Origin of the sequence: Leptothoe spongobia TAU-MAC 1115, from assembly GCF_018739885.1 — a bacterium.
GTDB lineage: Bacteria > Cyanobacteriota > Cyanobacteriia > Phormidesmidales > Phormidesmidaceae > Leptothoe > Leptothoe spongobia.
In genome coordinates, this window is sequence record NZ_JADOES010000022.1 from 1 (window position 1) to 57,419 (window position 57,419).

Annotated in this window: 56 protein-coding genes and 1 tRNA gene (1 of these 57 running past the window's edge); 30 read left to right on the forward strand and 27 right to left on the reverse strand. The window is 46.6% G+C overall.

Annotated features, from left to right (window positions below; genetic code table 11):
• Positions 1-19: 19 nt before the first annotated feature.
• The 5 genes from IXB50_RS12210 to IXB50_RS12230 form a co-directional block, all read right to left on the reverse strand.
• Positions 20-442 carry a hypothetical protein gene (locus IXB50_RS12210; RefSeq protein ID WP_326520787.1) on the reverse strand — a complete coding sequence of 141 codons (423 nt, stop codon included), beginning with the start codon at positions 440-442 and terminating at the stop codon, positions 20-22.
• The gene (locus IXB50_RS12215) at positions 402-593 is read right to left on the reverse strand and encodes a DUF6886 family protein (RefSeq protein WP_215609251.1); all 192 of its coding nucleotides are present in this window, start codon (positions 591-593) and stop codon (positions 402-404) included. The genes IXB50_RS12210 and IXB50_RS12215 overlap by 41 nt, the downstream gene beginning before the upstream one ends.
• 55 nt (positions 594-648) lie before the next feature.
• Complete coding sequence (locus IXB50_RS12220; RefSeq protein ID WP_215609252.1) at positions 649-2,112, reverse strand: IS66 family transposase; 1,464 nt, start codon at positions 2,110-2,112, stop codon at positions 649-651.
• Between the two features lie 89 nt (positions 2,113-2,201).
• Positions 2,202-2,570: a DUF6886 family protein gene (locus tag IXB50_RS12225; protein ID WP_215609253.1), complete on the reverse strand. Its 369-nt coding sequence runs from the start codon at positions 2,568-2,570 to the stop codon at positions 2,202-2,204.
• 2 nt (positions 2,571-2,572) lie between these two features.
• Positions 2,573-3,040 carry a phosphotransferase gene (locus IXB50_RS12230; protein ID WP_215609315.1) on the reverse strand — a complete coding sequence of 156 codons (468 nt, stop codon included), beginning with the start codon at positions 3,038-3,040 and terminating at the stop codon, positions 2,573-2,575.
• 105 nt (positions 3,041-3,145) lie between these two features.
• Between IXB50_RS12230 and IXB50_RS12235 the strand changes: the two genes are divergently transcribed.
• A complete protein-coding gene (locus IXB50_RS12235; protein WP_326520788.1) occupies positions 3,146-4,288 on the forward strand; it encodes a transposase in 1,143 nt (380 codons plus the stop codon).
• Here IXB50_RS12235 and IXB50_RS12240 read toward each other — a convergent pair.
• Positions 4,277-4,684, reverse strand: a complete 408-nt coding sequence (locus IXB50_RS12240) for a protein kinase family protein (RefSeq protein ID WP_215609254.1) — start codon at positions 4,682-4,684, stop codon at positions 4,277-4,279. The genes IXB50_RS12235 and IXB50_RS12240 overlap by 12 nt on opposite strands.
• Positions 4,685-4,761: 77 nt before the next feature.
• On the opposite strand from IXB50_RS12240, the gene IXB50_RS12245 reads away from it, so the two are divergent.
• The gene (locus tag IXB50_RS12245) at positions 4,762-5,139 is read left to right on the forward strand and encodes a VOC family protein (protein ID WP_215609255.1); all 378 of its coding nucleotides are present in this window, start codon (positions 4,762-4,764) and stop codon (positions 5,137-5,139) included.
• Entirely contained in the window at positions 5,114-5,608 is a 495-nt protein-coding gene (locus tag IXB50_RS12250; RefSeq protein ID WP_215609256.1) for a GNAT family N-acetyltransferase, read from the forward strand. Before IXB50_RS12245 ends, IXB50_RS12250 begins: the two co-directional genes overlap by 26 nt.
• Positions 5,609-5,856: 248 nt before the next feature.
• Here the strand turns inward: IXB50_RS12250 and IXB50_RS12255 are convergent, their stop codons facing one another.
• The gene (locus IXB50_RS12255) at positions 5,857-8,850 is read right to left on the reverse strand and encodes a TIR domain-containing protein (protein ID WP_215609257.1); all 2,994 of its coding nucleotides are present in this window, start codon (positions 8,848-8,850) and stop codon (positions 5,857-5,859) included.
• A gap of 198 nt (positions 8,851-9,048) precedes the next feature.
• A complete protein-coding gene (aac(6'), locus tag IXB50_RS12260; protein ID WP_215609258.1) occupies positions 9,049-9,525 on the reverse strand; it encodes an aminoglycoside 6'-N-acetyltransferase in 477 nt (158 codons plus the stop codon).
• Positions 9,526-9,677: 152 nt separating this feature from the next.
• On the opposite strand from aac(6'), the gene IXB50_RS12265 reads away from it, so the two are divergent.
• From IXB50_RS12265 to IXB50_RS12305, 9 genes are all read left to right on the forward strand, one after another.
• Positions 9,678-10,208, forward strand: coding sequence for a GNAT family N-acetyltransferase (locus IXB50_RS12265; RefSeq protein ID WP_215609259.1), 531 nt, complete (start codon positions 9,678-9,680; stop codon positions 10,206-10,208).
• A 30-nt stretch (positions 10,209-10,238) separates the two neighbouring features.
• Positions 10,239-11,615, forward strand: a complete 1,377-nt coding sequence (gene cysS / locus IXB50_RS12270) for a cysteine--tRNA ligase (RefSeq protein WP_215609260.1) — start codon at positions 10,239-10,241, stop codon at positions 11,613-11,615.
• Positions 11,616-11,644: 29 nt separating this feature from the next.
• On the forward strand, positions 11,645-12,229 hold the full coding sequence (locus IXB50_RS12275; RefSeq protein WP_215609261.1) for a tetratricopeptide repeat protein: 585 nt from the start codon (positions 11,645-11,647) through the stop codon (positions 12,227-12,229).
• A 64-nt stretch (positions 12,230-12,293) separates the two neighbouring features.
• Entirely contained in the window at positions 12,294-12,863 is a 570-nt protein-coding gene (locus IXB50_RS12280) for a GNAT family N-acetyltransferase (RefSeq protein WP_215609262.1), read from the forward strand.
• Positions 12,860-13,825 carry an aminoglycoside phosphotransferase family protein gene (locus IXB50_RS12285; protein WP_215609263.1) on the forward strand — a complete coding sequence of 322 codons (966 nt, stop codon included), beginning with the start codon at positions 12,860-12,862 and terminating at the stop codon, positions 13,823-13,825. The genes IXB50_RS12280 and IXB50_RS12285 overlap by 4 nt, the downstream gene beginning before the upstream one ends.
• Entirely contained in the window at positions 13,795-14,301 is a 507-nt protein-coding gene (locus IXB50_RS12290; protein WP_215609264.1) for a GNAT family N-acetyltransferase, read from the forward strand. The genes IXB50_RS12285 and IXB50_RS12290 overlap by 31 nt, the downstream gene beginning before the upstream one ends.
• A gap of 29 nt (positions 14,302-14,330) precedes the next feature.
• Positions 14,331-14,831 (forward strand): GNAT family N-acetyltransferase, encoded by a 501-nt coding sequence (locus IXB50_RS12295; protein WP_215609265.1) that lies wholly within the window; start codon positions 14,331-14,333, stop codon positions 14,829-14,831.
• A gap of 22 nt (positions 14,832-14,853) precedes the next feature.
• A complete protein-coding gene (locus IXB50_RS12300) occupies positions 14,854-15,954 on the forward strand; it encodes a GNAT family N-acetyltransferase (protein WP_215609266.1) in 1,101 nt (366 codons plus the stop codon).
• A gap of 87 nt (positions 15,955-16,041) precedes the next feature.
• Entirely contained in the window at positions 16,042-16,725 is a 684-nt protein-coding gene (locus tag IXB50_RS12305) for a class I SAM-dependent methyltransferase (RefSeq protein WP_215609267.1), read from the forward strand.
• Between the two features lie 171 nt (positions 16,726-16,896).
• On the opposite strand, the gene IXB50_RS12310 is transcribed toward IXB50_RS12305, so the two are convergent.
• Positions 16,897-17,808 (reverse strand): transposase family protein, encoded by a 912-nt coding sequence (locus IXB50_RS12310; protein WP_215609268.1) that lies wholly within the window; start codon positions 17,806-17,808, stop codon positions 16,897-16,899.
• Between the two features lie 72 nt (positions 17,809-17,880).
• On the opposite strand from IXB50_RS12310, the gene IXB50_RS12315 reads away from it, so the two are divergent.
• Positions 17,881-18,450 carry a GrpB family protein gene (locus tag IXB50_RS12315; RefSeq protein WP_215609269.1) on the forward strand — a complete coding sequence of 190 codons (570 nt, stop codon included), beginning with the start codon at positions 17,881-17,883 and terminating at the stop codon, positions 18,448-18,450.
• Between the two features lie 46 nt (positions 18,451-18,496).
• Positions 18,497-18,985, forward strand: coding sequence for a GNAT family N-acetyltransferase (locus tag IXB50_RS12320; protein ID WP_215609270.1), 489 nt, complete (start codon positions 18,497-18,499; stop codon positions 18,983-18,985).
• A gap of 10 nt (positions 18,986-18,995) precedes the next feature.
• Here IXB50_RS12320 and IXB50_RS12325 read toward each other — a convergent pair whose 3' ends face one another.
• Entirely contained in the window at positions 18,996-19,772 is a 777-nt protein-coding gene (locus IXB50_RS12325) for a 2-phosphosulfolactate phosphatase (protein ID WP_215609271.1), read from the reverse strand.
• 51 nt (positions 19,773-19,823) lie between these two features.
• On the opposite strand from IXB50_RS12325, the gene IXB50_RS12330 reads away from it, so the two are divergent.
• The 5 genes from IXB50_RS12330 to IXB50_RS12350 all read left to right on the forward strand — a co-directional run bounded on the left by IXB50_RS12330 (position 19,824) and on the right by IXB50_RS12350 (position 22,779).
• On the forward strand, positions 19,824-20,546 hold the full coding sequence (locus IXB50_RS12330) for a class I SAM-dependent methyltransferase (protein ID WP_215609272.1): 723 nt from the start codon (positions 19,824-19,826) through the stop codon (positions 20,544-20,546).
• Positions 20,547-20,559: 13 nt separating this feature from the next.
• The gene (locus IXB50_RS12335) at positions 20,560-21,072 is read left to right on the forward strand and encodes a GNAT family N-acetyltransferase (RefSeq protein ID WP_215609273.1); all 513 of its coding nucleotides are present in this window, start codon (positions 20,560-20,562) and stop codon (positions 21,070-21,072) included.
• Positions 21,073-21,110: 38 nt separating this feature from the next.
• The gene (locus IXB50_RS12340; RefSeq protein ID WP_215609274.1) at positions 21,111-21,674 is read left to right on the forward strand and encodes a GNAT family N-acetyltransferase; all 564 of its coding nucleotides are present in this window, start codon (positions 21,111-21,113) and stop codon (positions 21,672-21,674) included.
• A 68-nt stretch (positions 21,675-21,742) separates the two neighbouring features.
• Entirely contained in the window at positions 21,743-22,315 is a 573-nt protein-coding gene (locus tag IXB50_RS12345) for a GNAT family N-acetyltransferase (RefSeq protein WP_215609275.1), read from the forward strand.
• Positions 22,312-22,779, forward strand: coding sequence for an NUDIX domain-containing protein (locus tag IXB50_RS12350; RefSeq protein WP_215609276.1), 468 nt, complete (start codon positions 22,312-22,314; stop codon positions 22,777-22,779). Before IXB50_RS12345 ends, IXB50_RS12350 begins: the two co-directional genes overlap by 4 nt.
• A gap of 50 nt (positions 22,780-22,829) precedes the next feature.
• On the opposite strand, the gene IXB50_RS12355 is transcribed toward IXB50_RS12350, so the two are convergent.
• The 3 genes from IXB50_RS12355 to IXB50_RS12365 form a co-directional block, all read right to left on the reverse strand.
• Entirely contained in the window at positions 22,830-23,273 is a 444-nt protein-coding gene (locus tag IXB50_RS12355) for an NUDIX hydrolase (protein WP_215609277.1), read from the reverse strand.
• Positions 23,274-23,336: 63 nt separating this feature from the next.
• Positions 23,337-24,305 (reverse strand): GNAT family N-acetyltransferase, encoded by a 969-nt coding sequence (locus IXB50_RS12360; RefSeq protein WP_215609278.1) that lies wholly within the window; start codon positions 24,303-24,305, stop codon positions 23,337-23,339.
• Positions 24,306-24,708: 403 nt separating this feature from the next.
• Positions 24,709-24,954 carry a hypothetical protein gene (locus IXB50_RS12365; RefSeq protein ID WP_215609279.1) on the reverse strand — a complete coding sequence of 82 codons (246 nt, stop codon included), beginning with the start codon at positions 24,952-24,954 and terminating at the stop codon, positions 24,709-24,711.
• Positions 24,955-25,609: 655 nt separating this feature from the next.
• Here IXB50_RS12365 and IXB50_RS12370 point away from each other — a divergent pair.
• Positions 25,610-25,945 (forward strand): hypothetical protein, encoded by a 336-nt coding sequence (locus tag IXB50_RS12370; protein WP_215609280.1) that lies wholly within the window; start codon positions 25,610-25,612, stop codon positions 25,943-25,945.
• Here the strand turns inward: IXB50_RS12370 and IXB50_RS12375 are convergent.
• Both IXB50_RS12375 and IXB50_RS12380 read right to left on the reverse strand, forming a co-directional pair.
• Positions 25,914-27,035: a site-specific integrase gene (locus IXB50_RS12375; protein WP_215609281.1), complete on the reverse strand. Its 1,122-nt coding sequence runs from the start codon at positions 27,033-27,035 to the stop codon at positions 25,914-25,916. The genes IXB50_RS12370 and IXB50_RS12375 overlap by 32 nt on opposite strands.
• Before the next feature lie 483 nt (positions 27,036-27,518).
• Positions 27,519-27,944, reverse strand: coding sequence for a hypothetical protein (locus IXB50_RS12380; protein ID WP_215609282.1), 426 nt, complete (start codon positions 27,942-27,944; stop codon positions 27,519-27,521).
• Positions 27,945-28,263: 319 nt separating this feature from the next.
• Here IXB50_RS12380 and IXB50_RS12385 point away from each other — a divergent pair, with 319 nt between their 5' ends.
• Positions 28,264-28,602, forward strand: a complete 339-nt coding sequence (locus IXB50_RS12385) for a hypothetical protein (RefSeq protein ID WP_215609283.1) — start codon at positions 28,264-28,266, stop codon at positions 28,600-28,602.
• A gap of 65 nt (positions 28,603-28,667) precedes the next feature.
• Here IXB50_RS12385 and IXB50_RS12390 read toward each other — a convergent pair whose 3' ends face one another.
• From IXB50_RS12390 to IXB50_RS12405, 4 genes are all read right to left on the reverse strand, one after another.
• Positions 28,668-29,138, reverse strand: coding sequence for a hypothetical protein (locus tag IXB50_RS12390; RefSeq protein WP_215609284.1), 471 nt, complete (start codon positions 29,136-29,138; stop codon positions 28,668-28,670).
• Between the two features lie 2 nt (positions 29,139-29,140).
• Positions 29,141-29,557: a hypothetical protein gene (locus IXB50_RS12395; RefSeq protein WP_215609285.1), complete on the reverse strand. Its 417-nt coding sequence runs from the start codon at positions 29,555-29,557 to the stop codon at positions 29,141-29,143.
• A gap of 43 nt (positions 29,558-29,600) precedes the next feature.
• The gene (locus IXB50_RS12400; protein WP_215609286.1) at positions 29,601-30,728 is read right to left on the reverse strand and encodes a site-specific integrase; all 1,128 of its coding nucleotides are present in this window, start codon (positions 30,726-30,728) and stop codon (positions 29,601-29,603) included.
• A gap of 131 nt (positions 30,729-30,859) precedes the next feature.
• Positions 30,860-30,932: transfer RNA gene (locus tag IXB50_RS12405), tRNA-Val, on the reverse strand.
• Positions 30,933-31,141: 209 nt separating this feature from the next.
• On the opposite strand from IXB50_RS12405, the gene mazG reads away from it, so the two are divergent.
• The 7 genes from mazG (at position 31,142) to IXB50_RS12440 (ending at position 40,644) form a co-directional block, all read left to right on the forward strand.
• The gene (mazG, locus tag IXB50_RS12410; RefSeq protein ID WP_215609287.1) at positions 31,142-31,966 is read left to right on the forward strand and encodes a nucleoside triphosphate pyrophosphohydrolase; all 825 of its coding nucleotides are present in this window, start codon (positions 31,142-31,144) and stop codon (positions 31,964-31,966) included.
• 158 nt (positions 31,967-32,124) lie between these two features.
• The gene (locus tag IXB50_RS12415; RefSeq protein WP_215609288.1) at positions 32,125-33,441 is read left to right on the forward strand and encodes a glutamate-5-semialdehyde dehydrogenase; all 1,317 of its coding nucleotides are present in this window, start codon (positions 32,125-32,127) and stop codon (positions 33,439-33,441) included.
• A 341-nt stretch (positions 33,442-33,782) separates the two neighbouring features.
• Positions 33,783-34,148 (forward strand): dihydroneopterin aldolase, encoded by a 366-nt coding sequence (folB, locus tag IXB50_RS12420; protein WP_215609289.1) that lies wholly within the window; start codon positions 33,783-33,785, stop codon positions 34,146-34,148.
• A 167-nt stretch (positions 34,149-34,315) separates the two neighbouring features.
• A complete protein-coding gene (locus tag IXB50_RS12425) occupies positions 34,316-35,860 on the forward strand; it encodes a glycosyltransferase family 39 protein (RefSeq protein WP_246564456.1) in 1,545 nt (514 codons plus the stop codon).
• Between the two features lie 123 nt (positions 35,861-35,983).
• Positions 35,984-36,994 (forward strand): Sll0314/Alr1548 family TPR repeat-containing protein, encoded by a 1,011-nt coding sequence (locus IXB50_RS12430; protein ID WP_215609291.1) that lies wholly within the window; start codon positions 35,984-35,986, stop codon positions 36,992-36,994.
• A gap of 550 nt (positions 36,995-37,544) precedes the next feature.
• Positions 37,545-38,924 carry an NAD-dependent succinate-semialdehyde dehydrogenase gene (locus IXB50_RS12435; protein ID WP_215609292.1) on the forward strand — a complete coding sequence of 460 codons (1,380 nt, stop codon included), beginning with the start codon at positions 37,545-37,547 and terminating at the stop codon, positions 38,922-38,924.
• Positions 38,925-39,006: 82 nt separating this feature from the next.
• Entirely contained in the window at positions 39,007-40,644 is a 1,638-nt protein-coding gene (locus IXB50_RS12440) for an acetolactate synthase large subunit (RefSeq protein ID WP_215609293.1), read from the forward strand.
• 5 nt (positions 40,645-40,649) lie between these two features.
• On the opposite strand, the gene IXB50_RS12445 is transcribed toward IXB50_RS12440, so the two are convergent.
• The 3 genes from IXB50_RS12445 to IXB50_RS12455 all read right to left on the reverse strand — a co-directional run bounded on the left by IXB50_RS12445 (position 40,650) and on the right by IXB50_RS12455 (position 43,195).
• Positions 40,650-41,387 (reverse strand): DNA-binding response regulator, encoded by a 738-nt coding sequence (locus IXB50_RS12445; RefSeq protein WP_215609294.1) that lies wholly within the window; start codon positions 41,385-41,387, stop codon positions 40,650-40,652.
• Positions 41,388-41,483: 96 nt separating this feature from the next.
• Positions 41,484-42,068: a hypothetical protein gene (locus IXB50_RS12450; RefSeq protein WP_215609295.1), complete on the reverse strand. Its 585-nt coding sequence runs from the start codon at positions 42,066-42,068 to the stop codon at positions 41,484-41,486.
• Positions 42,069-42,343: 275 nt separating this feature from the next.
• The gene (locus IXB50_RS12455; RefSeq protein WP_215609296.1) at positions 42,344-43,195 is read right to left on the reverse strand and encodes an aldose epimerase family protein; all 852 of its coding nucleotides are present in this window, start codon (positions 43,193-43,195) and stop codon (positions 42,344-42,346) included.
• A gap of 168 nt (positions 43,196-43,363) precedes the next feature.
• Here IXB50_RS12455 and puuE point away from each other — a divergent pair, with 168 nt between their 5' ends.
• Both puuE and IXB50_RS12465 read left to right on the forward strand, forming a co-directional pair.
• A complete protein-coding gene (gene puuE, locus IXB50_RS12460; protein ID WP_215609297.1) occupies positions 43,364-44,269 on the forward strand; it encodes an allantoinase PuuE in 906 nt (301 codons plus the stop codon).
• A 128-nt stretch (positions 44,270-44,397) separates the two neighbouring features.
• Positions 44,398-45,174 carry a VOC family protein gene (locus IXB50_RS12465; protein ID WP_215609298.1) on the forward strand — a complete coding sequence of 259 codons (777 nt, stop codon included), beginning with the start codon at positions 44,398-44,400 and terminating at the stop codon, positions 45,172-45,174.
• A gap of 45 nt (positions 45,175-45,219) precedes the next feature.
• Here the strand turns inward: IXB50_RS12465 and IXB50_RS12470 are convergent, their stop codons facing one another.
• From IXB50_RS12470 to IXB50_RS12490, 5 genes are all read right to left on the reverse strand, one after another.
• Positions 45,220-47,745: a CHAT domain-containing protein gene (locus tag IXB50_RS12470; protein WP_246564457.1), complete on the reverse strand. Its 2,526-nt coding sequence runs from the start codon at positions 47,743-47,745 to the stop codon at positions 45,220-45,222.
• Positions 47,746-47,916: 171 nt separating this feature from the next.
• Entirely contained in the window at positions 47,917-53,013 is a 5,097-nt protein-coding gene (locus tag IXB50_RS12475) for a two-partner secretion domain-containing protein (RefSeq protein WP_215609300.1), read from the reverse strand.
• A 299-nt stretch (positions 53,014-53,312) separates the two neighbouring features.
• Positions 53,313-54,521, reverse strand: coding sequence for a calcium-binding protein (locus IXB50_RS12480; protein ID WP_215609301.1), 1,209 nt, complete (start codon positions 54,519-54,521; stop codon positions 53,313-53,315).
• Between the two features lie 253 nt (positions 54,522-54,774).
• Positions 54,775-56,871, reverse strand: a complete 2,097-nt coding sequence (locus tag IXB50_RS12485; protein WP_215609302.1) for a M10 family metallopeptidase C-terminal domain-containing protein — start codon at positions 56,869-56,871, stop codon at positions 54,775-54,777.
• Positions 56,872-57,120: 249 nt separating this feature from the next.
• Positions 57,121-57,419: the final stretch of a calcium-binding protein gene (locus IXB50_RS12490; RefSeq protein ID WP_215609303.1), read on the reverse strand. The gene runs 973 nt beyond the window's last position; only the last 299 of its 1,272 coding nucleotides appear in the window; its start codon lies beyond the right edge, outside the window; its stop codon occupies positions 57,121-57,123.

Consider the following 57,419-nt stretch of genomic DNA (forward strand, 5'->3'; position numbering starts at 1 on the left):
TTTGGTTGGGACGGGACTATTATCCCATCCCTTTTTTCTTATTTACAAAGGGTCCCACAACACCTGCGTACGCCCCGTGCTGGCATGTTGGTGCTAGTTGCTTCAGTCCTTTGAGCATGGTGAAATCGATTTCCCAGGTAGCTTCATTCCACGCTTTAATAAGCATGTCCGCGACATGATCATTATGTATTTGGACAAGCTTAGACCTGACTCGCTCATGCCATTGTTCATGAGTGACTTTTCCTGTAATTGCAGGCAACAGTAACTCGTGGGAAAAGGCACATGAAAACAAAGTGCCTCTGGTTAACCCTAAGGTAGGTTCAGCATTACTGATTTCTGAACCTACCCAGTGGCGGAGAACTCCATCGAAATCAATTAAAATCGTATCTTTCAATTGTCGCCTACCATTTTTGAGCATTGCGTAGCCTGATACCGCTGGCATGGAGTGATGTTTGCCAAACACTTTTCAAAGGCAATAAATTATCAAGTGCCCGTACCTCTATATGGCGTTTTTGATGCTCTTTTGGCAGTTGAGTGAGTGTGTCTAAACCAATGGGCATGACTTCAGTTTTAGCGTTGGTGTCTATTTCCATACAAAACAGTGCTCTCTCTTGAGAAGCTAGGGGCGTTATGGGCTGTCTTGAGAGCTTAAGCCATCGGTGGGGCGTTAGCCTGTTTGATTTCAGCCAATTCAGCCTGAAACAGGGATATTCCAGCATCGACCCATCGGTCGATTTCTGCTAACAAGGTTTTTAATGTGAATCTCTCGAATCGAGTGTTGAGCGTTGCCAATACGGTCATGATGATACCCCGGCGTTCAGCACCGTGGTCCGTTTTACTGGTGCGTCCCCCTTTTCTGACTTCAGCTTCGCGACGCACATTGCGTTCACTGCGATTGTTGGTGGGTTCCACGTGAGGATGAACGACAAAGACAAATAAGGCCTCTATGCCATTGACTAACTCATTTTGCAACCGAATGAAAGTCTGCTGATGAGTCGGCATCGTGTCCTTATCGATGGGTGTACCCGCATCACGACATACTTTGCGAATGCGGGTTTTGAGGCTATTGACTTTGTCAGTCCGACCCACACTCAGGCGTTGGTCTTTTTGCCAGCGCACCGCCTGCTGATAGATTCGGTAAAGGTCATCGAGAAAGGCTTTATATTCCGTTTGCTCTGGATGCTGAAGCATCAACTTGATGGCTTTCCGCAATAGATGTGCCCAACACAGTTGATGTTCAGTAAACAACGATTGGTAGGCCCCGTAATCATCTGTGACCCCAATGCCCTCAAACTGCTCTCCTACAATGGCCTGGGCTTCTGCTTTCCCGCGTCCCACACCACAGCGAAACAAGACGTGCATCGCCGTGGAAAACGCCCAGGTATAACAACTATCATTGCCGACCTTCCAGCCCGTTTCATCGATGTATATCACCAATTGTCGTGACAGCAACTCGGCTATCGTATCGTATTGATCCTGCCAATCTCGGCTCAGCTGTTCCAACAACGCATTGGCTTGCGATTTTGACAGCCCTAATCCGGTGAAAAATTTCACCACTCCACAGGTATTGTCGAGCGAGATGCCTACCCAATAGTGTAAAAACGCGACGATTAAGATAATCTCGATACCATACTCACTCAGACTACTACGAACGCCAGCAATAGTGGGTAATTGCTGACTCTCGGGTCTGGCAAACAAACGGTAACAGATATACGTCGCTTTCCCATCGATAATTCGCCAGACATACTGTTGACGACGTTCTATACATCCGGACTTGGCCACCCCTGGTTCATACACATCCACGTAATCATCGATCAACGATACCTTACTGTGTTGAGGACGACGTCCCGTTGATTGACGACCTCGTTTACTTTTCCGCGAGCCTTTATGCTTATCAACACTATAGTTTTCTGTGAATTTCGGAGACTTCGACCCTTTTGAAGCTCCCTTATCCTTCAAGAGCGTCTTCAACCGTTCATTCTCTGCGACGAGGTCCTGAATTTGCTGGTCTTGTTCCTGAATTCGCTGCTCCTGCTCCTGGATCCGCTGCTCCTGCTGGTCGAGGCGCATCCCAACTTGAGTTAAGAGCAGTGTGATGTCATCGGAACCCATCGAATCGAACCTGAATGTCTATCGCGATTGATTGATTGGAAATGTATCACAGATCCTCACACTATTTTCTCTCCTGAGAAAATAGACAACTACGTTTTAGCGACCCACATACCTGCATCTTCAAGACTTACAAACGCTTCTGTGGGAAGATTATAACGATAAAGAGTAGCTGTGTTTACTTGGTTCAGCCATGCCTTTTCAATATAGACAAGAAATTTGGCTGTACTCCCTTTCCACCATAACTGGTAATCCTCTTCGGTCGTTTTAGGGGTACGCCATAGCAAAATTCTTGGACATTCTCTAGGAAAGAGATACATCGCTTCATAGGAATCTTGAATGGCCCATACCAGCGGCCCATTAAGCCATTCAAGCCCTATGGGTCTTTTAGCCGCAATACGGACTGGTCGAGGCACAAACACATCGATATTTGGATTATCGCTGAAGTGGAATAGTTGCATGGCTAAAACAGTTCATCTAGTAATAGGTGATACTTAATTTTCTGCTCATTCTCATCGATTTTCAGGTTCTCGAAAAACCTCTGCATCAATGTTTTTTCTTTTGTTTCTTCCCAAATGTTTCGAGCAGCATGGGCAATATCACACCATATATCTGCACAACCTCCTCTGCCCCAATCAATCAAGCCAATACCACCCTGGGAATCGACGATAATATTCGCATCGTTCATATCGCCATGGGAAAATACTGGAGATTCTGGAAATTGGGTTGCCAGAAGATTCTGATATAGGTCTTTTGGAGAGCTGAATGGAAGCGTGCTATCCACGAAATCATCGTATGCAATTAAGGTATTGTCGATAAAGTAGTTAAGCTCTGCTAGTCGCGTGTCTAAGCTGCTATCAAATGGACAATTATTTATCTCAATAGTCCGGACAGAAAAGCGAGAAAAATAGACAGAAAAGCTATCCAGGATCTAAGGTTTTGTTAACGAACAACCTCTCTGAATAGCTATGGCATCCATCATACCGGGTCTACTGCGTAAAGTAGGCCATTTAGCAAACCCCGTCGTCAGTTTCTAGTGACCTTATTTGCGACCATCTATGTGGTGTGTGGCAAGGTGAACTTCACGAATTTGAGTCGTTATAGTGATCTTTCGGACCGTACCTATCGGCGACACTTTGAGCGCCCCTATGAGTTTATTGGCTTCAATCGATGTTTGATTGAGGAGGTGATCGTGCCCACCCATTTCCAGGTCGGTGTGGTGGATGCCTCGTTTGTGCCGAAAAGTGGAAAAGCCACCTATGGGATAGACCGGTTCTACAACGGCAAAGCCAGTCGCCCGGAACGGGGTCTGGAGCTCTCGATGATAGCGGTGGTGGATGTGGACCAGGCTATCGGCTACACGCTATCGGTGCAGCAAACCCCACCCATTGAAGCAGAGGCAGAGGTGAGCCCGAACTGGACTCGAGTCGATGACTACCTCGAACACCTGCGAACCACTCGTTCTGACTTGCCTGGGACAGTTCGATACTTAGTAGGGGATGGATTCTACAGCAAACTGAAATGGGTGAATGGGGTCGTTGAGTTGGAGTTAGAGGTGATTGGTAAACTGCGGTGTGATGCCAACTTAAAGTATCTCTATGACGGTCCACAAAAGTCTCGTGGGGCACGTCGTAAGTATGACGGAAAGGTTGACTTAAGCGACCTCAGGCGCTGGGAGGCACTGGGTGAAGTCGAAGACGATACCGAGCTGTATACGGCCATTGTCTGGTCCGTGAGTCTTAAACGTAAGATTCGAGTGGTGTATTTGCTCAATCGGAAGCATCCAGAGCAACTTTGCTATGCCTTGCTGTTCTCTACCGATCTCGACCTCGACCCGATTCAACTCTACGAGGCATACCGGGCGAGGTTCCAAATTGAATTTATTTTTAGAGACGCAAAGCAATTTACTGGGCTGACCGACTGCCAAGCCAGGGATGAACAGAAACTCGATTTTCATTTTAATGCTGCCCTCACCGCATTGAATATTGCCAAAGCCGAACAGTATCTGCAGCGCAACCCCTGGGAACCGTTTGTATTTTCTATGGCCTCCTACAAACGGCGCAAACTCAATCAGCACCTACTGGAGGCATTTATTCACAACTTAGATTTAGACGAGACTTTGATTAAATCACATCCCAACTATTCGAGCCTTTGTGAATACGGGGTTTTAGTCTCCTAATTCTGTCCGGAGTATTGTTATCTCAATAGCCTGTAGTTGGTTGATAGCTTCAGCAAACGTATCCACAAATTCATGGGGGTTAGTTTCTTGTTTCTCATATAGCGCCTCGCCCTCTAGCTGCTTCATAAGCAGGAATTGATGCTTATCATTCTCTAAATAATCCAGTATTTCTGGCACCTTTATCTGCTGGTTCAACCAGAGTATTACGTCTTTTTCCCTGGCTATACTGTATGTAGTATTAGAAAATTTCTGATGTCCAATTTTCAAATATAACGTCTCAGAGTTACTTGTCAGTTTGAAGACGTCTGCTGGTGATTCGCCTTCGCGATCTTCTTCTACTTGGTAGGTATTGCACAGTGCCCTTAGCGATTTTGGAAGTTCAATATTGCCTATCATTGTGCTGGTACAGCGACTTTAGTTACATCCCTTAAAGAGCAGTGCTCTACACTAAACATTATTGAGCAAATCAGCTGATGTCTGTAAAGCCCGTAGCGGTCTTAATTCATGTTCACTCTCTGGCAGAGGCGAGGGAATGGTACAAAAAGGCTTTTCCAATGGCAACGGAAATTCACCTTGAGAAACAGGACTTTGTCTCGCTTGATATTGATGGTTTCACCATCGAGTTGGTACATGCTGACCAGAAAGTTTCCAGTGGAAAGGCTGGTTCTGTTTTGTATTGGGCGGTTGCCCATCTCGACAAGGCGATCTCACATTTCGTCGCATTAGGCTCAACTGTTTATCGGGGTCCGATGGCCATTGAAAACGGTTTAGGCATGTGTCAAGTCACCGACCCTTTTGGAAATTTAATTGGCTTGCGAGGACCTTATGAAAATGGAGATTCAGCGCCTTAGCTTAGACGAATGCGCTCGCCTGCGATCTATTCGGCTAACAGCTTTACAGGACGCACCGCAGGCCTTTGAAACCACTTTTCAGACAGCGGTGGCATTCCCACCCGAAAGCTGGCAGCGACAGCTGCAAAATTTGCCCACGTTTATTGCCGTTGTCGATGGTGTAGATAGCGGTATGGTGCGTGGAGCGAGCAATCCAGACGATCCTAGCTTGGCTTATCTAATTTCGCTATGGGTGGCTCCCAAAGCGAGAGGGTTGGGCATTGGTCAAGCACTTATTGAGGCTGTGATTGCCTGGGCCGGTTCGGAAAAGTATGCCCGATTAGTGTTGGACGTGGCAGAAGAAAATGAACCTGCGATCGCACTTTATACCCGTAAAGGGTTCAAACCTACCGGACAGACAAGGACCTTACCACCGCCGAAAGACCATATTAAAGAACACGAGATGGTGCTTGAACTATCAGTGGGCTGAAGGAAGCATCTGGCCTCTAGTCTACATTGTCCATCAGCTCAGCAATCACAAACTTACTATCCCACAGTAACAGCTTCTCAGGATGCGCCTTATGTTGCCATTTCTGCCTGATGAACTATCGGCTACAATTGGGCGAATGGTCAGGGGCAGTACGTTGACATGGCTAAAGTAGGTAGGAAATTGGTTGGCTTAAATCAATTTTTACCATCAGCGTTGTGACGGATATTTCTTTTTGCCCCTTCAACCCTTTAATCTTCAAAACCATGGCAGATGGTTTGCTGCTGATCAGGTGGGTTGTCCTGATACTCGGTGAACTCGCGCCACCATTCACAGCCTCGCTGCATCAGGGCATCAAACTTCAGCGCTTCTAAATCCCACAAAATGGCCGTCTCATCGGCACTGCTGGAGACCAGGTTTTTGCTGTCAGGACTGAAGGCCAAGTCCAAAATCCAATCCCGATGACCCACAAAAGTTTGTAGTAGCTCCCCTTCAATTGACCAAAGCTTGACGGTATGATCTTCGACGTTTTCACTTGCCGTGGCGATGAACTGACCATTAGGACTAAACACAAATTTTCCTAGCCTATCGTCTTCATTGCCAATCGTCCGCAGGAGCTTACCATCCAGATTCCATAGCCTGATCGTGCCATCTAAGCCAGCTGTTCCAATAATTTGTCCATTAGGGGTGAATTGGACCCACACCACTGGATCAGTGTGGCCTTCTAGGTCGCGAATCAGTTCACCCTCGGTGTTCCATAGTTGCAAAGTATTATCACCAGCCGCCGCCAAATATTTCCCATCCGGGCTGAAAGCGATATAAGTGTATTCGTCTCGGTTGCCTAACGTGTGTCGTAATTCACCTTCGGTGCTCCAAAGTTTGACGGTGCCATCAGTACCGTTGGCTGAAGCCAGGGTTTTGCCGTCGGGGCTGAAAGCAATGCCGCCGATATAGTCGGCGTTGTTGGTCAGCGTGTGTAATAGTTCTCCATCCAGATTCCAGAGGCGGACAGTATCATTCCGGGTGGTGGCGAGGATGTTTCCATCCGGACTGAACGCGACAAATGATGTGCTTTCTCCCTCGTGACCCTCTAGAACGTTTAACCGCTCGCCTTCAGCACTCCAGAGGTGAGCGACAGGCCCACTACGACTAATTGACGCAATGACTTGACCATCTGGGCTAAAGGTAAAGTCACTGAGACGATGCACGATGTCGTAAGCCTCAACCGTGCGAATGAGTTCGCCATTGGCAGTCCAAAATTTGAGCTGGCCGTAGTCTTCTCCCGTCACGATGGTTTGGCCATCAGGACTGTATTGAGGGTCCCATACCCAAGATTTGTGGCCTTTGAGCGTCGTTGAAGTGTTTTCTTCAAAGTTCCAAAGCTTAACTGTTTTGTCGCCGCTGGCTGATAGTAACGTTTGGCCGTCTGGACTCAGCGTGAGATCCACGACCCAACCCTGATGCCCTGTAAACGTTTGCAGTAGGGTGCCCTCTAAATCCCATTGTTTGATGCTGCCGTCGTTACTTGAAGAGAACAGGGTTTGCCCATCCTGACTAAACATGACCCAATTGATGCCGGATGTATGGCCAATGAGTGTTTTGAGCAGCTGTCCTTCTCGGGTCCAGAGTTTGATGGTGTAATCGTGACTGGCTGAGGCAAGCAACTGCCCATCGGGGCTAAACGTTACCCGGTTCACAGTATCCTCATGGCCTGTTAGGGTGCTTAGCAGTTCGCCATTGCGACTCCAGAGTCTAATGGTTTTATCCGCTCCACTGGACGCGATGAGTTCTCCGTCAGGACTGAAGGCTTTGCTGCGAGGGGCAACCGTATGTCCAGAAAGGGTTTGGAGGAGTTCACCTTGCCAGTTCCAGAGCTTTATGGTCTTGTCATCGCTATGAGAGGAAATGATTTGGCCATCAGGACTGAGGACAAGCCCCCAAACCCGACCTTCATGACCGTTCAAGGTCTTCAGCAGCTCGCCGTTTCGGTTCCAAAGCTTGAGCGTGGCATCGTGGCTAGAGGTCACTAAGGTTTGACCATCGGGACTGAAGGCAATATCCCACACCTTGTCGCCATGGTCTGCCAGGGTATGCAGCAGCTCACCTTCGAGGTTCCAGAGCTTGGCGGTTTTATCTGCACTCGCGGAGGCTAAGACGTCTCCATCCGGGCTAAAGGTCAACCGACGAATGCTGTAACCAGCCTCATGGGCTGAAATGGTGCGGAGCAGCTTGCCGTCCTGATTCCAGAATTTGATTTCTCCGCGAGAGGTACCAGACGCAATCAGGGTGCCATCGGGGCTAATCGCAATTTCCCGAACAGCACCATCGTGATTGTCTAGGGTTTTGATTTCTCGAATACCTCCGACAGTTTGTGACAAGACTTGGCGGACGAGGTTGTGATCTCCCTCTGTATGTTGCTGTAACTTTTGCCCTGCTTCTAGGGCTGTAATTAACGCTGCAGGTTTTTTATCTGTGAAAAATAGGAGATTTGACTTTTCTGCAAGAGTAGTAATTTGGGCAATCTCCGATGTTTTCCACAGCCGATAGGCATATGCTCCAGCTCCTGCCGCGCCAACAAACGCCAAACTCATCACTGCTAGCAGCGACCTGAGAATCAAAATCCGTCGTTTCTCTTGCTTAACCTCGCGTTCCTGAGCTTCTCGTCCCGCATGGATATACTCTTTATGGAGTGTGGCTGGCAGCGGTTCCTTTTGTTGTTCCAGGGCTTCCACTAGCCAGTTTTCAGAAATAACAAACTCATCCCCCCGCAGCAACAGGTCATCCCGACGGTATTTTTTATCCCACTCCTGTGCTTTGACCAGTAGCCGGGTGTGTGTTTTCACATGGGATAGGTCTGTATTAAGGGCCTCCACTAAGGCCGTAAACGCCTGGTCGAAGTCATTGTCCTCTTTGAAAAATAGCCAGTTATGTCTGCCTAATGCTGGACGCACCAGAGACATATCAAACCCCTCTCGGTACACAATCGGCAACAACCGCTTATTATTTTCCACCGCATGGTCAATCTCCTGACCACACACCTTTGAAGCAATTGAATCAGGGCTAATCACAAAGATAAACGTATCCGCCCCTTCAATTCCGGCTTTAATTTCCTCCCACCAGTCTGCCGTCAGGGGAATGTTCTCCCAATCCACCCAGGCATCGTATTTACTATCCGCCAGAGCCTGATTCAGCACCTGTACAAAAGCTTTGTCCTTGCGAGAGTAAGAGATAAAGACATCCGTCATAGTAGATAAAGGAGTATGAAGTTTGAATTGATGATTTAGTAGAATTGCGATCGCACTTTACACCCGTAAAGGATTCAAACCCACAGGCCAGAAAAAGACTTTACCACCACCGAGAGACCATATTAAAGAACAAGAGATGGTGCTTGTCCTCTAGCAATCCGTTTCAGACTAGAGTGAACATAGGAGGCACCACTGTGCTCATTCTAGAGATTTGATAAAACACACCACCCGTTCAACTTCTTCAAACCCTATTTTTGTATGGAATTGATAGCTGTCCTGGTTTTCAATCAACGCATCAGATGCCAGTTCGACACAGCCTTGCTGTTGTGCCCATTGTTCAGCCCATTGGATGAGGGCTGTTCCAACTCTCTGATGGCGATACGGGGCGCGGACGTAAATTCCTTCTACGAAAGCGACGGGACTTTGGGTTGCCTCTGGTACGTAGTCTCGCCGTAGGGATAGGTTCATAAATGAGATCGCATCTCCAGCCGTATTACGCACTAACCACCCCGTCTGGTTTTCAGCATTGAGGATCTTCGTCATAGTCTTACGCATGTCTTCGCGATCTGAGTCATCCTCTGGAGGCCATAGCTCTAGCGCTAGCTCAACCCAATTTTCAAAGTCTGCGGGACCGACTGCACTAATGGTGAAATCGGCTGGTAGATTTTTGTTCATACGCTGCATCGCCTAGACTCTAATCAACGCCATGATAAATACGGTTTGGGATTGGTACAGTACCCTGATGGGGACCTCTGAAAGAAATGATATCCGTTACACTGAACTATCTATAGTTTCAACGGTTATTCAAGGAAAGGCAATATACTACCGTGCTACAAGCGCCTGATAGTTTCACTACACAAAGGCTAATTTTACGTCGTCCGCGCGTATCGGATGCAGCGGCGATCTTTGACTATGCTAGCGATCTCCAGGTGGTTTACTACATGGACTATGCGGTGCGTCAAAGCGTGAGCGAGCTAGAAGGCTATCTCAAAAGTAAGGCTGATCAGTGGGATGCTGGCACGTTCTCCTGGGTACTGACTGTTAAGCCTGATGATCGCCCCATTGGCACCGTTGGATGTTCCTTAGAGGGGCATGCGGCAGACTTTGGCTATTTACTGAATCGAAAGCACTGGGGGCAAGGATACGCTACAGAAGCCGCTAAGGAAATTGTAGAATGGGCCATCAACTCACCCGACATTTATCGAGTTTGGGCCACCTGCGATACGGAAAACCTAGCTTCTGCAAAGGTTCTAGAAAAGTGCGGTTTAGTCCGTGAGGGCACATTGCGATGTTACTGCATACGCCCAAATATTTCGCCTCAGCCCAGGGATGCCTTTATGTATGCCAGGGTTCGATAACTCCTCTAGTTCCCTATCCGCAAGTTTCTTATGGGTCTCCAACTATACGATACCTACTCCCGTCAGCTGCGGGAATTCCAGCCGCTAAATCCTCCCACTGTTGGTCTGTATACCTGTGGACCAACAGTGTATGACTATGCCCACATTGGCAACTTACGCACCTACATTTTTGAAGACATCCTACGTCGAGTGCTGGAGTTTAACGGTTACAACGTGCTACACGTCACCAACATTACCGACGTTGGCCATTTAACTTCCGATGCCGATGAGGGGGAGGACAAAATGGAGAAGGGCTCTAAACGCACGGGCAAAACCGCCTGGGAGATCGCTGAACTCTATACCCAGGCATTTAAAGCTGATTTGGAACGATTGAATGTTCTAGAACCAAAAGTCTGGTGTCGGGCAACGGATCATATTCAAGAACAGATTGAGTTTATCCAGGGAATTGAGGCCCAGGGGTTTACCTATCGCACCGCCGATGGCATCTACTTTGATACCTCCCGCCTATCAGACTATGGCTTTCTGGCTCGGCTTGATATTGAAGGATTACAGGCCGGTGCACGGGTAGCCATGGCAGAGAAACGAAACCTGACTGACTTTGCCCTATGGAAGTTTAGCCCTACCGATCAAACCCGACAAATGGAATGGGATAGCCTCTGGGGACGAGGATTTCCTGGCTGGCATATCGAGTGTTCAGCGATGTCGGCCAAATATCTGGGCACATTTTTTGACATCCACTGCGGTGGAGAAGACCATATTCCAGTCCATCATACCAATGAGATTGCCCAGACCCAGGCATGCCATGGCACCCACCTGGCAAACTTCTGGATGCATGGCTATTTTCTGCAGTTAGATGATGCCAAAATGGCTAAATCCAGCGGTGAGTTTTTGACGATACAGCGGTTGGTTGACCGGGGCTATGACCCACTGGCCTATCGTTATTTTTGTCTTAATGCCAGCTATCGGGCCAAGCTTAATTTTACCTGGCAGAGTTTAGATGGAGCTGGCACTGCTCTAAACCGACTGCGCACAATTAGCCATGGCTGGGGTGAGGCAGGTATCCCTGACGACAGCTATATCCAACGGTTTACCAGCCATGTTAATAACGATTTAAATATGCCCCAGACCTTAGCGCTGACCTGGGAGATGGTCAAAGGTGATTTACCCGATGACACCAAAAAGGCAACACTGACTGAATTTGACAAGGTATTGGGACTGCAATTGGCAGACTGGTCACCCATAACAGATACGATCCCAGAGGAGATTATGGCCCTTGCCCAACAGCGGCATCAGGCCAGACTTGAAAAACGTTGGCAAGACGCCGATCAGCTCAGGGATCAACTTATGGCGGCTGGGTACAGCGTAAAAGATACTCCAGAAGGCCCCCAGGTTAACTCTAATGAATAACGATAAAACCAGAGTGAGTCAAATAATTCATGATTGAAACACCGTTTGATCTCTCATATCACTATGACGATAACTTACAGGATGTACCGAATAATTCGGGCGAAATGCAACAGGCCATAGATTTTTGGCAAGCTCAACTTGATCAGCCTGGGTTAGAGATTTTCCAGAGAATTAAACTACTTGGCAGAATTGGTGGTTATGCTCGTACATTGAGAAATTTAGACCGTGCAGAACAGGCACTGAGCACGGCCCTCACACTCTCCAAGGCTATTGAAAATCGACGATTTGAAGCCGCCAATTCAATTAAGCTGGCCCATGTATATCAGTGGCAGCAGCGATATGTAGAAAGTGAGACTATGTTTGAAGCCGTCATTACTCTCTGCCAGAACGATCCAGAAGCAGCTCCCTATTTGGACTTTGCCTATCAGCACTTTGGTAAGTGCAAGTTTGATCAACAAAAGTATGCAGAGGCCCTGCAGTGTTTTGAACAGGCGCTAAACATACGGATGGAAAAAGGTGATTCAGAGTTGATTGCGTCTACAGAGCTTGCGATCGCAACTACCCACTCTCGCCAAAAATGTCACGACTCTGGTGCCAGCGCCACATATCACTAAGATACGTGGCGCGGACCAACGTATCCAAATGACCTTCAATCATACTGATCTTGAGAAGGGAAACATGTCGCTCCCAACCTTAAAAACTCAACGTCTCGTTCTGCGACCGTTTACCCTCGCAGATGCACCCACGGTACAAAAACTATGCAGTGCCTATGAGGTCGCTGCTAAAACGCTCAGCATGCCGCATCCCTATCCAGACGGTGCGGCAAAAGCCTGGATCGCCACCCACGAACCTGACTGGGATAACAAAACCTGGATCACTCTGGCCCTGACTCTAAAAGAAGACGAAACTGAACCCCAAGACATCATGGGTGCGGTTAGCCTCAAGCTATGCTTAATTCACCAACGGGCAGGATTGGCTTACTGGCTAGGGATGCCCTACTGGAATAATGGGTACATGACCGAAGCCGCCCATGCTCTGGTGAAATACGGCTTTGAAGAATTGCAGCTCAACCGAATCGAAGCCGGACACCATCGCAGTAACCCGGCTTCCGGGCGAGTAATGCAAAAAATCGGTATGCAGCATGAGGGGATCAATCGACAGTACATCCTGAGATTTGGCCAATTTGAAGATCGTGTCATGTATGGTTTACTCGCAGCTGATTGGAAGGAAGAAGAGAACCAAGCATGAGTGTTATTTCCCATAATTCAGCTGTTCCTATAGATTGGATTACTAACGCTCTACCATCAAAACTAGGAACCATTCAACAGGTTGAAACTGTTAAGCAGCGTCCCTGGTCTCAGGTCTATCAAATCAAGACAGAATACGGGATAGCTTATTTCAAAATCTGTGGCCTAGACCATTGGCAAGAGGTCTCGCTACTGAGGTGGTTAATGCCTCAGGCAATCATGCCAGATGTTTTTGCCCTGGACATTGAACAAGGCTGGATACTGATAGCAGATGGGGGCATTCTCTTACGCGAGTTGCCCAACCTCAAAGCTCAGGATTCTAACTTAGCCACCCTGTTGTCTAACTATGCCAGGTTACAGCAACGGTCTTTGGAGCATATTGGTGAGTTGTTGGCGATGCCACTCCCCAATCGTCGTCTCGGCCAGATTCCCTATTTAGTCCAGCAATTGCTCAATACTGGCACTCGTCAGGGCTGGTTAGATAAGGAGTTGTCCAAACAAGTGCTGGATACCCTACCTACCCTAGAGCAGCTTGGCAGTAAACTCTCTGGAACTCCCTATGCTACGGCACTAGACCATGGTGACCTACACACGGGCAATATCCTATTCAAGCAGAATCAACTGCATATCTGTGACTGGGGTGATGCCTGTATTACCCATCCATTTTGTTCTCTGTTGCCGCTAGTAGAAACGGTGATGGGCAGTCAATATTCCACACTTGCTTTTTCAAAGATTGTGAATACAGATTGGGTTAATGCCTACTTACAGGCTTGGAATACCTTTGCACCGATGGAGACCCTACAAATGGAGTCTCAACAAGCTCTTTGCATTGCCCTACTATTGAGAGCCCTGAATATTGCCTACGCCATCCAGCATGCGGATGTGGCTACTCTGACACGCTGGTCGCATTCCGTTACTAATTACCTGTCACAATGGGTGCAGGTGGAACCGCTGGTAAGTTAAGGATGGATTTAGGGTCGATGGAAGTTCAAATTGTTCCGGTTGCATTTGAGGATAAAACCGAACTGCTTGACCTGATGACGCGTGTTATTTGTACCAGCGTTACCCAAGAGATAGACTTGCAGAGCAGCTACATTGAGAACATCACTAAAAATCTGGAATGGTGGGCTGCCAATCCTGAGCTGGGCTGTCATCTTAAGGCAGTTAATAATGAAACGATTGTAGGTGTGATTTTGGTTAAGAAATTCTGGAACCTCTGTAGCTTGTTTGTGGTGCCAGAGTGCCATCGGCAGGGGATTGGGCGAGCCCTGATGATGGCAGCCATAGACGACTGTCGGGCAAAGAGTGACAAGCGGGCTATCCATCTTAATGCTGCACCGGATGAGATCGCATTCTACCGAGCCATGGGATTTATCCCAAGTAAGAGCGATCAGTCCCTGCCTAAAGGAGTTGAACCGATGAAGTTTGTTCTGCGTTAATGAGTCTCGATGAAATCTCAACTATACGGATGGAATTTAAATTTTGTCCCCTTACAAAGAACTATGCACTGGCTATTTTAGCCTGGCAATATCCTGCTCCCTATGACGTTTACAACTTCAAAGAAAATAACCTTCAAGCAGATTTGCCGTATCTCCTGGAACCACAACATGCCTTTTTTGCCATTCTCAATCAGCAAGGAGAACTAGAAGGCTACTGCTCCTTCGGAAGCGATGGGCGAGTACCTGGGGGAGACTATAGCGAGCCAGCACTGGATATTGGCATGGGCATCAAACCTGACCTAATTGGCCAGGGAAACGGCAAACACTATGCCATGGCAGTCGCTCGCTATGGAATCCAGCGCTATCAAGCTACCCAGCTCAGAGTGACCATTGCTGGATTCAATCAAAGGGCACAACGGGTCTGGCAATCACTGGAATTCCAAACGGTTGAGTTATTTTACAAAACTGGCAGTCGAGAGAAATTCATAGTCATGGTGAGGTGCAACACAATGTCAAAGCCCTTTTCCTAGAAACGCACTTAAATAGAAAATCATGCAATTTTGTCTAGCCTCCGAGCAACATAGGACAATTTTCCAAAGTTGGAATAGGGCATCTCGCCTGGAAGAAAGAACCTGTCGTCCGATTATCGATGGTAAGCGTGCAACACCAGATAATCGAGTGGTTCCCCTTGCATTTTTTCAAGATGATATCAATCAGTCGGCACCAGTCGGACGATTTGTGTATTTCGATATTAATCCTCGCAATCACTCCGCTGAGTTTGGCTATATTGTCAGCCCGAAGCATCGAAACCAGGGCATTGGCACAAAGATGGTAACCCAAGCTCTAGACCACTTATTTTCAACAACAGATTTAAACAAACTATACTGTCAAACAGCCGCGTTCAATGTTGCCTCGATTAGGCTTCTAGAAAAACTGGGTTTCCACAAGGATGGCATCCTCAGAGAACACCATGAACTTGATGGCACTCTATGGGACGATATTGTTTACAGTATTCTCAGGCATGAATGGATTGATAGAAAAGCAATTCCATCTCTCAATGGCTATACCATTCGTCCATACATTCCCACTGATGAAACCCAGTGGATACGTTGTCGGGTACTGGCGTTTCTAGATTCTGCCTACTTTGATGATGTGAAGCGAGCGAAACCTCAATACGATAATCCCACCATTGAGTTGGTTGCCATTGCAGCAGACGGTACCGTTGTTGGCTTCATCGATATCGAATGTGAGACGATACCGGGCACGATATGCTCTGACCGGCCTGGTTTAGCGGGCATGATTTGGGATTTGGGAGTTCATCCCGATCATCGTCGTCGCGGGGTAGCCAGGGCATTATTAGAGCGGGCAGTTGAAATCTCAAAACACCATTCTTTAGCCAGACTTGAAGCCTGGACCAGAGACGATCCATCTACCGTAGACTGGTACCAGAAGCAGAACTTCCAATATATCCAGAACTATCTCCATGTCTACCTACAAGGGGCAGAAGCGACCCAGACTCTCACATCGTCATATCCAAGCATAAAACCCGTATGGGCATTCAGCCACTGCAGCCAACCCGATAAATTTGACGCTATCCACAGCCGATTCCAGCGTGTTCATGATTGCCAACTGTTTGAACTACGCCTGACCTAAAGTACCTTTTAGGATAATGACAGCCATGCTAGTCGGCAGTTTACTGATAGCGAAGAGCTCTCCATAGCCACCTTAGTTAACAAAGACATGAAAACAGACTACATCGGCCATGATCGCGCCTACCAGCGCAAACGACAAAATCCTGCCTATGCAGGCTGGAATGAAGCAGCCTCTTTAGCGGATGACTGGCAAAACTGTTGGCAACCGCTCATCCAAAGAAAACACTTTCCTAAAACGGGCAAACTTTTGGAACTGGGATGTGGAGCCGGGAATATCAGCATTAAGTTTGCACAGTTAGGCTATGACGTAACTGGCGTTGACATTGCCTCCACTGCCATTAACTGGGCAATAGAGAACGCAGCTAAAGCAGATGTTGATATAGCTTTCTTACTCAACGATGTGCTGACACTGTCTGACATCGAAGATGAATCTTTTGATCTTGCCTTAGACGGTCACTGTTTCCATTGCATCATCGGAGAAGATCGCACCCGATTCTTGCAATCGGCATATCGAATCCTCAAAAACAATGGTGTTTTAGCCATTAATACAATGTGTAATGAGGTGCCCATGGAGGCTGACTGGCAGGAGAATTTTGATCCTCAATCTCGATGCTTGATGCATGGGGATCTAGCAACGCGCTACATTGGCGACTCTAACGACATTCTGCGAGAAGTTATCAATGCCGGGTTTCGGATCTTTACCATGGAGGTTTTACCTCCCAGGCATTCAGAAGATTTGGCTGACTTGCAGCTTATTGCTACCAAAATATAGTCACAGACAATAGACATCTCCAGAGCTGAAAAGCTTTGATAGACAAAGGGTACAGCTATCCAGATGATAACTGCCAAAAAGGGATGAATAACGAAAGCTCAAGCTTTGAGCTGTATTGTTGTTAGTTTAGGGGGGATTTTATAGCCACTGAATGTCCTCTTTGCCAATTTTTTAAGCAGGGTTTAAATGCCCTAATTTATAGCGTCCTAATCGGAGTCTAACCAGGCCACAGACGACCAAAATAGCCGTGTCATAATATCTAGCATTGAGGCGAAACCGTTCTTGAGCAATCCGCCAAATTTTGATCACCCGAATCAGGTGTTCGATATAAATTCGTCCCTGAGCAAATTCCTTATTGGCCTGTTTCTGCTCGGTACTCAGGGCTTTCTTACGAGGCTTTTTGATCGGGGTGCGAGTGCGCTCAACCCCCTGATAGGCTTTATCACCTCCATAGATTTGCTCGTCGCTCAAGTTGACCTGCTGTTCACGCAGTAAACTTGGATCACTACGAGGTCCTGGTTCTCCCACCAATACATCCACAATGTCATGACCCGTGTTCAGGCTAATCACTTGATTTTTGAACGTATGTTGCTTCTTCTTTCCCGAATAATGAGCTTTCTGAACCTCATTATCCCTAGGACGTTCACGGGGTTGCTCGGTACTATCGACTAACAGCTCTTGCTCTGCAAGAATTGTCTGAAGTAAGGCTAATTCCTCGGGATTGTCAGTGACTTCTTCGAGCCAACTCGCTGGCAACTGTTGACGTAACCTCTCGACCCAATCGTGATAGATGTCATGAGCTGTGCTTTCACACACGCCATAGTGTAACCCCAGCATCTCAAAGGTCGGGTGCTGCCTGAGATACAACAGACACAGGCTGATTTCCTCCGCATCACTCAGTTTGGGAGGGCACCCGCCTCCGGGGGCATTGATACGGACTTTGCTTTGAGTTGCCTGGGACGTTTGGCTGGCTTGGTGGGCTACTAATACCTCTATCAAGTCACTGAATTCCTGATAGCCAATCCCAAACATACGCTGACAACGCTTAGGATTTTGATTGATATAATCGTAGGGATTTTTCATTTGGTCGGTAATGCTCTACTTTTAGAGTTTTACCGCCTTTTTTTATCCGAATTTATATTTTGGAGATGTCTAATGGGTAAAGTCCAAGTTGTTCCCCATAATCCGATATGGCGTAGTCTATTTGCGCAGGAAGCTCATCAGCTTAGCACTGCTTTAGGTGCTATGGCTAAAGAAATTCATCACATTGGCAGCACAGCTATTCCAGACATATACGCGAAACCGATTGTCGATCTTTTGGTCATAGTTGAAGATATCTCTGCAGTGGATACGAAATCATCAGAAATGATTTTGCTGGGCTATGAAGTCATGGATGAATATGGCATTGTAGGTCGCCGATATTTTCGTAAAGCCAATACGAACGGTGTTAGAACCCATCATGTACACGCTTTTGAGATAGATGCTGAACCTGTAAAGCGTCACTTGCTGTTTCGAGATTACTTGATTGCCCATCCCGAAGCAGCTCAGCAATATAGCGACTTGAAGCGTAAATTAGCCAAACAATATCCCATAGATTCAAGGGCCTATACGGCTGGTAAAGATAAATTTGTTATAGATATCGTTCTTGCAGCAGAATCCTGGCAAAAACAGCAGACAGTTTCAGATGTTGATGTTCTTAAACAAAAGCAGAACGAAGCAATTTAAGTCCACAACTTAACCTCAGATGATTAGCGATGTAGGCTTGGCCACTATGAAAATTCGGTCAATTAACAGGGAAGAACATGCCCTAGTCCGTGAACTTCGTATTGCAGCCTTACGTGATGCGCCAGAATCGTTTGCTGAATCCGCAGATGAGGCATCTGCCCGCCCGATATCCTACTGGATAGAGCAGACAGAATCTCTTGTCGACCCACATATTATGTTTCTCGTAGAAGTTGACGGCAAACCCCGAGGGACTATCTATGGCCTTGTTGATCAACAACATAAAGCTAGCGGCAGGGTTGGTGGTTTGTGGGTTGATTCAGCGTATCGAGGCCAGGGGATAGGGTACTTGTTACTAAATGCAGTCATTCAATGGGCGCGCTCCAAGAAATTTTCCACTATCCGCCTCTGGGTGCCCATAGAGGTTCCTGCAGCGAAAGCGCTATATCTCAAGTCAGGCTTTGAGTTCACCAATAACGTAAAACATGTTGAATCTGCAACGCCTTTTGATATTCGAGAAATGCAGCTTCTACTTTGAAGTTTCCACGTTAACGCTCGCTGTTGCAATTTATATAAGCGTCATTGACCAGTTTGGGTACACAATCGCTCACATTGATCTGTGCTGCTAACGCAACATCTTGTTCAAAGCCGATCTCTACCAGTTCCCTTCCAGAACTACACTGCTGGATCGCGTCGAATAAATTTGACTGAACACTTTGATATGCAGCAACAGCGGCTTGGGCTTCAGGTGATAATCGACCGTTTAGGTGACTTGCGAACTGACCAGTCAGCGCTTGCGCGATCGCACCAGCACCAACTAAATCCTCAAACGCAGGGCGAAGGCTACCATCTGGCCACCGCTCACCGGCAGGCACGATTGTAATCGACTGGCCATAGTGTTGAGCGGCCAAGGCAACGGCCCTACAGTTTCTTAAACAGCCAGCCAGTGTAGGTGTTGTCTCTGTCGCTAAACTCAGCGTTGCACCATTCGGTGAAGGCAAGACTAACCGAGTACCGCTATCAATTTGAAGCAATGAAGCCGGTGATAGTGAATAACGACTGGTGCCCCGCTTTTCGGCTAATTCTGCATCGATTGTCTGAGCGAATTCCCTGGCTGTGTGATCTCGCCAGCAATATGGAAAAATAGTCGCACCACGGCTGGTGGCAATCTCTACACAGGTTGAAAATGATAGAACATCAACAATGATGACAACATCACTGATGGCGGTTAGCTGTTCAATGCCCTGCTGTCCCCACTCACAGCGGATATCAAAATTAGCTTGATTAAAATACATCAGTTGCTCCGTCTCTGTGCGAAATAACACCTCATTTCCCTGAAGTTATACTACAAAGAGGTGCATACAATTTCTAAAATCATGAGCGCTAATTCTGCACTCGAAAAGTGGATTCAATCAGCGGATGCCTGGATCGCAGACCAGGGTACCGAAGGAGACTGGGCGCGTCGTGCAGTGCTTGACCCAGCCCTAGAAAAGCTTCTAACTAACACAAAGGGGAAAGCCGTTCTCGACCTGGGTTGTGGCGAGGGACGATATTCACGAATACTGCAAGACAATGGTGCATTGGTCACAGGAATAGACCCAGTCCCACAGTTCATCGAACGGGCGCGCAGCCTCGACCCTATGTCAACCTATGTTGAAGGGACTGCTGAAGACCTCCCATTTGAGAGTACTTCCTTTGACATCGTCCTCAGCTACCTAACGTTTATCGATATTGCCGATCTTCAGGCAGCCTCTCAAGAAATTGCCCGTGTTTTGCGTCCTGGGGGAGAGCTGATCGTTGTTAGCATTAGCAATATGGCCTCAACTACAGAGGGCTGGATTAAAGATGCGGCAGGGAACAAAGCCTACCGGAAGGTTGACCGATACATGGAACACTTTGCCATGGACCTGGAGTGGCGTGGCATCAGGATTAAAAACTATCACAGGCCCCTGAGCTATATCTTCGGTCTTTTTCTCAATCATGGATTTGTCCTAACGCGATTTATCGAACCACTCCCTGATCTGTCTGATCCGTACTACAACGAAGAATGGCGGGTACCAAACTTTCAGATTTACAGTTTTAAGCGAACCACCGAATAGGTTATTCAGAATAATGAGTCCCACTATCCGTAAAGCTGAAGCCCAAGATGTTCCAGAAATCCAGCGCCTCTACAGGCAGTTGGATGATCACCATGCGGAGCTTCTGCCGGAGGTTTTCCAAGCGGTGGCTGGCGACGCTCGTGGAAATGATGTAGTGCAAACGTGGATTTTTCGGGACGACGCCGATTACCTCCTGGCGGAACTAGACGGTCAGGTGGTTGGATTCGTCACTGTAGAGCGATCGGCTCATCCGAAGTACCCTATGTTCCGGCCACACGAATTCGCCCTGATCGATAACGCGGTAGTAGACAAGTCCTATCGAGGCAAGGGGATCGGCACGGCCCTCTTCCAGGCTGCCATTGACTGGACAAGAAGCCATGGTTTTCGGTATGTTCAAACAAGCGTGTGGAACAAGAATACTGGAGCCCAAGAATTTTACCTCGATCAAGGCTTCCGCCCAATGACTACCAGACTTGAATTGAACACAGAAGCAGGGGCAGAACCACACCATCCTACAGATGGCTAATTGTCGCTGCAGATGGCCGCATTCTGCGGCTAAATCTAATGATTACAATGTTTAGACAGCTAGAAACTGAACGTCTCCAACTTACTAAGTTTCAAGAGTGCGATATCGATGGCTACACACTACTCTTGACCGACTCATCGACACACCCATTCATTGTTGAAAATGGACCAATTGATCCGAATGTAGTAGCGTCGCGCATTCGTCGAATACGTATTGTATCCGAAAGTGGATCGACACTATATTGGACTATTTGGTTGAAGTCCTTTGGCGAGTATGTTGGATATGTAGCTCTTCATGCAACCAATACGGCTCTTCCAGTTCTCAGTTATGCTGTTGTCCCAAATTCACGGCGACAGGGATTTGCATCAGAAGCAATCCGAGCAGTCGTCGAATTTGCTATCGGAGACCTACAGAAGAATACTGTCCTGGCTCGTGTTCACCTCAATAATCACGCATCGTGTGCTTTGCTGGAAGCCAATGACTTTAACCGAATTGGTACGATTGATTGGTATAGTTCGAAAAGACTAGAATTTTCACTGAAGGGCACTACTGGAAGCGCAGATATTCAACAAGTGGAAAGGAAGAGAATAGAACAAGAATAAAGGACTGACTAGTGTTCTACCCTATGATGAAATTCGAGTCCAATCCGGACATTATCTCTCCGAGCCCAATGCAAATCCAGCAAGCCAAAGTCTCGGATCTTGGCCAGTACGCCACGATTCCGATCTCATTCATGGTCAACTCGATCATCGAAGTATCAGGTAATTCCCCAGATTCATTCACCCTTAGCGAGCATCCAGTGCCGAAACCCTGGCTCAAAGATTATGACATCTACAATTCACTATTGTTACTCCCAACCAGGTTTGACTTGAGCAACTGGGCTGTTTTTCTGGCCAGTAATGATGCTCAGCCTATTGGTGGGTGTGTTGTCGCCCATAATACGCCAGGTGTGGATATGCTTCAAGGCCGAACCGACCTGGCTGTGCTCTGGGATATCCGCGTTGCCCCCAACTACCGTGGTAGGTCCGTAGGGCGTCGTCTATTTGAGGCCGCTATTGCCTGGGCACGGTCTCGTAGTTGTATAGAACTGCATGTCGAAACACAAAACATCAACGCTCCAGCATGCTTCTTTTATCAGAGCATGGGGTGTACACTGCTCCGTTTCGTTCGTAATGCCTATGATAAATGTCCTGGCGAACATCAGCTGATCTGGCACAGAACACTATCGAGAGATACCCTATGAAAGATATTCCTGAATCTATTAGGGCAGTCCTGATGAGTTCCCAAGGACGGGTGCTGCTTATGAAGATCAAAGGTTCCAAGGGGACAATCTGGATTACGCCTGGCGGCAGACGCGAGCCGGGAGAGACTGCTCCCGAAACCTTACGGCGCGAGTTACGCGAGGAAACTGGATTGAGTCTTGTTGGCAACAGCCAGGAAATTTGGGTTCGTCACGGTACGTTTTTTAACGGAGGTGAACGATTGCAAGAACGAGAAAGATTCTTCTATGTACCATGTGAAGAATTCGTTCCAGTGACTAACTCAATGGAAGATGCGGAATTATCGTGTTTTCGAGAATATCGATGGTGGCCCGTCAGTGAAGTCAAAGATTCCCCAGACCGATTTGTTCCCGCCAAACTTGGAACACTGCTTGAAGATCTACAGGCCAATGGTCCATCCACTGATGTGATTGAAACTGGCGAGTAGATGGCTGTATCAACGACCATGTGAAGCCGTTGGCACAGTTGAAAAACTTGTTATGGCCCCTTTGGAAGACTGATTTCATTTCCCCATGTCTCGACTACTTTTGAAAAATCTGACACGCCTATTAACCCGGAAGCCCACAAATATGCTCTGTCTCTTTCGGGTATTTCCTCTAATTTCATCCATTTGACATCTACCAATCTATAATTTTTCGACAATTCATTTGGATCAAACCCAAGTGTTGGCTGTTCATGGCCAATGTCTACATAGTAGGTATAACTTTGAAAGCCATCATCATGTACGCTATGGCTAGTCTGTCGAATGATCTTTCCATTAACCTGACACTCTTCATACAGTTCTCGTATTACACATTCCTCTGGCGATTCATTTTCCTCAATGCCTCCACCTGGTAAACACCACCATTCAGTTTGAGCATCTTTATGCTGTACCATCAATATCTGCATATCCTTTATGACAATGGCCTGTGCTCTTGCCATGTGTTTTTACTCCATGATGGCTCTGGTTATTGGGTTCTCGATCGCTTTGTAGCTTTGCTCAGCTCAATCTGCTGCGTCGGAATGATTCAACAGAGTTCGGGGTGCTTGAAGAATACGCCAAACCTTATCATTGCAAATAGGCAACCAATTCAGTAATGAGCAGTACACCGTATCTGTTGTATCGATCTCACCCTCTGCCTTGGATAACCCTCGATCAAGCGCTGCTTTAAACTGATGAGCAAGAAGACACTTGAGTAATAATATAGCCTCATCTGTAGAATACTGGCGACTGACATAGGCCCAAATCATATCTAAGGTATCATCACCAGTAACACCTGCCGTTGTAGCACCGACAACCTGACCATTGGCTAACAAGGCGAAACTGAGCTCTGGCAGAATCCCTTTATTCGATATTACCTTTTGCCACTCAGGATGATCTTTTGGATGAGGGGGCGACCAGAAATGTTCTTCAGTATATCGGGATACTAAAAAATCAAAGACTTCTTGCTGCTTTGTTGGGGTCAAAAATAGATCTTTCAAAGATATGATTTTGAGGCTATTTGATGTTACCTGTGATGGTGGCACTAGCTCATGGCTGAAGTTAAAACCTTCAAGACTTAACTCAAAACAGTGGCAGTCGAGTCTGAGCTGATATCCCAGGGATTTTAGAAAACCTTCTGCCGCTTCATTGCCAAAGTCATAATCCCCCTCAACACCAAGATGATGTTGCTGCAAAGGTCGAGCCTGTAATGCCGCTTCATGCAGTTTTCTGCCCAGACCTTGTCTGCGCGCATCTTCTGCAACTGCAACCAAAATTTTAACCCAGTAGGGGTGCAGGCTATTGTGGTAAACAGCCGCAACACCCACCAGCTTTTGCTGATGCTCAGCAACTACCACAGGTATAGGATTGACGACTGAATAGGTACTTTCGTAGAAATAATCATCACCTACTGTCTGGTCCACAAACGATTTGAGGTTAGGGATGTCAGCTTCAGGCATCACCCGAATCCTTGCCAGATCCGCTAAGGACATTAAATCCTTCTCCCAAACACAATTTCTTTGCACCAGTCGAAGCTTATAGAGATACGTGTGCTAGCCAGGTGAATCACGTCACGATAAAACTATCATTCCTGAAGGTGTTTTGTCTGTAGTAGTACAGTTAAAGCCAGTGAACAATAAATCTATTGAGCCTTATGGACACTAACTTTTAGGCATTTCTTAGCCTATCGTTTGGAATAGTTGCGCGACCACGCAACTAGGCCTTTCACGTAAAAAATATGTCTTTTGTGTGTGCAAACTATGTACCTAAATTTTGCCCAAATTAACGGCGACCTGCTCTGAGCACACATCATTCCGCCGCCGAGGGGGACATCATTTTTCAATTGGCTTTAATCAAGCTCAAGGCCATGGGACAAACATGGCCTCATTTTTTGTTCTAATCCACCCTGACGCGCTTCGTCAAAATTGCCATCACCTCATTGGGCCGACCAGTAGCAAGAGGGCGACTCCAATCATTCGGTTCCGCATAATTAAGCTTAAACAATAGGGCGATGGTATTTTGAACCGATGTCAGACTACCCAGTAGCATTAGCCTGACATCTTCATACTGATATTCCGGCAATGCTCCACTGGCAGGCGGATCTGTGGGCGCACCTGCGCCCTGACTATTATCAAGAAACATGGACTCTGATCTCCGATAAACGACGAGAAGGAAACCAGAGCCATAAGTTAGCCACCCCTTGCATAGGTGCAATCTGAGGTGGCATCAGGTACATTAAACCTGCACTCTCAGGCTGCGTGCTCAGCTTGAAGGTGTATGTCATCGGCATGGTGTTGGAGCACCTGCCGATGGCGCTAAATTATGGGCTCTGTAGAAAGGCCGTGAACAGCCTAAGGCTTAGATTAGCCACAACTTCTAACTGAGTCAAGGGGCAGTTTAGCAAGCAAATACAGTTTTGACTAGGGACTAAAGCTCAACTAAATCAGTGGTTTTGAGCCCTATGCTGATCTATTAATCAGACATAACCAGTTAGTGCCCATATTTCAGTGATTTATGCTGACAACTTTAGTAGGTTCCTTCAAAACCCAGAGCTTTAGATAGTCTGAGTTCAGAAGTGTAGGTTAAAAAAGTTGACGATCCGCCTATATGAAATATTCAACCACAAATTAAATTAAGCAATGTTTCTGCGCCAGCATTTTGTCAGCACAGCTAAATATCTTTGATATATGATGGCTCTATCAGGAAGCACAAGCATTGCCTCTGGGCTAATAATGCTTACCCGCAGAACAACAAACTCATCTACCGCTTGATAACTCATATCATGGAGAACGGAGTCATGGATATGTACTCCAAAGTGTTAGAAGAACTCAGGCAAACCAACCGAACATTAGAGATGGTATTTGCTCGTATGGAGCAGATTCAAACAGAACAGGCTGCTTTGTTTAACGCAATACAGAACAAAGCCCAAGAATCTTCCCGTCAGCTATACCCCACATCTGAAGCTTACTATATGCTTGGATTTGACAATCCCGAATCCCTTCGCCATGCCATTCGAAAAGGTGAATTTTTATCGGGTACAGAGATCCAAAAACGAGGTCGCCGTTTTGTTGTTGATGTTCAAGCCTACAAAGCAAGAAAGACTAAAGAACAGAGCCGTCGTCGCGTTGTTTAGGTGGCGTTGGTCGATCAGCTGAATTCAAGGCTCTCTTCACAGCCTGTTGACTATGGGCAAGAGAAATATGCTTGTGATATCTCGCCAAATGAATACTAGGCGTATGTCCCATTAAATTCGCACTGACTGTTTCTGGCAAATTAAAATTCACCGATGTCCGAATTGCAAACGCATGGCGTAAATCGTAGGGCTGAAACGGCAATCCATACCGGTGAAACTGATTGTTAATCTTTTTGCCTAAATTTCCCTTGGTGTAGGCATGTTCAGCATCTATACGGGGGCGACAAATATTTTTCAATCCCCATGCCTCAACCCACTCAGGGTAAAACAACTGAAATACTAGACGTGGTCCCGTCTTTCCCTTCAAAACCTGGAGCCCTTCTGGAACCCACTCACAGAAAAACGCTTCATGGGGCCTTAATCCTGCCGCTGCCATAATTCCATAAACCCATCGCCAACCCTTATTGGGAATGCGCTCGAACCACTCCACGATCAGTTCATCACTGGGTAACTCACGATCCTGCACTTTACTGGGTCCGTAGTTACCTTGATATTGCATCAAATCCACTTCAATTTGTGCAAAGTCTGCCAGCTTCTGTAATCGCTGACAGGTTTGTTGCCGCATTCGAGTGTTATGAGGCTGCTTTAACACTTGCCCAATTAAGATGTCAGTCGTTAGCTTTTTATTCGGTGGCAAGCGCTTAAAAATTTTGGCCCAGTTCTCATTCCAGGTAGACTGCTTCAGCTCATTTCGACTACGGTAATCCTTCTCAAATTCTTTAATGACATCCTTGGCAGTGTGTTTTACCTTCACCAAGTGAACTTCATAATCAATCCAGTCAAACTCTTTCGTTGCCAGTCGTGCCCCCAGAAGTCGCGCATCCTTTTCAGCCCGCTTTAATCCATCTGGATTGGCCGGTAAGTTAAGGGCGATCCTTTGCTGATAGGGAACGATGCGATTACTTCCCGGTTTCGGTGGCAACGTCGCCCGCATACTCAGCGAACTACCCCGCTGCTCCAGGACTACCTTGGTATTATTCGCCTTTAACCTGGCATTAACCGCTGCCAACGTGTATTCAAGCTTCGGCATAAGCTGGACTAAATCTGGACTAGAATTGGCCTAATTTCCTTAAATATACATCGACATCAATAGACATTTAAGTAACGTAAATTCAGGGTGTTGAGGCGCTAAATTACCTGCTACTATTGCATTTAACCGCTGCGGATGTAGTTCAGTGGTAGAACTTCCTCTTATCAAGCTAAATGTTGAATTATTGAGATTGCAGTTCTATAAAGAACAGATTTAATACTCTAAGAATTCTAAGGATTGAGAGCGATTTCTAGCAGAAACTATCGTCTCCCCTAATGGTTGTCATGCTTGGCTCGATTGCACCTGAGCAATAGTCTCCTTAGTGTATTGAGTCAGGAGCCAGTATTAATCTCCTTTATCCCTATTGAAACTGAACATAGGGTTCCTGGCATAACAAATTAATTACCATACAAGAATCTCTCTTTAAAGTTTGAGAGATTCAGATGAAACTTTAGAATTGGATGACTTTGTCACTATCGCCTCCTAGAGCACATCGGAAAAGTCATCAAGTAGATCCATCTGGTTCAAACGAGAAGTCTCCTCTGTAAGTGCTGCAAGAGGATCTATTTCTGTAACCTCTGCTGGTTCTGTTCTTCTTAGTGGAACTTTCAGTCCAAAGGTTTCCCGCAGATGTTGAATTTGTTCTTCCATTCGCCAGATGGATTGTTGGGCAAGGTCCTTGAGTTCTGATTCAGAGTGATTATTTGCATCCTGATAGGCAAAGGGTAACCAAAAAGCTCTTACAGCATCAGCAGCTTTTGTTTTGCCCCTATAGGTTCTATGAATTAGCCAACTATAGGTCACCCCGTTGGGAGAACTACGGTCAGGCTCAAAGGTAAACCGCACCCTGGCTTTATTGCCAGCAGCGGTTGTTGTGGGGGTGGAGGAAGGATCTTGTCTGCGGGGCATGGGGCTAACCTTTTGAAAATTTCGCTTCAATCGTAACTCAACATTTAACAGCCATGCTGACATGATGCGTAATTTAAATATTTTTTCGATCAAAGCTAATAGAGGAAAGGTTCTAAGGAAATCAAAGCTTTTGTGAATGGAGAGTTTTGACAGGATATCCAGGTGCTATTAAATTAAGAAAATTAAAGTAATCAGCATGAAAACAGGGCTGCCTGATGGAGGTGTTCTAAGATTAATGGCGTCAAGGTTCACCAAGCATATTGAGCATGTTTGGCATACTCCCCGTTTCTCACCCATTTATCACTGTTGGGGATTTGATATGGATACTGGAGAATTGCTGCAAGAGTTGTTTGGGCAGCTCCACCACAGGCTGGATGATATTGAGCAACAACTACAGGTGTTGCATAATCGCCTCAATGCTGAACTAGAAACCCCGGCAAAACTGGTCAAGCTCAGTGATGCGTGGAAACTGTTGGGCTACAAAAATTATGATGCCTGTTTATATAAAGTTAGGTCTGGTCACTATCGAGCAGGCAAAGAGATCATAGACCGTCGTTCTCCCCAGTCTAGCCGTCCTGACTGGTATGCGGATATTGAGAAGTGTCAAACACGAGATCGCACCCTAGCCGCAAAACGCACCACCCTCCGCAGTGCTTAATCACCTCATCCTGAGCGAAGCCGAAAAATAACTCACCATCTGATAAGCTACTGTAATCAAATAACTCAAACGGGTAACAAATTGATGTTGCGAGAGGCTTCGATTTGGGCGCGTTCTTCTGAGAGGTCAGGGCGTTGATAAAGCTGTTCTAAACCGGCTTTGATGATTTCAATAAACCTGGGCATCTGAAACAGACAATCGTGCAGTTCAGTCTGGTAATGCTCCATGATCAGATCGTGACCTAGGTAATTTGGGATAGTGGCCCAGCACAGGACTTGCCAGCTTTCTAAATCACCACTGAGCATACTTAGCGCTGCATAATAAATGGCGGCTTGCTGCCAGGTATGGCGCTTTCTCAGGTCTCCAAATTGCTGGCGAATATCGGTTTTGAAAGGCTGGTTAGTGTACGGTAAACGTTGGGCTGTGGCGTCATCTACATTCCAAGATAGTGATGCATGGGGATAAGCAGCCTTACAAAAATGTAGGACTTCCCAGTTTGTGTAGGTTTCCTGGCGTAATGTGTCGAGACTTAGCATGACTACCGATTCCAACGGAAAATGCCTTTGGCTTTACGATACCCCTTTGTAGCAGATTGGATGAGTGGGCGGTGCCCAATAGCATTATCGTCTAATATTTGCTCCAGTGCTGCGATATCGCCAACCATTAATGCTTCTTTAGCTGCCTGGGGTAGACGACTGCGATCGCTTTGCGGAATATCCAACGCATCATAGAGCTGATCGGGTGATTCCCCTAGCATTTCTTGAATGGCAGAGGCATTGATAGCAGGATAAGTACGAGCAGTTCCGCCTCGTTTTTTGGCTTCTTCCATGAGGCGTTTATTTGCCAGGTTACGGGACGGTTCAGTGCTGTCGATAATCGAGGTTTCTTCACCCTCAAACAGAGCTAACTGGTTATCTTGGCGATTGTTGTTTCTAAAAAAATCAAGGAATCCCATTCCTAAATCCTGTTAACGGTTTACAGCATAATCCTTCAAGGGATTATCCACCCTGCTTACGCCTTAACGCTTCAAAATATGCCTGGGCGGCCCGCGCTTTGGAAATATGCTTTTGATAAGTGCCCAGATTCACATTAGGATTGTGGCCCATAAACTGAGACGCTACTGCAGTGGGCAGTTCCAACCATAGAGCCGCACGAATATTCCAGGCATGGCGCAAACTATAAGGAGGAAAGGGCATTTTGGCTCGCTGAAATGCGGTGGAGGTGCGATCTCCATACTCCTTATTGATACGTGCTGTGACATCAGGCCGACGCACATTGTCCAATTGCCACCGTTCAACCCATTCGGGGGGTAAGGGAAAGGTCTCTCGCTTGCCCGTCTTAGTGGCATCGGGCACCAAGGCCACCAGCCATTGCTCACCGTCGTATTTTCGCCACTCCACCTCACACAAAAAGGCTTCATGGTCCCTCAAGTTATAGGTGGCCATCATCCCGGCAACCCACTGCCAGGACTTGTTTTTCATACTGTCAATAGCGTTAACAATCTCAGGATCGTCCGGAATAATCCGCTCTACATTATTGAGGCTATAGTCTCCCTGGTAAGCCTTAATATCTGATTTAACGTTGGCAAAGTCTGCCAGTCGTTGCAATTTTTGGCAGGCAATTTGACGACTGCGACTGTTAGGCTTCCACCGCTGCACAACACTTTCTAATAAATAGGGCGTGAGGGCCGCGTTAGGGGATAGCCACTTAAAGGCGGGATACCAAAACTGCTCGCGCCATTTCAGCTCAACTACCGCCTCATCTCCATCCTGATACTTTAACCAGTCTTGCCGAAAGCGTTCTATCCACACTTGGCAGCTTTCCTCAGGATCCTGAGCTGGAGTCTGGTCTGGGTCTGAGCTAATTGCTTCCCAGCTAAAACGCTTTTGGGCCAGTAAACCTCCCAGGCGAAAGGCTTCTGACTCAGCATATTCCAGACCGGCTGGGTTGGCATACACCCCCAGGCTAATCAGCTGCTGATGGGGTTTCGTACGCTTACTACTGGGTTTGGGAGGCAATGTACCGCGAATGGATAGCTTTTCGCCACGTTGATAAATTTTTAGCCCCAGCTGAGCTGTTTCCAACCTGGCATTGATTGCTTCGATTGTGAGTGATTTTCGCCCCATCTTGAACCCAAATTCCTGATCTAATTTTGATCTAAAAATTAGTCAGTTTATTCTAGTTCAGACTAGCTGAGTCAGCTTGGCAGTTTCCTGAAGAAACCGCCACAACTGGCTTAAGGCTTGACTTTCCTTGATGGACGGTACTGGGCTCGAACCAGTGACATCCTGCTTGTAAGGCAGGCGCTCTACCAACTGAGCTAACCGTCCGTGGACTGCGCATTTGCACAGGAGTAAATACTAACAGATGACAGTGACCAAAGGCGATCTTTTGGCAAAGAAAATTTAATTTCAGATGACATTGCTTAAGGATGAGCTTTTTATGAGTCTCAACCTTATGGTTTGCGTTAAATGGATATCTGGTAAAACGATGCAAGACGATCTAATTCATTGCCCTTCGGCTTTTCCTCCCAATACCTATGACTATCAATCTGCAATCCAAGACTTTAGACTCGTTGCAACATCTCATTGAGGTCGTTGCCCAGTTGCGTAATCCTGATGGCGGCTGTCCATGGGATCTGGCTCAGACGCCAGAGACGCTAATGCCTTATGTGTTGGAAGAAGCTTATGAGGTGGTGGATGCGCTTCAGCAGGGTGACCGAGACCATATTGCTGAGGAGCTGGGGGATCTATTGTTGCAAGTCGTACTGCAATCGCAAATTTTTAGTGAGACGGATGCGTTTGATTTGGGAGATGTGGCGCAAGGTATTGCTGATAAATTGATCCGGCGGCATCCCCACGTATTTGGCGATGATCCAGCAGCGACACCAGAAGAGGTGAGGGTTAGTTGGGAGGCAATTAAGGCGGCTGAGAAAGGCGCGCAGGGAGACACGACACTGACTGCTAAGCTGGCTCGCTACGGTCGGACGCTATCACCCATGATGGCGACTATGAAAATTTCAAAGAAAGCGGCTAAGGCTGGTTTTGAATGGGAAACTCTGGACGGGGTGTGGGAAAAGGTGGAAGAAGAGCTGGGGGAGTTTCGCCATGCGTTAAAGCATGAGAGTACTGAAAATCAGGCGGCGGAATTTGGCGATGTGCTGTTTAGTCTAATGCAGGTGGCTCGCTGGTGTGACATTGACCCGGTGGCAGCTTTACAGGGGACAAATCGTCGCTTTGTGCAGCGGTTTGGTCTGCTGGAGCAGGTGGCGGATAAGCCGTTGGATGACCATAGTATTGAGGAGCTGGAGGCGCTTTGGCAGCGGGCGAAGCGGGTGATTGCTGGGGAAGAGAGGGACGTTTAGGTGAAGGGGGTAGGGGGAGCAGGGGAGCAAGTTTCTTTTCCTTGGCTGCTGTATTGCTTGATCTGTCGGCTAATCTGTCGATTAATTCATGTATTGGTGATAGCCAGTTGTGCTGGACGTCTTATCCTAGATAAGTGAATTAATGTTCAAAAGAACCCATGTCTGTATCTTCGGTTGCTGCTGTTGAGAATTCTTTGGTTGCGATCGCACACCAAACTCGCCAAGCAGCCCGCACCCTTGCTAGCCTATCCACCCAACAAAAGAATGAGGCCATTGAGGCCATTGCCCAGGCATTGGAATCGGCAGCCTCTGACATTGCTGTCGCCAACGAAGCGGATCTCAAAGCAGCGCTGGAGGATAACCTGGCCAAGCCCCTCTACGGTCGGCTAAAGCTAGATGCTGTGAAGCTCAAAGGAGCGATTAAAGGTGTCCGAGATGTGGCTAATCTGCCGGATCCGGCAGGAGCGGTACAAATTCATCGTGAGTTGGACGATGGCTTAGTGCTGAAGCGGATTGCCTGTCCGCTGGGAGTGTTGGGCATTATCTTTGAGTCCCGTCCCGATGCGGTGATGCAGATTTCTACCTTGGCGGTGAAGTCTGGCAATGGCGTCATTCTTAAAGGGGGTAAAGAAGCAGTACGTTCTTGCCAAGCGTTGGTAAAAGCGATTCGTCAGGGGCTTACCAATGCCGGTGTGGATCCGAATGCGGTGCAGCTGCTAACGACACGGGAAGAGACGCGGGCATTGCTGGAGCTGGATAGCTATGTAGACCTGATTATTCCACGTGGTTCTAATGCGTTTGTGCAGTTTGTGCAGGACAATACGCGCATTCCGGTATTGGGTCATGCAGATGGTATTTGTCATCTATATGTAGATGTGGCCGCTGATCTAGGGAAAACGACCCAAATTGCTGTGGATGCCAAGGTGGGTTACCCCTCCGCCTGCAATGCCATTGAGACCATGCTGGTGCATCAGGATATTGCGGCTAAGGCGTTGCCGGTATTAGCAACCGCTCTGCAAAAGGAAGGGGTGAAATTGCTGGGGGATGAAGCCACATGTCAAGTGCTTACTGATACTCAAGCGGCTACTGAAGAGGACTGGTCTACTGAATACAGCGATTTGATTTTGGCCATTCGGGTGGTGGACTCGGTGGATGGGGCGATTGACCATATCAATACCTACGGATCGCGACATACGGATGCGATCGCAACTGAAAATCAAGCCACTGCTGATTACTTTATGGCCCAGGTGGATGCCGCTGGTGTGTACCACAACTGTTCCACCCGCTTTGCCGATGGTTTCCGCTATGGCTTTGGAGCCGAGGTGGGCATCAGCACCCAGAAAATGCCCCCCCGAGGACCAGTTGGTTTAGAAGGGTTAGTGACCTATAAGTACCAAGTAGTCGGTAATGGCCATATTGTGGCTACCTACTCAGGAGAGAATGCAAAACCGTTTACCCATCGTGATTTGGTCTAAATGCGTTAGTTTAGGCATAAGCAAATCAGTTTAATGTTCAAGTAATTGCAACAACTCATAGCTATGAGTGTATTCAGGCAGCATCCGAAGTTTTTCTAGCTAACAGTGATAACAGTGATTTCCGTCTACATCGCCTAGATCGTATCAAGGATAAATTTAAGACTGTTACCTATGATAACGAAGCCCTTGAAGGTGCTATGCAAGGCTATCTAGAGGTTCGTTGAGTATATGCCAGAAGAAATCAAGAAGCCAAAACCAATTAAAAAGCTGCTGCAAAAGGTTATTGGCCTTGGGAGCATGCTGCGCTTACCCCTATTGTTGAATTCTTGAAGAGTCTTTAGATGGCTGATTGTATTAATGTGACAGGCATTCGGGCCTATGGCTATATTGGGGCACTGCCCGAAGAGAATATTTTGGGCCAGTGGTTTGAGGTGGACCTAACGCTGTGGATGGATTTGTCCATTGCAGGCAAATCTGACAGCCTGCCAGATACCCATAACTATGCCAATATCATTCAGCAAACCCAGCGGATTATTCAGACTGAGAAATTTAAGCTGATTGAGCGGCTGGCGGATGAAATTGCAACCCAGGCCCTCGATCATGACATCCGGCTAGAAAAAGTGCAGGTGACAGTGACAAAACTGACTGCTCCGGTGCCTAACTTTGACGGGCGAGTAGCGGTAATAATAGAGAGAAATCGTTCTTAAACTATTTATTGGGGGGACTCCGGGGTTGATCAGCAAAAGGACGGACGGGGGGTTTAGACCCGATTTCCTCAACTTAAGCTAATCAGCTACCATTCTGAAGCAGTATCAGCGAGAGTCGATCCTTGTCTAGGCTGAGGCTAACAAATCAATCCTATCTGCCGTTAATCATGCTATTGGCGGCATTCCTTCGGCTGTGGCGTTTAGCGGCTAAACCTCTCTGGGTAGACGAACTCTACACCGCGTTCTATAGCCTGGGTAAGAGTCTGAAGGAGATTCCCTTGGGGACCTTGCTACCACCGGAACGCTATTGGTCACTATTGGCTGATCCTGGGACTCCCTGGCAGGCGGCCCAGGCGGTAACTGTCCATAGTAACCATCCCCCGCTATTTTTTATGGCAATGAATGGTTGGTTTCAAGGGATGGGGATATCCGTTTGGAGTATGCGAGCGTTTGCCGTGCTGTGGGGGCTGGTGGCAGTGGCTGGTGTATTTTACCTGGGGCGACGGGTGGGTGGTCCTAAGGTGGGAACTCTGGCCGCTCTGTTGATGGCCGTATCACCCTATGGCATTTATCTGTCTCAGGAGGCACGGCATTACAGTTTGGCGGTTGCGATCGCAGTATTCGCCTTATCTAGTTGGATTGCGCTACTACAGGGTGACCGTTCTCTACGCCATTGGCTTAGTTGGATTGGATTAAATGCCCTTGGCCTTTACGTCCATTATTTCTACAGCTTTAGCTTAATTGCCCAGTGGTTGGTCACCATTAGTAGACTGCTCTGGCGTCGGCACCGTCGTGCTCAAACCCTATCGTGGCTGTTGGCTATGGGGGCCACTTTACTGCTTTATTTACCCTGGTTGTCCAATGCCCTGACTCATTTTCAAGCCGAGGGTGGCACCAACTGGCTGAGTCAGTCAACCCCTATCTGGCAGACGGTTGTCTTACCCTGGCTGCAGTCTTTGATAGCAGCTGTATTTATGCTGATTTTGCTGCCTGTGGAGCAGGTGCCCCTATGGGTCACCATCACATCAGCGTTGATAATGTTAGGAGTATTTAGCCTGGTACTGTTCCAAATCAATCGAGGGTGGCGGTTAGAACCCTTGTTAGATCTATGGTCCCCTTTGGTTAGCTATGGGCTGGTTGTCTTTGGCCTGATGCTCAGCATCACCTATGGTTTAGGCAAAGACCTTACCCTGGCACCCCGTTACTTTTTTATGCTGTATCCTGCGGTGACGGTGGTAGCAGCATTGGCCCTGGTTTATCGGCGTCAATGGGTAGTGGTGGTGGTACTCGTAGCCGGTCTTGTCAGCCAGCTATTGATCAGCTACGACCTGGCCTTGCTCAAATCTTACCTGCCTGGTCAAATTGGCCGTCGTTTAGGGGCAGATGCTCAGCCTACGCTGGTGTTGATAGCTCCTCAGCGCAATAGTTACCGTGCCCGTGCCCTGAGTTATGTATTAGCGATTCCATCTCATGCCAATGTGCAAATTGCATTTACAGAGCCTGCGACTACTGAAACTTGGCAACCTGAATTGACCAATAGCGATAAAATTCCAGCCGAAAAATCAACCCTTTGGTTAGTGGAGCCACAACGGCAGATTCCTTTCCCACCAAAGGTCGTGCTGTCAAGTCAAACTTGTTCGCTCGTTGGTGAACGGATCAAAACCGAAGGCACAGGTCAACAGAAATACCAATGTGTTGTAGCTGCATCCTAGATTTGGCCTATGCCAGCTGGGCGAGTTTCACAGATTACCCGTGGTTTTGAAGCGCAATCGCTATACTCGATCGGAGAAAGCGCATTAGAAATCGACAACGCCCACTTTATAAGGATAGGTACCATGACGTTTCGAATTTTAAACCCCCTGGCTTGGCCAGGACCCTTTGCTTGGCAAGGGCCTAATAAATTAGAACCTAATAAATTAGGCCTTAATTTATTAGGTTCTAATTTTAGGCGTTTAAAATCCTTAGGATTCCTGACAGCGGTCACCCTGACCTTAGCGTCTACCCCGGCCTTGGCGGGAGATCCTTTTCGTTCTACTACCGAGCATGACATTGGTCCCCATGCCGAAGAAGCTTTTGAAGCTTTCTTTAAAGAGGGTGACTATGTGGGCGCGCGTGCGGCTTTAGATCTAGCCATGAAGTCTGAATCGGATGAGCCCCTAGTCCATGGTATGGCTGCGTCTATGGCCTATCTGGACGAAGATTGGGATGCGGTGGCAACCGAAGCAGAACTGACCAGGTCCACTGCTGAGGCCTTACTTGAAACCAATCCACTACGAGGCCACATCTATTCTGCCGTTGGTATCTTTATGGAAGGGGCTCACCTGATGAGTACCCAGGGTGTGGCCCGCAGTACGCCTGCAGCCTTAGCTATGTTGCAACAGGTTTTTGGTCACATTGGTGAAGCTGAGAAAATTGATAGCACTGATCCAGAGCTGAATCTGGTTAAGGGCTTTATGGATTTGATGTTGGCTGTTAATTTACCGTTTTCCGACCCTGCAGAAGCCATTGAACGGTTATCTCAGTATGGCAACCCTAGCTATCTCTCTTATCGAGGGATTGCCCTGGGCTATCGTGACTTGGGCCAGATGACAGATGCCATGGACGCCGTCGACCAAGCTCTGGAGACAGCGCCTGAAAACCCCGAACTGTTTTATCTCAAAGCTCAATTACACCGACGTCAATCCGAAACGGACGAGAGTGTTGCCATGTTTGATAAAGCTTTGGAGTATGCGGCTCAGCTACCTTCTAATTTGGCTCGTAAGATTTATAAGGAAAAGTGCCGCACCCTAGGCGGCTCCCATGAGACTTGTGGTCAGGAAGCGACTGATTTTGTGAAAAGTCTTTAAGGCGTTGCTGATTCTTTGTCTAAACTCACTCGGGCTAGGTTGATATTCTCCTAGTCAGAGTGAGTTTCTGATTATGTTGATAATTTTGATACAAAAACTTAAAAATAACTCAAAAGGGAATGGAGCTATTTAAGGTATTAAGAAGTGTAAAAAAATAATCCAAAAATACCTTTAAACAAGTAGCAGCCCCGTCAATGAATTAGCCGACAGAGGCATTCAACGGGGCTGAAGACGCAGTTAGGAGGTATCTTGGTTACTACCTTAACTTCCTGAATCGTGATTCGGCCGCTAACTTAATAAGTTCTTAACTGTCACCAGATAAAAATCACTTTCATGTTTGTTTAGTATTGCTTAATAAAGTAAATATTCAATTCAGAAAAGACATTTATATAGATAGAAATTGCCACAGTAGATATAACCTCTGGGGTTGGGTTAGCCACCGGACGGTGTCCAGTGTATTCAGTCCATCCATAGACACTTGCTCGTTGATGGTTATATCTTGACGTACCCAGGGTGACGGCTTGCTGAGAGAACCTACGGGAGGTCAGCGATGGCAATTAAGAGTATTAACCCAGCAACTGGTAAAGTTTACAAAACTTACCCTTCACTAACGTCGGAAGAGATTGAGCAACGATTGGTGGAAGGGGAGGCTCAGTATCAGCATTATCGATGGACGTCGTTTAGCGATCGCAGCAACTGGCTTCAAGCGGCAGCCGACTACCTGGAAGATCATGACTCGGGGTTGGGGCGGATTATGACCCAGGAAATGGGTAAGCCGCTGGGGGCTGCGATCGCAGAAGTGAAAAAGTGTGCCTGGGTCTGCCGTCACTATGCTGACCATGGCGCAGATTATCTAGCAGATGAGCGCTCGGATGTGGGTTATGTGCGTTATCAGCCCCTGGGGATCATCTTGGCAGTGATGCCATGGAATTATCCTCTATGGCAAGTATTTCGACTAGCAGCTCCAGCCCTGATGGCAGGTAATGTTGTATTGCTTAAGCATGCGTCTAATGTGCCTAAGTGTGCCCTATCCATAGAACAGGTTTTTCGGAAGGCTGGTTTTCCTGACGGTGCGTTTCAAACCTTATTGATTGGTGCTGACCAAACTGCTGCTGTGATTGCCGATGACCGTGTACGGGGCGTAAGTCTAACCGGTAGCGGTCCTGCCGGATCTCAGGTGGCGGCAGTCGCCGGACAACATCTGAAAAAAGTAGTGCTGGAGTTAGGCGGCAGCGATCCCTTTATCGTCATGCCTAGTGCAGATCTTGACGCAGCGGTAGAAACAGCTGTGACAGCTCGGCTACAGAACAATGGCCAGTCCTGCATTGCAGCTAAGCGTTTTATCCTGGTTGACAATATTGCTGATGAATTTGAAGCGCGACTGGTGGAGAAGTATGAATCTTTGGTGGTGGGTGATCCCATGCAGCCTGAGACAGACATTGGTCCCTTGGCAACACCATCGATTTTGCGAGATATCCACAAACAGGTTCATGATTGTCTCATCGCCGGGGCTAAGGCTCTGGTCGGTGGTCATGTGGAGAAACTCAAGGCCAGTTTGCCACCTGAGCTAGAGCTGGGGAATTTCTACCCGCCAACAATTTTGAGTCATATTCCCCCTGGCACCCCTGCCGACCAGGAAGAATTCTTTGGTCCTGTGGCGCTTATTTTTCGTGTTAAGGATTTAGACGAGGCGATTGCGCTTGCTAATAGCACGCCATTTGGGCTTGGAGCCAGTGGCTGGACTCAAGATGCCACTGAGCAACAACGCTTGATCAATGAGATCGAGGCTGGGGCTGTTTTTATTAACAGTATGGTGAAATCTGACCCCCGCTTACCCTTTGGCGGCATTAAACAATCAGGCATTGGGCGCGAACTGGGTCGACATGGCATTTTGGAATTTGTTAATGCTAAGACGGTTTGCGTGAGTTAATCCGTTTCTATGTAGAGTCATTCCATGGAACGACTCTACATAGAAAATCCCAACATTTATTACCCATTCCCTAGGTAACTTTATGAACACTGCTGAACTCCTTGTCCGCTGCCTTGAAAATGAGGGAGTGGAGTATATCTTTGGAGTGCCTGGAGAAGAGAATCTCCAGGTACTCCAGGCGCTGAAACAGTCGTCGATTCAGTTTGTGACCACTCGCCATGAGCAGGGGGCGGCGTTTATGGCTGATGTATACGGGCGACTGACGGGGAAGGCTGGTGTGTGTCTCTCCACCTTGGGACCAGGCGCAACAAATCTCATTACCGGGGTGGCTGATGCGAACCTAGACCGGGCACCGTTGGTGGCCATTACGGGGCAGGTAGGGACTGATCGCATGCATATTGAGTCTCATCAGTATTTGGATCTGGTGGCGATGTTTGCCCCGGTCACCCAGTGGAATGCTCAGATTGTGCGGCCTAGTAATACGTCAGAGATTGTTCGAAAAGCGTTTAAGCTAGCTCAGACCGGGAATCCGGGGGCGGTGCACATTGACTTGCCTGAGAATATTGCGGATATGGAGGTGACGGGTAAACCGCTGACGCGGGACCGCAATGGTAAAACCTATGCGGCCTTAGAGACGATCCAAACAGCCGCTGATGCCATTTCTCGGGCGGAACGACCGCTTATTTTGGTGGGCAATGGTGCGATTCGAGCGCGGGCTAGTGGGGCCATTATGAAAATGGTTGATGAGCTGCAGATTCCGGTCACGAATACCTTTATGGGTAAGGGGGTAATTCCCTATCAGCATCCGTTGGCCCTATGGTCTGTTGGACTGCAGCAGCGAGACTTTATCTCTTGTGCCATTGATAAAAGCGATCTGGTGATTGCTGTAGGGTATGACCTGGTGGAATATCCGCCGAAGAAGTGGAATCCGGATGGGCAAATTCCCATCGTTCATGTGGGTCTGACGCCGGCAGAAATTGACAGTAGCTATATGCCCGTGGTGGAGGTGATTGGGGATATCTCTGATGCTCTCGAACAGATTTTGCAACGGGTGGAGCGACAGTCTCAGTCCAGCTACCCATTTCAGGCGGTGCGCGATGAAATGCGGGCAGACTATGAGCAGTATCGGGATGATATGGCGTTTCCAATCAAGCCCCAGAAGCTGCTCTATGATCTGCGGCAGGTAATGGGACCGGAGGACATTGTCCTATCGGATGTGGGAGCGCACAAGATGTGGATTGCTCGTAATTATCATTGTGAGCGACCGAATACGTGTCTGATTTCCAATGGGTTTGCGTCCATGGGGATTGCCATACCGGGTGCGATCGCAGCCAAACTGGTCAACCCTCAACGCAAAGTAGTCGCTGTTACCGGCGACGGTGGCTTTATGATGAACTGTCAGGAGCTAGAAACTGCCCTGAGGTTAGGCACACCCTTTGTCACCATTATCTTTAATGATGGCGGCTATGGCCTGATTGAGTGGAAGCAGCACAACTACTATGGTGAGTCTGCCTTTATCAAATTCAACAACCCTGACTTTGTTGCCCTGGCTAAGAGTTTTGGTCTTCAGGGCTATCGAGTAACATCTACAGAAGACTTTATCCCCACCTTGAAAATGGCTCTGGAAGCTGATGTGCCAGCGGTGATTGATTGCCCGATAGACTATGGCGAAAATCTTCTATTTACTGAAAAGTCACGGGAACTCGCCTGTGCGATTTAATATTGCTACATTAATAGATCAGGCCCACCACCATCACTAATGTAGGTGAACTTAAAATTCCCTTCACCAACATTCTCACGAAGTGTAGTCAATATTTGATCGGCGTTGTCATAGGGGCCATTGATGTAGTGGGGTTGACCATCTAGGCCAAACTCAAGCTGTGCTAAATTTTCCATCCGAGGACCCAGGGTCTTTTTCGCTCGCTCAAAATCTGGGTGAGGATCAAGGCCCAGAGATTTAGCATAATCAACTGCCCCATAGATAATTGCTTGAGCCTGCTCTAGAGAAATAGTCTCATAGGAGTCGTTCATACTTTCGGTAAACGTGGCTTCAATCATCAACTGATAGTCACCCAGTTTAGTTTTACGGGGGCCTATGGTATTTTTTACTCCCAGGCACCAATAGTCTATAAGAAAGTTAGTCATTAAATAATTGGGACCATCCTTACGGGTGACAAAAATTTGAGACATTCCTTTTAGATCATCGCGCTGTTTAAAGCGATTCCACAATCCTTTAGAACCGCCAAAAAAATGCCTAAATCCTTCCGTATCGATCAGGCATTCCTTAAGCGGAGCCAGAGGCCTTGGGCGAGCATATTTTTCTGGATCAGCGGTGACCTGATTATGAATAATGTCTTTAACTTCAGCAGGCCGTAGTCCTAATTTACGGGCAATTTGCTTGGGACCTACTTTGCGATCGCGCAAGGCCAAAATTTCCTTGACTTGTTCAGAGGTAGCTGCCATCAATACAGATTCCAGAGGTGCTAATGGTATGGCCCATTTTTGCGCAAGTAGTTAAATAGTGAGCAAATGGTTTGCAAGTTTTTACTTGTAGAGTTTTTAGTTCACAACGATGATGCGAATACCATCTTGAGTTTTATTATCGTCAATACTTTCTAGAATGTCATTGCGGTCATAATTCAGCCTAACATCTTCAATTCTTCGTAGACGTCCTCGACTACTGTAGTCAAACTCTGTATTCCCGATACGCTCAACGAGTCCATTGCGACGATATCGAAAATCAATATCATCAATGGCTCGGACACGGTTGCTACCGCTAAAGTATCTCAACCGAGCATCACCAATAGAACGAATTTCTCCGTTGGAATTGTAGTCTACCTCAGTGGTATAGTCCCGTGATTCGAGTTCAATCCGACCATCGCTATACACTTTAATCTTTGCTCCTGGCACGTTCACAAACGTGCCCAGTACATTGCCCTCTCTGTCTATATAGACGGCATTGAAACCTGCCTTCTCATGGTCTAGACCATCCTCCTCCTCAAAATCTACCAAAAATTCAACATCATCTTGAGTCTGTTTAGGAAAGTCAGCATTTACAACGGGTGCAGTCAGAGATAAACCTATGGTTGTCAATAATAGAGCAAGACTGAGGGACAACCTTCGTGAGGTAAGTATTTGAGCCATGATGCAGTTCCCCAAAAAGTACGAAAACATCTAATCAGAGCTATTAGCCTAGCGAAGGATTTGAAGATTGCCCTCCCATATCTGTACACCCTTAATTGGAGAAAACTTTAAACTAAGAGGAAACTTTAGTGCGAAATCATGGGTTTACTCAGCCACATAGAGGGCATTAGCGATTCATTGTATGAATGCAAGTAAACAGCCCCAGTTAGCACTAGCTTAAAAATCTGGGGCTAACTGGGGCTTATAAGTAGAGAGAAAATTTCCGAGGTCTATACTCAGTTAACAGTCATGGAAATGACTGTTTCCACAGTCTCTTGGGGAGCTACTGTAATCAGGGCATTTCCAGTATTTATGGCATTGCGAGGGCCACTCCAGGGCTCTAGACAGTAAAAGTCTTTTCCCTTCACAGTCCAGAAAACCAGAGTAGAATAGTTCTCGTCATAGGAGAGAGTTAGGGTGCTATCACCATCTTTAACGGTAGCCGTTTGTCCGGTGAGATTAATAAAGGCAAAGTCAATCTCTTCTTTGTCAAAGTCAAACTGACCATTGAAAGCAAAGACCTCAGGTGCTCCCTTAATTTTGTATTCGCTAGAGGGTAAATCAAAGATTAGCTTGGTTTTGTCAGCTACTGCAAAATAAGGGTGAGTGCCCGTAGAGAAGGGCATGGGCTGGTCAGACAGATTGGTATGGCGAAACCGTTGCTCTAGGGTGTTGCCCCTAAGGGTGTAGATATAGTCAAGCTGAAAGTCAAAGGGATAACTTGCACGAGTTTCATCATTGCTTTTCAGCGTGATAGTCAAGCTAGCGCCATCATCCGTGGACTGTTGCGTGACTTCCCAGGGCATGGTGCGACCAAAGCCATGCTGCTTGAGCTTGTAGGTCTCGCCTTTGAGGGTATAGGTATCGTCCACCAAGTTGCCACAGATGGGAAATAGCAATGGAATACCGCCCCGTACTGAGAGGCTGGGGTCCTTAAAGCGTTCTGCATCTAGATAAAATACGTCGTTACCGTTGACCTGCCAACTAGTGACGATACCGCCCCGTTCTGGTACTACAGCTACTTGAGAGTCACCATCAGTCAAAATATAGGTTAGATATTGCTGGTTTTCAGTAGTAATAGTACTCATAGTAGTTTCCTTAAGGCATTGCTGCTAAAACACTGCCATATGATGGCTGTTTCGCCATGCAATCTGCAATACCGCTATGGAATCTTTATAGCTTGCAGCAGCGGTTTTCTTTCGAACCTTACGCTAATATTCTGGCTGACTTGTATTGACTGTGGAGGTTTAAACCCCATGCCTATTGCCTATCCCCGCGATCTGATTGGCTATGGTCAAAATCCGCCCCATCCTCAATGGCCAAATAATGCTCGATTGGCTGTGCAGTTTGTCATCAACTATGAGGAAGGAGGTGAAAACTGTATCCTCCATGGCGATCCCGCATCTGAAGCTTTCCTGTCTGAAACGGTGGGAGCTGCGCCACTGCCAGGGGTACGTAATATCAATATGGAATCCATGTATGAGTACGGTAGCCGGGCTGGCTTTTGGCGATTGTATCGACTGTTTACCCAGCGCAACCTGCCAGTGACGGTCTATGCCGTAGCTATGGCCCTAGAGCGTCACCCTGATGCAGGTAAAGCCATGGTGGAGGCAGGCTGGGAAGTGGCGAGCCATGGTTATCGTTGGATTGATTATCAATATGTAGGGGAAGATACCGAGCGGGAGCATATTCGTAAAGCCATTGAAATCCATACCCAGGTCACGGGCAGCCGTCCCCTGGGGTTTTATCAAGGTCGTCTGAGCCCAAACACACGCCGGTTGGTGGTTGAAGAAGGCGGCTTTCTCTACGATGCCGATAGCTATGCCGATGACTTGCCTTATTGGAATTTAGATTACGGTCGCCCCCATCTGGTGATTCCTTATACCCTGGACAATAACGATATGCGGTTTGCCACCTATCAAGGGTTTAACTCGGGCGATCAGTTTTTCACCTATCTCAAGGATGCCTTTGATGTGTTGTATGCCGAGGGCGAAACCGCTCCCAAAATGATGAGTGTGGGATTACATTGTCGACTCTCAGGACGGCCTGGACGGGCAGCGGCCCTGGGGCGATTTTTGGACTATGTGAGCACCCATGAAGACGTGTGGGTTTGTCGACGGGTAGAGATTGCACGGCATTGGCATCAGAACCATATTGCGTAGGGGCGTTGCATGTAACGCCCCTACGCAGGGATAGGCAACGCCCCTACTTTTTGTAATATGGGGACCTACCCACTTCCTGAAATCAAGAATAGTATATTTGTATTGTCTAAAGTGCGGAGATGACACCCATGGGGATCCGAGACAGTTACGAGAATGGTGTATTTAGTTGGGTTGATCTGCTGACTAGCGATCAGGAAGCAGCGAAGCAGTTTTACACAGAGCTGTTTGCTTGGAAATTTCAAGATATGCCTGTGGATAATGGCAGTATTTACTCCATGGCATTTAAGAATGACCGGGCCGTAGCCGCGCTGTTTGCCATGGAGGATGGCACGCCACCCCATTGGCAGACCTATATCCACGTGAAGGATCTAGAGGGCGTGGTGCAAAGCTGGCAGGACCATGGTGGCACCGTTAAAATGCCGCCCTGCGACATTATGGACTCTGGTCGGATGGCCATGGTGCAAGATCCGACAGGTGCTTTTGTGGGTCTGTGGCAGCCTAAGGAGTTTATCGGTGCAGGTTTGGTGAATGAGGTGAATACCTTCTGTTGGGCTGAACTACAAACCCGAGGTGCTGACAAAGCGGCTGAGTTTTATCAGGCGATCTTTGGTTGGGATATTGAGGTGGATGATAAACCGCCGCACTATCTGACGGGCAGTGTGAAAGGTCGTCTTAACTGTGGCATGTTCGATATGGATAAGGCGAACTTACCGGCAGAGATTCCCTCTAACTGGGCGGTGTATTTTAATGTGGCTGATTTGGATGAGTCTCTAGCGGTGGTTAATCGTCTTGGGGGCAAAGCATTGATGGATCCGATCGATATTGAACCGGGGCGCTTTACAACAATTATGGATCCCCAGGGAGCGACGGTGGCGCTGATGCAGGTAAATGACCCGGATGACTGATCCTGTAGGGGCATTGCATGGGTAGGGGCATTGCATGCAATGTCCCTACAACCAATTTCCTACTAAAACATAGGGAGCCCAATAGCGCGGATGTTGTGTATCAGGATTTTGTATTAAAGCTAACTGTACTTGTCTTAATACATTTGCCTTGGTTGTGTTCTGTTGGCTCAGGATTTGGTAAAACTTCTCCATAAAGAGGGCACCTGTTTCATCATCCAGGTTCCACAATGATGCTAGGGTGCTGCGGGCACCAGCTTGGACAGCAACACCGGCCAGGCCTAGAGCTGCACGTTTATCTCCAGAAGCTGTCTCACAAGCGCTTAGCACCAGTAGTTCAATGGCATCTTGACGGGTTTGTTCACTATTGCGCAGTATCCGATTGAGGGTGTTGATTTTAATTGGGGTATCCCAGGCGAGGATGAACGTTTCTTCTGGATCAGAACTGAATTGACCGTGGGTTGCTAAGTGAACAATAGGAAAAGGGGTGTCATTAATTTCTTTTTCTAGAGCTGCTTGGGTAAAAGATTGGTCTAATAAAATCTGACCTGTTAGGTTCATTTGGATTCGCTCAATCTCAGTGCGAACTGATTCGAGGGGGCTAAAACCATGGCGAGATTCTGTCAGTCCAGCTGCGATCGCAGCTAATCTTTGTTCTGTCAGGGGTTGTGGATCCACCAGATTTAAACCCGGAGCCAGGGCTAAATTATACTTTTCTACTAGATAATTTTGGCCATCGTAGAGAACCGCCATCGGAATATTTCGCAGGGTTCCGTCTAGTACAAAAACAAGGGTTTCGATATTTGCCTCAGCCAAAGCGGTATCCACAGGTTTCAATAGCCAATCGTATAGCTGTTCTGAAATAGCCTGAGCCTCTTTGAGAGTATAGTTGTACGGTAGAACAATCTTATTGATCAGCTCTTCAGCTCTAGCGTCTAAATCAGCCTGGGATACAGGTGTTGAGCGATGCTGCAGGGGCTTATTGGGGAGTTTTAGAATAAGGTCTAACCGGTCAGGCAGGATGATTGGATAGAGTACTGCTGTGGGGTTAGTAGTCGCATCCACCAGCTGGTCAATTTGTTGTTGTACTGATAAACAAGGTTCTCGAAAAAAATTTTCTAATTCAGCTAGCTGCAGTAATTCGATAGCCTCACGGGCTTGAAAAAGATTTGTTTGACTAATTTCTGAAGTTTCAGATGACGGAGTCAGGAGTAAGTTAACTAATTCTCGATAAACCGGTTCTACCTTTTCACGAAAGTCATATTGAATATCAGGATTAATAGCGACCAGCTCATTACGTAGGGTCTGTAAGCTTTTAACGGCATTGCTATAGGTTGCGATCGCCATATCCAGCGTTCCTTGCTGTGCAAGTAGTCGTCCTAACTGCCATTGCCAACGATAGGCAATATCATCCGCCTGTATCGTCTGAGCAATTTTTAAGGCTTGTTCCAGGTAGCTTTGAGCATCAGATAATGATTGAGCTTGCATAGAGTATTCACCTAAGTAGCCCAGTGCATAGGATTCGGCTCGGCTATCCCCTAGCTTTTTGGACTGGTCCAGTGTCTGTTGGAGAAGAGAGGGAATGGTAGAAGACAAACCTTGATGTGAGAAATCGAGCAAACTACGAACTAAATCAAGTTGGGCATAGACACTCGTACGACTAATAGGCAGGTGGGTTAACTGGTTTTGAATATCAGCTAGTTCAGAATCAGTCACATCTGCCTGTCCAGTCTCAAAGCGAAGGGTAAGTCGAACCACACTCGCTTTGAGTGTCAGAGTAGGGGAAACTGCAAATGCTATAACTTGTTGATAATAGTCTAAGGCCTGGTCACTATGCCCCTGAGCCTGAGCAATGCGGCCTAGACTCAACCATGTTTGGGCAAGTTCCGCAGGAGCATCAAGTTTCTCAACAATATCAAGACTTGCTTGCAAAACGTGTTGAGCCTGGTCTATATCACCCGTAATCCGAAACAGTTCACCCATTTGACGAAACGTAGCAGCACGGAGTAAAGGTGAGGCCTGCTCAATTAATAAAGGTTCGAGATCAGTTAGATTTGTTAGGGCACGACGATAGAAACCCAATGCTTGCAAAGCCTGGGTTTGGTTGAGCTTACTACGCAAAATACCGTCTATGTTATTTGCAGTGGTATAAGCAGTCATTGCTTGTTGAAAGGCGTTTAGGGCGTTGGCAGGTTGGGAGCGTAGCAGCTGTAGATTTCCCTGATTTGTTAACGTCTGGCCTAAAACACTCCAGTAATTGGACTGGTTTTGAAGACCATCATCATTTAAAAGTTGTTGACTGGCACTAATGGCGATATCGGCTTCTGAAACATTACCAATTTGTTGGTAAGCCAGGGCAATATAGCTCAAGACACTGGCCTGACTGAGAACATTCCTTTGAGTAGCAAAGTATTGTGTAGCTTGTTGCCACACCTGGATAGCTGATTCATATTGAGCAGTTGCGTAGTACTGGCGACCTTGTTGGATATCCTGAGCGGGCAGTTGCTTAGTGAGTTGGTTAGATGTTGCTGTCGCTTGGGGATGGGAAGTCGAGGGTTCTACTGCCTTCACCATTTGTCCTGACCAGAAAAATCCTACCCCTAATATAGTTCCTAGAGATAAGCAAAAGTAGCTAAGTGAAATGACGATTGAGAGAACTATTTTAGAATAGCGATGTCGCAAATACCTGATCATGCCTCTGTTCCAGACTATGCTGTTAACTTATTTTGTTTGGTTTTCATCGATTTATGGTGTAGGACACAAACTGTTTGTGTGGGAAAATCGGGGGGTAGGGGCGATAACTTGAGCCATCAGTTCAACTTCCCCAACTTCATTAACAATCCAATTTTGAGCTTCAGTCAGACTAGGGGATGCCTTTACTATCGGTGTTTCTGGGGAAATATTATCATTGTTAGTCGTAGTACTGGCAGGCAATTGGTCATCTTCGTAGGTTTCTAAATCAATTAAGCCAATGGCTTCGCTGACGACCTCGCTGGGGATAGGAGGGACACCTCCTCGACCAGTAACAACGAAAGCATTTTGACCACTGTCGGCTAGACAACGTTGAGCAATCTGGTTGCTCTGATCAGCTAGATTACTGGGAAGTTCGAGGAGACCTTGATCGGGATCAACACCCAGGGTATTGACAACAACTTCCCCCTGACTATTTACTGATGGATTTCCTTGGGAAATAGCGGTAATGTCACTGGAGGGCAATCGTCTTGGGTCGAGTTCTGTTGGTTCATTAGTACCCAGCAAAGTTTGAAGATCTTCACGGCTGCGGAGGGTAAAGCCAATCACGTCCTGGGCATTGATTTCAACACGACCACCATTGCCATCGAAAGCATTAGCGATAATGTCGCTGTTTTCGTCAGGAACAGCGAAAACAATTGGAGCATTAATTATAATGTCACCACCATCACCACCAGACTGAGCTGTGCCAGCGGTAGTAGAAATGAAGCTGTTATCTCGCATAACCAATAAATCATCAATGTTGAGTGTAATATCTCCCCCTTGCGTGCTAAAGGTTTCTGCAAAAAGGCTGGCTTGATTTTCAAGTCTCAACAGACCTGTTCTAACATTAATATCTCCACCAATACCATCACCTTGACTACTGACGGATAACCGTGAGCCATCCTGTAGAACAACCTGATCTGGAACATCGAGTATAATATCTCCAGCATTGCCAAGACCATCGGCTGATACTGCTACTTGACCTGCATTCTGAATACTTAATTGAGGTGTCTTGATGGTGGTATTACCAGCTGTTCCATCACCTCGAGTCTGAGCTGAAATGCCACTATTCACCAAGAAATTTTCCACCTTAGAAACTTGTAGAGTATAGTTTCCACTAGTACGAAGCGCTCTTTCTCTATTAGCGCCTTCAAAGAATTCACTGACACGAATAAAATATTGCCCAGGCTCATTGAAAATGTAGGTTAAATACGCGTCATCTTGACTAACACTGCCATCAGCCCCTAACCGCTGAGAAGCATCATTACTAGCTGCTAATAAATTTATCTGGCTATCAAAAAGAGATAAGGCCGTATTCAACGGTTCTTCCTGTGACTCAACATTATCAATATCGAAAGTCAATTGAGTACCTGCGGATTTAACTGTGAAGCTATAGATATCGTAGGTGTCATTACCAGATTGACCTAATATCGAGACATAGGGAATCTCTGTTGAGAACTCCACATCGGGATTAGCATTCACTGAAGAATCTAAGGAGAAGAAATCATCAATATTTTGTGCGTCTTGAAGTTTTTCCTGTAAGGCTTGAATGATCTCAGCTACCTCTTCAGGTGACTCAAACCCTAGTGGAAAATCGAAAAAGGAAATGTCAGTTTCCTGCTCATTCACAACTGGTCCCAACAGCCCCCCTTGGGAACTGCCATCAGAAAGAGTTCCAACACCAGATATATTTATTCGATCAGCTGACTGAAGCATGATTGGGCCACCATCACCTACTGCTCCTAGAGCGACTGCAGTACTAATGACGCTATTGCCGTTGACTTCAATTGGACCCTCAGCTTGAAGCAAAATTTTGCCAGCATCTCCTTGCCCTGCTGTCAGACTGAACAGACTGCTATCTTCTAGAGAGATAAGGCTGTCTGCATTAACTGTAATATCTCCAGCATTTCCAACGCCAAATGTAGTGGTGTTCAGGAGAGAAAAGTTACTGAACTCCACAGACTCTGCCGTAATAGAAATATTGCTCTCTTTTAATTGGGACGCTTCAGCCTCAGACTCTAGACCTGTAATAACGCGACTACCATCAAATAAAGCTGGTCCACGAGAATTGACAATAATACTTCCAGGATCACCCAGACCAACAATACTAGCATTTATATCCGTATTGATAAGCTGTACAGAATTGGCGTCAATCATAATATCCCCACCATTCCCGTCGCCGACAGCGATATTACTCAACATTAAAGCGTCTATAAGAGAAACTTCTCCAGCACTACTACTCAGAGAGATTGCCCCACTAGCTGCTGAAGCAATGACTCCCTCGGTTATGTCTATACCCCCAGGTGTAGGCGCAACTGCCGATGAGTCGATGCTCCCAGCTATTAAAGCATTCCTTGCATTGAGCGTAATATCTCCTCCTGCTGTAGCTTCTCTAAAATTACCTAATCCGGTTTCGTCTACGCTTAGATCGACATCTACAGATGAAGTTAGATTTGCGGTAGCCAGGTTATCTCCTGCATTCAGAAGAATTGGCCCCCCTCGTCCATCCACCTGAATATCGCCAGCCTCGCTACCCCCTAAAACAATTGGAAGGATAACTGTATTTGCAAATGAGCTGACATCCCCAGTACTTAGGTCCCCTGATGTATCAACAGTGATTGTGCCCCCCTTTATCGTGGCACTTAAATCTCCAGTTCTACCAGGATCTACTTGTACTGTTCTCGCTACAGCCGCTTGTGCGAGTGGAATAGCAATCCCATTTGCAGATGAATTTAACTCCCTGGTCAAAAGAGAGTCTGAGTTTACCTTAATATCCCCCCCAAGGGCTACAGTACTCACATTTCCTGAGTCACCTACATTGGCAAACCTAAACGAAAAATCATCTTCTTGTGACACTACTCTTGAAGATGTAAATGCAAATGCATCTGCAAAAGCCTCTATGTCTCCAATAGTGATGAATGAGTTTGTAGCGTTAAGTGTAATGTCACCCCCTACTGTCACTGTAATAGCATCACCAGTATTACCAGAAAAACCGAATGTACCAGCATATCCTCTTGCTTCAGTTTCAGATATAGAATCTGCTTCAGCTGATGAATTCAAATTTCCGAGTATGAGAGAGCTTTCTGTAACAAGATTAATAGTGCCTCCTGAGGCTTCTGCAGTGGTATTTCCCACATCACCAGCAAATGCTACCGCCAAAATTGGTGAAAGACCAAACGGATTGTTATTTGTAAACGCATTTGCACGTGCTAAGGCAGTAGCGTCTGCAGATGTATTTAGACTATTTGCTGACAATGGACCTTTTAAATTGAGAGAAATCTCCCCGCCTTCTGCCACAGCTCTAACATCTTTAATTTCGCCTGCAGTTGCTGATCGCAAAAAACTTCTTACACTTGCGTCTGCAATGACATTAACAGTGGCTGATGTATTTAGATCAGCCATAGTCAAGGTATTACCCACATCAGCCGTAATCTCTCCTCCAGTTACTAAGGCGCTAGCTCCATTTGCAATTCTATCTCCGGGGATACCATCCGTAATGTTCACATCTACACGAGCAGACGTGTTTAGCTCCTGAGTGATAGCATTTCTATTCGTGATCAAAGTAATTGAGCCACCAATGGCTTCTATTTCTGCATTACTAACAACTGGTAAGAAAAAACTACCAACCCGCACAATGGCACCAGCTTTCATATCTCCTGTTAGTTCAATATCTCCCCGCGAATCAAGTACAATATTTCCTCCTTGAATTTGCAGGTTGATCATTCCATTAGTCGATTGTGACACTTCTGTTGTAAGGCTGGTATCAATACTCCCTACTTGAATGTCTCCACCTGGCAATGTCGTATCCGGCTGCAATTGATTGGTTAAAAACACCAATCCCCCTGGGTTTGCTATATTTCCTAAAGTAATATCTGCACGGCTCCCTATACCATTAGGATTTGGAATATCAGGTATAAAGCCTGCCGTATTGCCTATAATACTTGGCACTGCAAAGGCTGTTGTTCCAGCTCTAATATCAACGGTAGGTTGAGTACTACCATCAATTTCCAGCATAGTTTCACTATCGGACAACGTCACCAGTGCCTGAATAGAATTTATAGCATCTGGACCTGTGATGATTATTTCCCCTGGGATTGTCACACTTCCACCGGCTAGAATATGTAATGAAGCGCCTTCATAACTTTCAAACTCAACATCACCACTAGCACGAATAATTGGATCATAGGGGCTAACTAATTGTCCAAGCTGTTTATCCAGTTGTTCGACTCGGAAATTTCCTCCACTCCAATAATGTGCATCCCCACTAACAGGATTAATACTTCGCAGGACCATGTCTCCGCCTGAAAACATGCCACTCTCGGCATGATTCAAGGCAAAAATATCAACGGTCTGATTTCCCTGCAATAATAATTGTTCTCCAGCTGCTGCGATAAATGGATTAACCTCATTATCTCGAATTTGCAAAATATCCTGGGCATGTAGGGAGAGGTTTTCATCTGCCCAAACCTCTCCCTGTAAGTCAAGAGTATCCGATGCTAAAGTTAAGTCTTGTCCAACGGAGAGTTTTCCCTGGTTGCTAATAGTTGTGCCTGATTGAATTGTTCCATATTGTACTCCTGGCGCAATGTGAACAGTCAGCAGTGGAGCTTCTTCCGGGCTGACGGCACTAAAAGTTAACCCTTCTCCCAGTTGAAAGTCATCAGCTGTGCTGACAACAAATGATCCTGGGATATCCAATTCAGCATTGGGGCCAAACATAATCCCATTGGGATTAATCAAAAACAAATCAGCTGTTCCCAAAACGCCCATTACCCCATTAATATCAGACGGGCTCTGACCTGTAACTCGACTGAGAATGGTTGCAATGTCACTCGGATTTGCAAAGTAAACTTGCTGCCCAGCTTCGATATTAAATTCAGAAAAACTGTGAAACAGATTTACCCCACGGGTAGCTCCTCCCTCAATCAGATCCACAGGCTCCCCATCAATATCGACATTGGGAACCACCACAGAATTTTCTATACCTAAGGTGTCATCCGGTAGTAGTTGGGCTAAGCCAACTTGAGGCCAAATGGCCGTAACACTGGTCAATGTCACAAAACTCAACAGCCATGATGCTTGAAAATGAGATTTTATGTGTCTCATCATGATTGTGCGTCTATAAATGCGGAAGGACATGGACAAAACTGATTGAGTAGCTAGTTATTTAGAAACAACTTCACCTTGATATAACTCATTAGGCAAAAGATCAGAACCTGCCGCTTTGCCAGCTTAGACCGCCCGATGTAGTAGATATTCATACCTTATAATCCTATAGCACTCTTCTGCTAGTCGAGCATGTAGTTTGATTTTCGTAACCCAAATCGATTCATAGCTAGGTGATAGATGCTAATGCAAGTGAGACTTTGAGCAATCAGTAGCTAAAATCTCACAATTTCATTTGGTTACTAGGCGAAGGCAAATTGATTCGGATCAGATAGATTCAGGCTAGAAGCACTCACCCCTTCAATAATGCTAATCAGGTCACCGACAAAGTAGATGCCACTGCCTGAAAAGTCTCCGACTGTTACGTTAGAAATTGAGTAATATGACCTGCTACCTGCCAATTGAATTTTGTCTATCGATTGTTCATCAGCATAATTATAGATATCAAAATCGCGAATCACAGCGTAATCGATATCGCCGTTGTCGTTGTAGTAGACACTTCCGTAGGCACCTAAGATAAATATATCCTGATCATTGTTACTGCCACTGTAGAGGATGTCACGTTCATTATTACCCTGACTACTGGTGCCTACACCCACCAGAATATCATTGTCTAAACCTCCGATAAGGGTATCATTGCCATCACCACCATAGAGCTGGTCATTACCGCTGCCACCGTTTAAATGATCGCTGCCAGTACCAGCCCTAATAATATCGTTGCCACCCCAGGCATAGAGGCGGTCATGCCCTCCTCTCCCATACAAAGCATTGTTGAAGTTATTGCCAATAATACTATTGTTAAGGTCGTTACCTTGACCGCTAAAGGCAGTCCCCATTAAGGTCAAATTTTCTACGTTATTCCCCAACGAGTAGTTAACTGTAGAGTAGATTTTGTCTACTTCTTCAACGGAGCTATTATATTCATAGACTACATCACCCGGATCATCTACCCTGTAAGTGTCATGACCATTTCCCCCATACATGTAGTCGGCTCCCTGTCCACCGTCTAGATGGTTGTTATATGGGTTGCCAACAATAGTGTTACGAAGGTTATTTCCAGTCCCCCTATAGGCATGGTCTAGTAAATCTAACCGTTCAATATTGTCGGGTAAAGTATAGCTAATGTAGGATTGAACACGGTCATTTCCCTGATCGGAAGATTCAATGACTTGATCCCTGTAGTCATCGACAATATATCTATCATCGCCTTGACCACCATGCATTTCATCTATACCAGAACCTCCATCTAGTAAGTCATTCCCTCCTCCCCCATAGAGGATATCGTTATCTACTTCACCGTAGAGACGGTCAGGTTTTGGACCACCAGTTAATCTATCATCACCTGCTCCTCCGTAGATTCTCCACTGTTCCCACCATCGGATAGGCCATATGCCAGATTTACGGGCAGTTATAACATCATTAGAGTTAAGTCCATAGCGTCTTTGAACCATTGTGATATCTCCTTGCTATACTTATCAATTTGATTTGAATATAAGAAACGAGGTCCAACAGAAATTAGCAGAGGCATCAACCTCAGCTAAGAAATATTGACTAGCTGGAGAATCAGGAGTCAGAAGCCAGAAATCATTAAGGCTATTTATTCTGGCTTTTGACTCCTGAATTCCATCCTGGGGAAAACGTCTCACTTTGAATTGCTATTCATTAGCAGTTGATAAAGGTAGGAAGTAAAAAACTTCCTGAAAATTAAGCAACCGAAACAAAGTCTGCGATCGCAGAGAAATTGGTTGTATCCTGTAAAATTGCCAATTTATCGTTTGTCCCGGCGAAGCTAATTACAGTATCCGGTGCGGAACTCCCTAAAACATTTTGCTGAGTAACAGAATAATCATTTCGGGAACCAAGGATTTGTAGCTTATCACCTTCACCTCGATTGAAGTCCTCAATGATAGCGTATCCATCTAAACGAGTTATATCGCCAATGTTCACAGTCAAAGAACCCAGCATAGTGGTAACTTGATATGGCAACTTGTGAGCATTGATCAGATCGGTCTTTGCGGTTGATACTGTTGAGATCAAGCCCTGGTTACCAAAAGTGCCTTTATAAAAAGCACCCACATTGGGGAGCCAAACAAATTCACTTATGGGTGATTCACCTAAAATAAACAGATCTGCCCCGCTGCCGCCAGCCAGCCGATCAATTTCTAACATGCCACGACCATAGCCGTGCAAGATGTCATCGCCATCACCACCACTGAGGATGTCGTTACCCGCTAATCCGAGTAAGGTATCTTTACCCTGCTGGCCATAGAGTTTATCGTGTCCATCTTCACCGTTTAGAAAGTCATCTTCTGTATAACCATAGGCTGTGTCATTACCGTCACCCCCATAGATTGTGTCATTGCCATCATCTCCCCAAAAGGTATCATCCCCTTGGTAGCCGTAGAGGATATCATTGCCTGCCACTCCCTTGATGGAGTTGTTCTCACTATTACCAAAAATAGTGTTATTCAGATTATTACCCCAACCTTGAATCACGGTGCCAGTAATTCTTAGATCTTCCAGGTGAGCCCCTAAGGTGTAATTAACTGATGAAATCACCCCATCATGACCATTTCCAACAGATTCAATGACGACATCATCTAGATGATCAACATAATAGGCATCATTACCTTCACCACCAAACATATGGTCAATGCCCAAACCACCATTTAAAATATCATTACCATCCCCAGCGGAGATGTAATCATTGCCAATCTCACCAAATATGTAGTCATTGTCATTTCCAGCAGAGATATAGTCATCACCCTCCCCACCATAAATAGTGTCATTTCCAGCAAAAGAATATATTTCATCGTTTCCACTTCTACCTTCAATACGGTTGCGAGCGCTATTACCGCGTATTGTGTCGTTACCGCTGCCTCCAATTGCATTTTCAATAGTTACACCATAAGCAATGGCCAAATTGTTTCTTTCCTTGGTGCCATATAGATAAGACCCAATTGAGCTAAAACTGCCTGCCCTTAAGTCAAGAATTGAGCGCCGAGTTTGGTTGGAAACATCAATAGTGTCAACTCCACCACCATCCCAGATAGTTTCAATAAACGATTCATTCAATCCCCAGGAATAGGTAGTGTCATCAGCATTGTGATTCCAATTCGCACCATACAGAGCTTGAAGCGCAGCAATGTCATAAAGCATCAAGGTTCTAGGTTGAAACCCTGGCATATTTGGATGTCCCATGTAGGACATTAATGTATATTTGTTATTGTCTTGCCAAGCGCCCAGTGTGCGGTCATTCATTCCTCGGTTACGTCTCTCATCTCGCTCAGTGTATTGGTTTCCTGGATTACGGCCTATGGTGACATCATTAAAGCCTCCCACTGCATGGCCCAACTCGTGTAGGACAATGTTATATCCTCTTGTGCCGGGGGTAAGTGCTGTATTACCTCTATCAATGACGACTGTTGCACCAGAATCTCTAGGTCTTGTTGCTAAACCACCCGCTCCCTCCGTATCCTGGATCTCACCATCACCGTTCCAGTCATAAAAGGTTTCAGCGTATCCCAGTTGCAGAGTGCCATCATTGTCAACCGCTTGGAATTTTATATTGGCAACTTCTTCATAATGTGCCAAGGCACTTCGAATGGCCTCCTGTTGCTCATCTGAGAAAGTGGCAAAGTCTCTATACCGATCTTCATCAAGGTCGTCGAGATTGTCACCTATGAAGCTATAGGTAATGGTGGCTCCATCACCCATGTCATCTTTATTACCGACTGAACCATTATTATTCCAGTGAATACCATCCTTGTGTAGCAACGCCTCAATATAGCTAGCAAACATTGTTTTGACCTCAAAATTGTCTTCTCAAGCAAGCTTCTTGATAGATTCTCTTCCAAAGAAAACTCACTTTTGATGACTTATCAGGCACTCTGGAAGGAGTTGTGCAGCGATTTACAAAAGTAAATAATTTACTTCTAGGAAGCTTTTATTCACAGGAAAAAGCTTTGGCAGACAATTTTCTGCCTGCCAAACAACCAAGAATTTTCTCTTTTTCGCAAGAAGATCTCGTCTAAAGGAAACCGTTTCACCCTATTTTATGACTGGATCAACAGGTGCAGAGTATGGAATTCCAGTGAAATCTGCCCAAGATAGAGTGACATCTTGAACAATGGCAATCAAATCACCCTTGTAAGAAATGGTGGTGTCTAAAACGTTATTGCCAGTGCGATCGGTTATTCCCAAGGTGTAATGATGGTTGTAACCACCAAATTCAAACGTATCATTCTCCAGTTGATTAAAGTCTGTGATCAGGGCATAACCTCCTCCTCTATAAAAAACGCCATCATCGCCAAACATAGGATTGAAATCACTGTCACCGATGACAAAGG

What these genes read in the sequence shown, in the direction of transcription:
- IXB50_RS12210 (WP_326520787.1), bottom strand. Translation starts at nt 442, where the DNA reads ATGCCAGCGGTATCAGGCTACGCAATGCTCAAAAATGGTAGGCGACAA.
- IXB50_RS12215 (WP_215609251.1), bottom strand. Translation starts at nt 593, where the DNA reads ATGGAAATAGACACCAACGCTAAAACTGAAGTCATGCCCATTGGTTTA.
- IXB50_RS12220 (WP_215609252.1), bottom strand. Translation starts at nt 2,112, where the DNA reads ATGGGTTCCGATGACATCACACTGCTCTTAACTCAAGTTGGGATGCGC.
- IXB50_RS12225 (WP_215609253.1), bottom strand. Translation starts at nt 2,570, where the DNA reads ATGCAACTATTCCACTTCAGCGATAATCCAAATATCGATGTGTTTGTG.
- IXB50_RS12240 (WP_215609254.1), bottom strand. Translation starts at nt 4,684, where the DNA reads ATGATAGGCAATATTGAACTTCCAAAATCGCTAAGGGCACTGTGCAAT.
- IXB50_RS12245 (WP_215609255.1), top strand. Translation starts at nt 4,762, where the DNA reads ATGTCTGTAAAGCCCGTAGCGGTCTTAATTCATGTTCACTCTCTGGCA.
- IXB50_RS12250 (WP_215609256.1), top strand. Translation starts at nt 5,114, where the DNA reads ATGAAAATGGAGATTCAGCGCCTTAGCTTAGACGAATGCGCTCGCCTG.
- IXB50_RS12255 (WP_215609257.1), bottom strand. Translation starts at nt 8,850, where the DNA reads ATGACGGATGTCTTTATCTCTTACTCTCGCAAGGACAAAGCTTTTGTA.
- cysS (WP_215609260.1), top strand. Translation starts at nt 10,239, where the DNA reads ATGGGTCTCCAACTATACGATACCTACTCCCGTCAGCTGCGGGAATTC.
- IXB50_RS12275 (WP_215609261.1), top strand. Translation starts at nt 11,645, where the DNA reads ATGATTGAAACACCGTTTGATCTCTCATATCACTATGACGATAACTTA.
- IXB50_RS12280 (WP_215609262.1), top strand. Translation starts at nt 12,294, where the DNA reads ATGTCGCTCCCAACCTTAAAAACTCAACGTCTCGTTCTGCGACCGTTT.
- IXB50_RS12285 (WP_215609263.1), top strand. Translation starts at nt 12,860, where the DNA reads ATGAGTGTTATTTCCCATAATTCAGCTGTTCCTATAGATTGGATTACT.
- IXB50_RS12290 (WP_215609264.1), top strand. Translation starts at nt 13,795, where the DNA reads ATGGGTGCAGGTGGAACCGCTGGTAAGTTAAGGATGGATTTAGGGTCG.
- IXB50_RS12295 (WP_215609265.1), top strand. Translation starts at nt 14,331, where the DNA reads ATGGAATTTAAATTTTGTCCCCTTACAAAGAACTATGCACTGGCTATT.
- IXB50_RS12300 (WP_215609266.1), top strand. Translation starts at nt 14,854, where the DNA reads ATGCAATTTTGTCTAGCCTCCGAGCAACATAGGACAATTTTCCAAAGT.
- IXB50_RS12305 (WP_215609267.1), top strand. Translation starts at nt 16,042, where the DNA reads ATGAAAACAGACTACATCGGCCATGATCGCGCCTACCAGCGCAAACGA.
- IXB50_RS12310 (WP_215609268.1), bottom strand. Translation starts at nt 17,808, where the DNA reads ATGAAAAATCCCTACGATTATATCAATCAAAATCCTAAGCGTTGTCAG.
- IXB50_RS12315 (WP_215609269.1), top strand. Translation starts at nt 17,881, where the DNA reads ATGGGTAAAGTCCAAGTTGTTCCCCATAATCCGATATGGCGTAGTCTA.
- IXB50_RS12320 (WP_215609270.1), top strand. Translation starts at nt 18,497, where the DNA reads ATGAAAATTCGGTCAATTAACAGGGAAGAACATGCCCTAGTCCGTGAA.
- IXB50_RS12330 (WP_215609272.1), top strand. Translation starts at nt 19,824, where the DNA reads ATGAGCGCTAATTCTGCACTCGAAAAGTGGATTCAATCAGCGGATGCC.
- IXB50_RS12335 (WP_215609273.1), top strand. Translation starts at nt 20,560, where the DNA reads ATGAGTCCCACTATCCGTAAAGCTGAAGCCCAAGATGTTCCAGAAATC.
- IXB50_RS12340 (WP_215609274.1), top strand. Translation starts at nt 21,111, where the DNA reads ATGATTACAATGTTTAGACAGCTAGAAACTGAACGTCTCCAACTTACT.
- IXB50_RS12345 (WP_215609275.1), top strand. Translation starts at nt 21,743, where the DNA reads ATGCAAATCCAGCAAGCCAAAGTCTCGGATCTTGGCCAGTACGCCACG.
- IXB50_RS12350 (WP_215609276.1), top strand. Translation starts at nt 22,312, where the DNA reads ATGAAAGATATTCCTGAATCTATTAGGGCAGTCCTGATGAGTTCCCAA.
- IXB50_RS12355 (WP_215609277.1), bottom strand. Translation starts at nt 23,273, where the DNA reads ATGGCAAGAGCACAGGCCATTGTCATAAAGGATATGCAGATATTGATG.
- IXB50_RS12360 (WP_215609278.1), bottom strand. Translation starts at nt 24,305, where the DNA reads ATGTCCTTAGCGGATCTGGCAAGGATTCGGGTGATGCCTGAAGCTGAC.
- IXB50_RS12365 (WP_215609279.1), bottom strand. Translation starts at nt 24,954, where the DNA reads ATGTTTCTTGATAATAGTCAGGGCGCAGGTGCGCCCACAGATCCGCCT.
- IXB50_RS12370 (WP_215609280.1), top strand. Translation starts at nt 25,610, where the DNA reads ATGGATATGTACTCCAAAGTGTTAGAAGAACTCAGGCAAACCAACCGA.
- IXB50_RS12375 (WP_215609281.1), bottom strand. Translation starts at nt 27,035, where the DNA reads ATGCCGAAGCTTGAATACACGTTGGCAGCGGTTAATGCCAGGTTAAAG.
- IXB50_RS12380 (WP_215609282.1), bottom strand. Translation starts at nt 27,944, where the DNA reads ATGCCCCGCAGACAAGATCCTTCCTCCACCCCCACAACAACCGCTGCT.
- IXB50_RS12385 (WP_215609283.1), top strand. Translation starts at nt 28,264, where the DNA reads ATGGATACTGGAGAATTGCTGCAAGAGTTGTTTGGGCAGCTCCACCAC.
- IXB50_RS12390 (WP_215609284.1), bottom strand. Translation starts at nt 29,138, where the DNA reads ATGCTAAGTCTCGACACATTACGCCAGGAAACCTACACAAACTGGGAA.
- IXB50_RS12395 (WP_215609285.1), bottom strand. Translation starts at nt 29,557, where the DNA reads ATGGGATTCCTTGATTTTTTTAGAAACAACAATCGCCAAGATAACCAG.
- IXB50_RS12400 (WP_215609286.1), bottom strand. Translation starts at nt 30,728, where the DNA reads ATGGGGCGAAAATCACTCACAATCGAAGCAATCAATGCCAGGTTGGAA.
- mazG (WP_215609287.1), top strand. Translation starts at nt 31,142, where the DNA reads ATGACTATCAATCTGCAATCCAAGACTTTAGACTCGTTGCAACATCTC.
- IXB50_RS12415 (WP_215609288.1), top strand. Translation starts at nt 32,125, where the DNA reads ATGTCTGTATCTTCGGTTGCTGCTGTTGAGAATTCTTTGGTTGCGATC.
- folB (WP_215609289.1), top strand. Translation starts at nt 33,783, where the DNA reads ATGGCTGATTGTATTAATGTGACAGGCATTCGGGCCTATGGCTATATT.
- IXB50_RS12425 (WP_246564456.1), top strand. Translation starts at nt 34,316, where the DNA reads ATGCTATTGGCGGCATTCCTTCGGCTGTGGCGTTTAGCGGCTAAACCT.
- IXB50_RS12430 (WP_215609291.1), top strand. Translation starts at nt 35,984, where the DNA reads ATGACGTTTCGAATTTTAAACCCCCTGGCTTGGCCAGGACCCTTTGCT.
- IXB50_RS12435 (WP_215609292.1), top strand. Translation starts at nt 37,545, where the DNA reads ATGGCAATTAAGAGTATTAACCCAGCAACTGGTAAAGTTTACAAAACT.
- IXB50_RS12440 (WP_215609293.1), top strand. Translation starts at nt 39,007, where the DNA reads ATGAACACTGCTGAACTCCTTGTCCGCTGCCTTGAAAATGAGGGAGTG.
- IXB50_RS12445 (WP_215609294.1), bottom strand. Translation starts at nt 41,387, where the DNA reads ATGGCAGCTACCTCTGAACAAGTCAAGGAAATTTTGGCCTTGCGCGAT.
- IXB50_RS12450 (WP_215609295.1), bottom strand. Translation starts at nt 42,068, where the DNA reads ATGGCTCAAATACTTACCTCACGAAGGTTGTCCCTCAGTCTTGCTCTA.
- IXB50_RS12455 (WP_215609296.1), bottom strand. Translation starts at nt 43,195, where the DNA reads ATGAGTACTATTACTACTGAAAACCAGCAATATCTAACCTATATTTTG.
- puuE (WP_215609297.1), top strand. Translation starts at nt 43,364, where the DNA reads ATGCCTATTGCCTATCCCCGCGATCTGATTGGCTATGGTCAAAATCCG.
- IXB50_RS12465 (WP_215609298.1), top strand. Translation starts at nt 44,398, where the DNA reads ATGGGGATCCGAGACAGTTACGAGAATGGTGTATTTAGTTGGGTTGAT.
- IXB50_RS12470 (WP_246564457.1), bottom strand. Translation starts at nt 47,745, where the DNA reads ATGGTGAAGGCAGTAGAACCCTCGACTTCCCATCCCCAAGCGACAGCA.
- IXB50_RS12475 (WP_215609300.1), bottom strand. Translation starts at nt 53,013, where the DNA reads ATGATGAGACACATAAAATCTCATTTTCAAGCATCATGGCTGTTGAGT.
- IXB50_RS12480 (WP_215609301.1), bottom strand. Translation starts at nt 54,521, where the DNA reads ATGGTTCAAAGACGCTATGGACTTAACTCTAATGATGTTATAACTGCC.
- IXB50_RS12485 (WP_215609302.1), bottom strand. Translation starts at nt 56,871, where the DNA reads ATGTTTGCTAGCTATATTGAGGCGTTGCTACACAAGGATGGTATTCAC.